We start from the raw sequence: 57,671 nt of genomic DNA, 5'->3' as shown, positions 1-57,671 counted from the left end.
GTAAACTGCTTTGCCTGATAATACCTCATGAACCTCTTCAAATCAGGGTCTTCAAGTCTGTAAGGGCTGGTTAAGTACGAATAGAATAGTTTGACAGATTTTGCTTTTGCTTTCCGTAACCCCATGACACATTTTCCCAGCATGTATGGGAGTGAATATCCAAGTTCCCTCATTGCATATCCATAATCTGCCTTATACTGCTTAGTCGGTCTAAGCGTGGTCATCACAACGTCGTGAAGACATTTAACTTCAAGCCCCAGGCTTTGAGCCTTAAGCAACGGATAAGTTTCGTAAGTGTAGTTCAATGGGAATTTTTTGATGTATTTGTTCCAAAACCATGTTTTATATTTTCGTCCAGTAGCGCGAGGGTGATTTTCTCGGCTGTACTCACCCTCAATGCGGCCAGAGGCGATTACAAGGTGTGGAGTTTTTTCCATGCGTGTTGTCAAGTCTTCGATATAGTTCTCTGGGAGGATCGTGTCAGGGTTATGCTGCATCATGTAGTCACATGATGGTGGAGGCGGAAAAGCGTGGTTCATGACTTCTGCCATTTTGTAGGCGAGTTCAGGCGTTGTAACGTAGTTCCTGTGTTGCTTAGTTAGCGTAATCACATCAACTCCGAACCGCTCACATATCTTTTGAGTGTTGTCTGTTGATGCGTCGTTAATGACTAGTATTTTTTGTGGGCGCAACGTTTGGTTTAAGAGGTTGGCTAGGCATTTTGGCAGATTTTCTTCCTCGTTTCTGGCAGGCATGAAAACGTAAACTTTTGCCATTTTCTTAGCAATCACCGGACAGGTTAACTAGCTGAAAAGTGTGATAAAAACATTTTAAAGTCTGCTGCGTTGTTTTTTCTCAAATAAACGAATCAAGATAAGCCTCTATCCGGTTCCATGTTTGTTGAATTGGTTCGTTCGTGTTGACTGTTGGATAGTTTAGCATCACCGCTATTTTTTTGAATTCCTTTCTTTCAAGTTCATACTGCTCAATCGTGTATCGTGGGTGCTTCTCTCTTTTCTCCACTCTCTCGAAAGCGACTTCTGCAGGCAAGTCGAAAACCATGCCGATTTGTGGCCTTATCAAAGTGGAAAGCCTAAAAAGAAAACGCGTGTTGTATCCAAGAGCTTTATGTTTAACGCAGTTGTCCCAGATAAAACGGTCGCAAACCACGCATTCCCGCTCGGCGATGCGCGGAAGCACTCTAAGGATGTAAAATATGACGTTGTCAACAAGAGCCACGTAAGGTCTAATGAGCGAAAACTTGCTAGTCTTGGCTATAGGGACCCTGTTTCCTGCTGCTCGACTTGGTTTTCCTCCACTTTTTTTCAAGCCTGAAAGCTTGCCTAGAAAGAGGTATCTGTGAAACGGTAGTATTTCGCATGTTATTCCTTTGCCTTTTAACCAAGAAGAAATGTTGCGGGCGTGCGTTGACTTTCCAGTGGCATCGATACCAGTCAGCACAATAACCCCTTTATGCTTGTACAGCCTCCTCATAGCCTCGTCATTTGCAAAAACACCAAGTAGAACGAACAGAAACCCAAGCACTGCAGAAAGAGGCGAGAAAAAACCTATCAACGCAGCTCCAATCGACGCAAACAAAACTCTTAGGACATTTGGCAGTTCATTGAGGTACGAAATTCCTTTTCTAACTGATAGAATTGTAACCACTAAGCCGAAGACTATCGGCGGAACCAGTATTATCAAAGCCTTAGATACTGGGAAAAGCATTTCCAAGACTATGAGCGACACAGATAACAGTATCACTATGGCTTTCATTTTCAAACCAGAATGCCTCCGCGGACCAATGTGTTATAGCTCTGCCGCTTTGAAGAAAAACAGCTTCTAATGCTTAGCGACGTGTATAGGTTCTTCATCTATTGCATAGCACCTATCTAACAAGCGAGTTTACTTTGATTCTACTTCTTTTTTCCGTTTTTCGTTTGATTCCAGAATAGCCTTAACAAAAGGGGACGGATACAACTCTTTCAGCAACTCGGCGTTTGGAATAACACAGTGTCCTGTTATAACTCCAGGATAGAACACCGGCCGCAGATGCCTTCCTCCAGAATCTCTCTCGTTTGTTCTGAAAAACTCGATTACCTCTTCCTCTTTGAGATGGAATTTTTCGCAGATTCTGTGGATTTCTTGAAACCATGTAATCATGAGTCCGTAGTAGGTGGTGTTGAGGACTTTCATGAATTCTGTTTCCAACGGGGAACTGCATACGTGTGTTTTGAAGCCTAACGATTGGTAATATTTTTCTGCTATCTTCCCAAATTCCGGTTTTGCGGGTCCAATAAACTTCGTGTAGGTGAAGTATGCCCATTTGAACCCGTCGGATTTTCTTCCCCTCACAGGGCTGTGACAAACTGGATTTTGCGTTTTTTCGTAGATTTTACTTGTTGTGAAGGGGAGAACTGTGCTTTCTATAATGGTCAGTTTAGGATTGAACTTGTTCACATAATTGGCCGTAGTCTCCACAAAATCTACACTATAGGGGAAGCAAATGTGCATCACGTCAACGGGGGCATGAACCTCTTTAGGCTCAATGTCTAGCCCTTCTGCACTATAAATTCCCTTAACAATTTCCAGAAGAGGCGCACCTATCTCTCCCAGCCCGATAACTAGAACTTTTTCAACTCTCATACGCCTTTTAACTCCATGAATACTTTATTGTAAGATGTGGACGTTCCACTCTATTTAGCTCTTATGGATTGCAGAATTTGATAGAAATGCCGCTTTTAAAAACTCAAACTTTGTTTCGACATCTTTTCAGCAATGTCAGAGCTTCTCTCTAATGGTTTTTTCAACATAGTCGACTGGATTTTCAAGCTGTTCTAGACGTTCTTTAACGTCCCATTTTCGACTTACATATTTCTTCGCTAGTTTTAGAGCTTCACTCGGCTCCACCGTGAATAATGGGAATCCCCCCTTGAAAATATAATCATTGACGTAAGACGCTCCAAAAGTGCGAATCACTATGCTCAGAGTCCCCTGCAACGCGGCTTCCCTAGAAATAGTTCCCCCAACACTCACTACCAGATCTGCGGTAGCTGAAAGACTGACAGAATCAACAAATTTTTGCGGAACAATCAACCCGCGTCTGGAGCTTCTGCTATATCGTGGAATAAACATCACATTTCCAAGGGAGACAAGTTTCTGTGCTATCTGTTCCGTGGCGTCGTGTTTTCCTTTGGCGTAAGATGCCATGGTTTCCATTTGTCTAACAACGATTAGGGGCTTTTCGTACTCGTCGGGTCTAGCCTTGTAGCCCTTCACCCAAGCCACCTCGTCCACTCCGTCAAACTGGACGATTCTCTTAACTCCAAAGCTCTCATATTCCCGTGGAGGGATTGCCTTGGAAGCGATTAAGACATTGACTAGTGGCAGTGCAAGTTTGTTTGCCGCAATGGCATGGGGGGCATCAGCCGTTGATATTGTAGGTACGCCCAATCCGAAAGCAACTCGACACAAGTCGATAGACCCGTGAGAGACAGCATAATCTGGTGGTTCGTTCTCGAACATTTCACAAAAAGCGAGTTGACGCTTCAAGCTTTCTTTCAGTCTCGACTGAGGTGAAGAGGGGGAATACTTGCCCACAACTTTGAACTTTTCGCCAAGCAGTTTGGATAATGCAAGTGTATCGGGGTGTTTTCTGGTGGTGAGTATGACTTCGTGTCCTGAAGCTTTGAGCCGTTGGGCTATGGCAACTCCATATCTTACGTGTTTTCCAGTACACGCATCATACCAGACTTTCAAGCCATCACCCTTAAGAATTTGCAACCGACTTGTTTAGCTGAGTCTTCATCGCTGTCTCTATCTCCGACCACGAGCACGCTGTGGGGCTTCAAGCCTATTTCGTCTATGGCTTTTCTTAATTGTCTTACTCTATCTATCTCATCTTCCCTAGTGACTATGACATTAAAAGATAGGTGAAAGTGGTCAAGAATCTTTCTGACAACAGTCTTACCTTGCATGGTAACTAACGCCACGGGCTTATTGCATTGTTTTTTGTATATTTTCATTCCTTCCTCGTTGGCGCTCATGTTCGGTAACGCTTTCAATTCAGCACATTCCCAAAGTTTATAAACTTTCTCCCGTGACTTACCATCTAACTTCTTAACAGTTTTAGTTAACGGTTTAACTCTCGAAATCCTTAGCGCTCTCTTTATCTCTTCATACAATGGCTCATAATCTATAGGAAGCTTAACCAATGTTTCTTCCAAATCAAAAATTACGCCATAAATCATTTGTACATTGCCCCAACCACTTTTCCTGCCTTTACAAGTCTTGCTGGCGCATCGATGTGTCTGACCCAGTAGAGTTCTTGTGGCAGAATGTTATGTTTGGGAACATTGGGCATGTGTTCTCGGTAGGCTAGTTTAACGTAGAGGTAGGGGAAGTTGGCGTGATAATTCTTTAGCATTTTCTTGCTCGCATAGGAGAAAAAAAATGAAGTAGTGAACATTCGTCCAGCGTTGATTTCCGTTGCACACGGAATTCCCTTATCATTTTCCTTCAAGTCTACACAGGCAATACCATTGAAGTTCGGGTCGATTGCTAGCACAGCTTCGGTGGCGATTTCGTTGACCTCGTCATCGTGGATTGTTCGTTGAACAGAAGGTGTTCCAGTGATTCCTGAAGGGGCGAGATGAGGATAAATGTATTGAACTCGTTCTCTAGCCATGGAAGTGACGAGTCTGCTATCTTTCCATAGGCTGTGAAACGCAACGTTTCTTCCTTGCAAATGCTCTTGGGCTATGAATTCCCATCCTTTGTTACGGGATTTCCAGTAGCTGATCCACGACAACGCCGTTTCTAGACTGCTCGCAGGAGTGCTTCCTTTTCCTCCCGCACCTCGTTTGGCTCTTATCCAAAGGGGCGCCCCAAGCTCTTCAAAAGCCTTTTCAACGTCGCCTTCGTTCCTTAACTCAACGGTTTTTGCTACAGGAATGCCTTTTCCTTTCCACTTTTCAGCCGACTCAAGTTTGTCTTGGCAAATGCGCACTGTGCCTTTTGAAGGGAGGAAGGTGTTTGCGTTAAGCTTTTCTCTGGTCTCTGAAATCGTTTTCACTTCAACGTCTGGTTGTGGATGGACAAAATCAATTTTTTCTTTTTCAATGATTTCGTTTATCTTGTCGATGTAATCAGAAGCTGTTGCCTTCGGGACAACGCTTACTTTATCAGTAACGGCTAGATTAGCGTAGTACTGGTTCGCTTCGGCGCCCACCAAGAACATCTTCTCAGGCGCAATTCTCAACGACTGCGTGAAGTTTACTCCAGCTGGGCCGCCGGCGCCTGTTATCAAGATTCTTTTTACCATATGAACCACACAAAAACCGCTATGAAAGTAGAGAGTGCCACGAGCAACGAAACGGCTAACACTAGTTTTCGCTCGGATAAAGGTCTATAGTGAGCGATTAACGTTAGTAAGCTGCGCTTGCTATCTGAACGTAGCTTGCTTCCTTCTAGAATGAGGTGGGCAGTTTTGCCGAAGAGGAAAACGTTTAGCAGTATTAGGAAGGAGTTGAAGATGAAGGGCAGAATTGAAATTAGCAATGTCTGTTCGTTGTTGACAATAATGGCGTATGAGGCGACCGTGATGCCAATGGCGAAGGAACCTGTATTACCCACAAAAATTTTACCAAAAAAATTGAAAACAGCCAAAACAAGATAGACGGCTAGTGGAACAAAAAGCAAAACGCTTCGATTAGATGTAAGCATTAGACCAATCAAAACAATAGAAGGGCAGATTGTTTCCAATCCATTTAGTCCGCCAAGCTGATTTATAGCGTTGGTGGCAACGGTTACGATTAACGGAATTACTGCAAAGTAGAATAGTGTTTCTCCTAAGGGAAAACCGTTGAAATGAAACTGACTGAAATCAACTTTACCAAAAATGTAAGTTGCCATTATAGGATTTCCTTCTCGTAGCACAACAAGTGGCAAAGACGCAAATACCGGAAGGAATGCTTTGTATCGCCATCTCAAATCCATCCAGTCGTCAAGGAGCCCCATAAATCCGCCGAACAAAATACAGCCAGCCAAGGGTAAAGCTGCTGTAAAGTCAAAGTAGTAGAGCAGAAAAAGGTATACTGCGCTAACTATGACATAGATTACGCCGAGTCCGTTGTGAATTAAAGGCTTATTTGGCTTATGTTGATCGATAGCTTTGGGAAACAAGTTCTTCTCCTTCAAGCGGTGGGGTAGTTAATTTCATAAAGACAAACTAACGCGTGAAGATAGATCGTTTGGTCTTCATACGTTCCAAGGGATGCTACGGGGTTTCCAGGTGAGAAGTAGGCGACTTTAAAGTATTTTAGCTGAGGCAATTCTACAGAAGAGACTATGTGATGTTTTCCAGCTTGCATCAACTTGTAAACGGTTGTGTTCTTTCCTTGGGCATTCCACACCCACTGATTTTCCGTGATATACCCAAACGTATTATTCTGCCCTTGGTCTCCCCACTCATGGTAAAATCCAGATGCTACAGTTTGGTTGGCGATTCTAGCCATCCATCTCCATTTTCCTTCGTCTCCGTAGCCTTGGTCGCCGCCTAAGCTGTTGAATGTTGTGAAGACAAGGATATGTGTCGGGGGGCCATCTGGACCGTTGAACTGTTCTTTCAGGATTTTTATGGCTTGAGTTTCGTTAGACATGAATACTTCACCTATTAATCCTATGTGTGTAGAATTGAAAGTGGCGTTGTCTGCAAGAGAAGTTCGATTTCCCTTCACCGAAATCCAATACCCATAGTCCCACCAACTGCAAATAATTGCTTTTTCTGGAAGGTTAAATTGCATCCAACTGAGCATCTTAGTCCACTCTTCTATTGGTTCTCCCGGCTTTATTGGAACGCTTGCAGCAAGTATTGTAGATGGCGAGTATGCATGACTATACACACTTACTTCTCCTCCACGCATAGGAAAGGCATAGGTCACAGTTAAAAGTAAGAACATAAGGATGAGAACTGATCCGCTGAATTCTTTTCCAACACGTCCAGTAATGTATCTCTTTCCTGACGGTAGTTTTGGCGTCCTTTTCATTATGGCCATGAAGGGTCTCAACAAGTTTACTATTCCAATTGCCATTAAGATGGTGAATGCAGGTGCTAGCAATATGGTTAATCGGACCATGGAAGAAGCAAAGTACAATGTTGTTATACCAAAAATTATGATGAAAAGGTTCCGATTTGTAAGGTCTCTTATTGCAAAAAATAAGCCTAATGCGAAAAATAGGACACCTATACCGTAGTCATAGTATATGGAGCCCCAAGCGGTGAGTCTGTGCTCTTGAACCGACTGGTATATTTCTGATGCTTCCCTCTGCAGCGGGTCAACCACGCGAATAAATTTTCCCGCAATCGAACCCATATATCCAAAATACGATAGAGCTAGGAATCCCCCTATTAATGTTGCAAAGAAAATCACTGTTAAGATGATTTTTCTTTTTTGGGTTCTTGTGGCGCTTAGTATTTCATTGAGGCATAGCAAACCGAAGACACCTAGCACCGGCAGGACTGCCATTGTCGTAAGGTATGTAGTGGAGTTTTTGGGGATGTTGATGGCTAGGAACAAACCGAGACCGAATGTTAGGCTGTATGAAATAAGTAGCCGGCGTGAGTAACGTTTGATTAAAATTAAGACAAAAACGAAGAGAGTTGCCATCGCGATTGGGTAAAGTGCCGCTCCCCATGAGGCGGTTATGTAGCCGAGCGTCAAACCAGCGGTGACCGCGTAGATTATGGAGTGTTTTCGGGAGCGTTCCTTGTCTAAGGCTCTGAGAAACAAGAAGGTAAAGAGGAGGATAGCCCCTATCCCAACTGTTTCATCATCGAAGAAGCCTGCGGCGGTTCTTGTGATGTGGGACGCATTTAATGCGAGGAAGAAGGCAGAGAGAAGGCCTACAGTTTTGCCTCCGATATCGTTTCCCAAGAAATAGGCCATCAAACACGCCAACGCTCCGAAAATTGCTGGGAATATTATGCAAAAATGATAGAGTGATATAGGCACGCCTAAGATGGAGAGTATGTTGTATAAGGTTGCGGCGGTTAGGGGAAGGCCTGGGAAAGCTGCGCGTCCTATTGATACTTCAAGAGGATACCATCGGTTAGATTCTCGTGTTGTCCACGTCAACCAGTCGAAGTATCCGTCTTTTACTATTTTTTCTGTAAATTGATATTGAAAGTATGGGTCGAATTCTGAGAGCTCGAGTCCCCAGCGGATAGGGAACAGTCTTATGGAGAAGGCGATAAAGAAAATAAGCGTTAATGCTGAAATTGTAAGTAGTGTAGAGCGAGAAACAGGGATTCTTAAGTTTGATAGACCATGCAGGGCATCCACAATTTTTTGCCGTGTTATTAAGCTTCTAAGGTCCAATGGCAACGTCTCCCTTTTGCTCAAACAAGTTGATAGAACTCTTTTATTTCCCTTGCGGTTTTCGGAAATAATTTAGCATCATTGTTTTCTCGCGTAACCGTATTGATTGGTGTCATAGAATGGTGGTTTGACAATTTCAGCTTTTCTTTGTTTATTTCTAATCTTTACGTCAACTTTTTCTCCTTCAATTGCATGCTCTGTTTGAACGTAGACCATAGCAATGCCGTATTTTAGTAGTGGCGAGAAGGTTCCGCTTGTTACGTAGCCTATTTTCTTTCCATCTTTGAAGACTTCATGTTTGGAGCGTAGAATTCCTGCTTCAAGCATTTTTAGACCGATGCGCTTTTTCTTTATTCCTTCAGCTTTTTGCTTGAGCAATGCTTCTTTGCCTACGAAATTTTCTTTCTTCAGCTTCACCACGAAACTTATTCTTGCCTCTAGGGGTGTGGTGTTTTCGTCTATGTCGTTGCCATAGAGGCACAAGCCCGCTTCTAGCCTCAAAGTGTCTCTAGCGCCCAAGCCGCAGGGCTCGATATTGAATTCTTTCCCTGCTTCAAGAACGGCGTTCCATGCTTTAACTGCTTTTTCCGGGTTTGAAACAGGGGTGTCCCAGATGAATACTTCGAATCCGTCTTCGCCTGTGTAGCCTGTTCTTGACATGAAAGTCTCAAGACCTGAAAGTTTTGTCCATCCGCATTTGAATCGTTTAATTTCGTCCAAGTCTCCTGTGGAGATTTTCTGCAGTGTTTCTTGGGCTTTTGGTCCTTGAACTGCGAACATGGCTATGTTGTCTGACACATCTTCTATTTTCACGTTGAACTGGTTTGCTTGTTTTGTTAGCCATTGGTAGTTTTTGTCCCTGTTGGCGGCGTTATATACCATAAAGAACTTGTCTTTTGCTTGTCGTGAGATGACAAAGTCGTCTTTTATTCCGCCTTTTTCATTGCACATGGTTGAGTAGTGGGCACTTAACGGTTCTAGCTTGGATACATTATTTGTTGTTACGTAGTTGAGGAATTCTTCCGTGTCTTTTCCAGTTATTATTACCCTTCCCATGTGAGTTACGTCAAAAATGCCGACGCTGTTTCTTACAGCTAGATGTTCTGGAATTATGCCTTTGTACCAGACTGGCATTTCAAATTCTGTAAAGGAGATTATTTTGCCGTTTCGGGCGTGAAAATTGTAGAGGTGAGTCTTTTTTCCTTGCTTGCTCAAGTGATGACACCTTTCAATTTCCTATTTTGCTGGTTTAACTTCAACATCTATGGGTATGAAAGACAGTTTCCTGTCGCATTTTGGGCATTTTCCGTTGTATTTGTGTATAATTTCGTCCGGTGGTTTCAATTCTGGGCCTTCATATAAAGTATAACCGCATTTTTGACAAAAAACTTTTTGAGGCATAAATATTATCCCTTGTGTTGGTCCAGAATGAACAGATGGGGCAAACTATTTATGTCTTCTCATAAGCCTTAATGAGATTTAGGAGTGTGTGCGCCTCTTCTAAGCTCTCCTAGGTTTTATTTATTTCCAAACAGGTAGCTAATAAGCTCCGGATATGACTAGAAGGATTGGGCCTTTTCCTTTTTTATCGAAAGTTAAATCTTTCATAGCTACTAATCTGTTAGTATTTAATAACACATGCATGTGGATGAACATGATTAAAGGGGAAAGCTTTCGTCTAACAATTGGCTTGATACTAGCTGCATTTGTAGTATTTGCGCCTTTGTTCTGCGAGGAAAGTATTGCTGAAAAGCTAGACTTGCCGATCCATATACATTTGACTTGGCAATACAACAACATGTCTAGCACGATAACCGTAACTTGGCAAACTAGAGATTCAGACTCGGGGAACACAGTCGCTTATGACAACGTTTCGCGGAATAGTGCCCCTTCACTTTACCGATATTCGGTTATAGGAACAAATCACACATATCCCGGGGCTTCAGGCGGCATACATGACGTGGAACTGTCAGGTTTGAAACCGAATTCAACATATTATTTCGTTTGCGGAGGAGAAAAAGGGGGATACAGCGATGAACGAAGTTTCCGAACAGCGCCAATCCACTCTTCCCACCTAAGGTTTGTAGTCGGTGGGGATTCCAGAACCAACTGGTCACAACGTGACAACATATCTAGGGGTATGAGCAAGTTTAATCCAAGTTTTGTGCTATTTAGCGGAGACCTCGTGACTTCTGGCTACAACCAAACCATGTGGGACAGTTTTTTCGAAGGTTTACATTCATATTGGATTGGAAGCAACAGTTTGACTATACCCATCATACCATGTCTCGGAAATCACGAACAGAACGCCACCAATTATTATGAACAGTTTGCTCTGCCTGGTAACGAGCAGTGGTACTCACTCAATTGGGGAAAATATGTGCATATAACCGTCCTAAACAGTGAGGCTGACCCATCAAGTGCACAACTTGACTGGTTAGAAAATGACCTAGCATCTCATGGAAACTATGCTTGGAAGTTTGTCCTATTTCATCAACCACCGTTCTCTTCTGGCAAGCACGATTCCTGGACTGAAGGTCAAGAATACTGGTGTCCTCTATTCGACAAATATCATGTTGATATTGTTTTTGCAGGGCATGACCATAATTACGAACGTTCAAAGCCAATTAACTATACAGCATCCAAAACTTCCCCACAAGACACTTACTCTAAAGGAACAATGTACATAATTTCCGGCGGCTGGGGAGCACCTTTATACTCTAACGGATCAAATTGGTGGACCGATTACTCTTCAAGTATACATCACTTCGTATTAGTAGATATTTTCACTAACGGAACGCTTAACCTCTATGCTAAAGATGTTTCTGGGTCAACATTCGATGAGGTTATTCAAAAAGTACCCGTTATACCAGAGTTTCCATGGAACAACATCCTGCCAATTTTAGTCGTGGCAACACTACTAGCAATAGTTCGGAAAAAACTGAGTTCTTTTTATAGAGGCCAAACATATTCGAAATATAATTAGCATTTCGTAATTATTTTTGTTGCAATAACCGTTTGGCTTTTTGTTATCTTTTGGCGAAAGAGTAAAGTAAATGAAAAGGGTGAAATTTGCAAGTCTTGAGGGCGCCTTTATGGGAAAGTATACTTTGATCGTCGCTGAAAAACCGACTGCTGCTGAACGTATTGCCAAAGCTCTGGACAAGAAGAGCAAGCCGAAGGTGCATAAAGAAAAAGGCGTTCCGTATTTCGTTGCTGAGAGAGATAAGACGATTGTTGTTGTTTCAGCCCTTGGGCATCTTTACACCGTTGCCAAAGGAAAAGGCGGAAGATCTCACTATCCGATTTTCAAGTTTGAATGGGCTCCTCGATACTTGGTTGAGAAAGGCGCTCAACGAACCAAGGTGTGGATTGAAACCATTTCCAATCTGGCTTTGAATGCCGACGTGTTTATAGATGCTTGCGACTATGACATCGAAGGCAGCCTCATCGGCTACAGCATCCTCAACTATGCTTGTGGCAAGGCAGATGTTGCTAAACGAATGAAATATTCCACGCTGACAAAAACCGAGCTAGAACAAGCCTACAACCATCCTTTGCCAGCACTTGATTTCAGTCTCATAGAAGCCGGGAAAGCTAGGCACGAAGTAGACTGGCTTTATGGCATAAACCTTTCAAGAGCACTGACTTCAGCGTTTAAACGAGCAAGCGGCAGATACGCAACTCTAAGCACAGGCAGAGTGCAAGGTCCAGCTTTGCGGTTTTTAGTCTTAAGAGAGGATTCCATCGCCTGCTTTGTTCCCACACCCTATTGGATCGTCAAAGCCCAAGTTGAAGTGCAAGGTAAGCTTTACGAAGCAGGATACGAAAAGAAAACGATAGAGAACAAAGCAGAAGCAGATGAAATAGTTGGAGCTTGCAAGGGAAGGACAGGTGAAATAGCGAGAATTGAAGAAAAAACATTTAGACAAAACCCTCCAGTTCCCTTTGACTTAGGCACACTGCAAAACGAAGCCTATCGCCTCTTCGGCTACAATCCGAGACGAACAACCAACCTAGCTGAACGCCTTTACCTAGGCGCGTTAATTTCCTATCCAAGAACAAGCAGCCAAAAACTACCACCTACAATCAACTACAAATCCATTCTTACTGGGTTGCACAGAAAATCAACTTATAGTAAACTAGCTTCAGAACTACTTAGACTTGAAAGACTGAGGCCTAAAGAAGGCAAAAAAGAAGACTCTGCACACCCAGCCGTCTACCCAACGGGCAATCTGCCAGAACGCAGACTAGCTGTTTCTGAACGGAAACTTTGGGACTTGATTGTGAGACGCTTTATGGCGGTGTTCGGCGAACCTGCTACAAAACAAAGCGTGAAGGTTGAGATTGACTTGAATGACTACCGCTTTTTCTTGTCTGGCCGCAAAGTTCTCAAGGAAGGATGGATACGCTTCTACAAGCCATACGTTCGCTTTGATGAAGTCTTACTTCCAGATGTTGAAGAAGACGAAAAGGTCAAAGTAAAAAATGTAATTTGTGAAGACAAATTCACTAAGCCGCCGCCCCGCTATAACCCCAACAGTCTTCTCAAAAAGATGGAAACAGAGGGAATTGGCACCAAAGCCACAAGAGCAGACATAATTCAAACACTTTACAATAGAAAATATATTACACAAGAAAGCATCAGAGTAACAGAACTAGGCAAAGGTGTCACAGAAACCCTCCAAAAACACGCTCCCACAATAGTTTCAGTCAAGCTAACACGAGAACTTGAAGAAAAAATGCAACGCATCCAAGACAATGAAGAAAAACGAGAAAACGTCCTTGCAGAAGCTATTAATCGTTTGAAACTAGTGTTGGAAGAACTTGAAAGCCGAGAGGAGACGATAGGTCAAGTTCTAAGTGAAGCTGTTAGACAGTCAAAGCCGCAAGAGCGTATAGTTGGCGACTGCCCAACGTGTGAAACGGGCAAACTCGTAATCCTCCGCTCCCGTAAAACTGGCAAACGTTTCGTCGGATGCACCAACTACTTCAAAGGCAGCTGCAAAACCTCTTCTCCCCTCCCTCAACGTGGCACAGTGAAACCAACGGGAAGAACTTGTAGCGTCTGTGATTGGCCAACGGTTATAGTCTTTATGAGAGGACGAAGGTCTTGGAGATTGTGCCTAAATCCTGTTTGTCCCAGAAAAGAAGAGAGGAAGAAACGTGTTGAAATGCAAAATTTGCGGCAAAGAAGCCGTTAATAAGGACCATTGCGCTCTCCACGACAAGGCACATCAAAACTTGATGGAGCAATTTGAAACTTGGATAAAAGCGTTAGACATTTCGTGGAAAGATTATCTGAACGAGATTGTTAAGAATCCTTTTACAGGGACGAAAGCCAAAGAGGTTGCAGAAACTTTGCTCTCAAAAGAACAATAAAACTTTGCAGCCCAATAGCTACTTTTCTAGTTTCCGAACAGCTTCTTTCCCGCCAATGTAGACAATGCTTGCTATGTCCACGAATAATCCGGTTTCAACTATTCCTGGGATAACCTTTAGCTTTCGATTTAGCTCTTTTGGGCTGTCAATTGGTCCGAAGTGCACGTCAAGGATGAAGTTTCCGTTATCCGTGACTACAGGGCCAAGTTTCTTTTCTGCCTCACGTAATATGGGCTTGCTACCCAACATGTGTAATTTTGCTGTTACGGTGGACAAGGCGAAGGGTAAAACTTCAACTGGAACGGGTTGATTAACGCCTAACTTCTTTGTCAACTTTGTCTCATCTACTATGATAACGTTCATTTTTGACGCAGACGCCACTATTTTTTCTCGAGTTAGCGCCCCACCCATGCCTTTTATCATGTTAAGCTCTTCGTCCACTTGGTCTGCACCATCTATTGCTACGTCGAGTTGGGGATGTTCGTTCAGTGTTGTTATGGGGATGCTATGTTGCACAGCCAGTAGGAAAGCTTGATAAGATGTTGGAACGCCGTAAATCCGCAATTTCTTCTGACGTATTCTCTTGCCAAGCTCTTGAAAAGCGTAAGCAACTGTTGTCCCGCTTCCTAAGCCTACAATAAAACCCTCCTTAACGTGTTCAACTGCATTTACAGCCGCCATCTTTTTGGCGTTGTCCCGCCAATCCAAGCCTAAGTCTCGACCTCCATCTGCTCAAGCCTGTCTAAAACCTTTTCCACCTCTGCCCGAATTTTCTCTATTCTTTCTTCCGCAACTGTTTTGCGGGATTTCCGAAGCTTTCGTGAGGTTTTCTTTTTCGCCTTTCTTGCAAGCGCATTTTCAAGTGGTTCTGCTTCGATTTGTGGTATTGGGGTGGGAACGATTGTTTCCTCTGTTCCAAGTCCAACTTGTGAACGTAAAGTTTCAATTTTAGTGTTTAATTCGTCGAATCGTTCATCAAATAGCTTGATTAAATCTTCCTGCATTGCTTCCAATTCGTGAAGTGCCACAATTGACTCGTTCTCTGCTATGGCTTCTTTAACTGTCATCATTCTCGACTTGTATCTTTTAGCCAATTGTTCACGTTCTTCTTCAGTTATCTTTCCTTCTGCGTGGGCTTCGTAGAGGCGACGTATGGCATCGCTTAGAATTTCTCTTTCTAAACTAATGGTTCTCAGCTCATCCCTTGCCCCTTTTGCGTTATCCAAAGAGATACTTCGTTGGGCTCTGTAGCGCCAACTTTCCGTGGCTTCTAGCTTTGGAGAAGGCTGCAAATTTTCTTCCTCTTTCTTTTTTCTAAACCTTGTAACGTAGAGGACGATGAAGACTGCGATAGGTGTTGCGGTTAAAGGTATTATGTATAGTAATAGCTCTTCAAAGCCCAATACAGTCCCCTCATCAAGTTGCTGTCACCTCATATATAGAGCTTATTCTTTCAAAAAACTTGTCTAATTTAATGTATAAAAACCTATAGCTTTTTAATCAAAGCAGTGAAAAACTCATCGAGCACCCTCATTTTACCGTTGTAAAAAAGGCTAAATGCTGCAAGTTTCTAACAGTAAATTATGACAATAACAGGGTTGCATCTTCTTCAAACCTACAAATGCAACTTCGAATGCGACCATTGTTTCGTTTACAGCCGCCCCGACGCAGAAGGCGTAATGAAAATATCAGACATACGCCAAATTCTCAATGAAGCAAAACGTGTTGGACATATTAAGTGGATATACTTTGAGGGTGGTGAACCCTTCCTCTACTATCAAACCATGCTTTGGGGCCTGCGCGCAGCTAAAGACTTCGGTTTTAAAAGGGGAATAGTTACGAACGCTTACTGGGCCACATCTGTCGAAGATGCGAAAGAATGGCTTACCCCAATTTCTCAGATTGGCATTTCTGACTTGTCTATAAGTGATGACGCTTACCATTATGGCGAGACTGAGGAGAACCTTACCAAATACGCTTACGAAGCAGCAGAAGACCTTGGCTTACCTGTTAGCAAGATTACTATCGAAGACCCAAAAAAATACATGAAGGAAATTAAGTGGAAGGGCAAGCCCGTTGTCGAAGGTAGAGTTTTGTTTAAAGGTCGCGCGGTGGAAAAACTCGTTGAAGTACTGCCTACCAAGCCTTGGACCGAATTTGACAAATGCTTAGACGAAGACTTTTCTAACCAAAGCCGAGTCCACATCGACCCTTTTAGCTATGTTCACATCTGTCAAGGCATTACGATAGGAAATATGAAGCAAACTCCGCTGTCGGAATTATTCGCCAATTTTAATCCAGAGAAACATCCGATATGTGCGCCAATTCTAAAAGGAGGACCAGCTGAACTTGTTAGAGAATACGGTATTGAACACGAAGAAGGCTACATTGACGAATGCCACTTATGCTATTCCACTCGTTTGAGGCTAAGAAACAGATTTCCTAACATTTTAGCTCCAGATCAAATCTATGGACTCTGAAAAGAACACATCATCCTTCCTCTATCTGCCCTCTGTTTCTCGAGTGTCATCCATTATTCTAAATCCAATGTGTCCGTTTGATCCTTTTTCAACTTGTGCAGACAAATTTCACAAAAACCTTCCACCTGTAATGCGGGAACTCGTAACAGCTTGGAATACATGAGATCAATCGGCTTCACATGATGACGCAAACCTCTGTTGTGGCCTAACCCATGCGCCACCACTTTGCTTGAAAATTCATCTTTCACTTGGAAAAAAGAGACGACCCCAACTTTTTCAGCCACGTAATCGTGAACCAGATATAGTGCTTTCTTGAAATGTTTTCCATCAAAAAAATAGTACATGGCTACTATAGGGTCCGGTGTTATTCCTAACAAGAGGCTCATCAACTTATCAGAGTTTTTTATCCCCTCAATTCTCTCAACCAATTTTTCAAAAAGAAAGGCGCCAAAAGATTCGCCGCTTGTTGCTATCTGAAAATCATACTCCAAACAAAGTCCTCCAAGATATCTAACATCGTCCCATGTTTCCAACGGGAAATAGGTCCTCGCATCCTCGACAATCTTGACTATGTCTCCTTTGTTTTCAGGCTCTCCGTTAATCGTTAGAACGTTTATGGAACGCATAATTAATACTCACGAACAGAGAAATATAGAGATAATTGCGGGTCTGTACATATTTCAGAAACAGAAGCCTCGGGCGGGATTTGAACCCGCGACCACCGCCTTACCAAGGCGATGCCCTACCGGGCTAGGCCACCGAGGCACAGTTGGCTGCTGCGAAATGCTTTCACATTCCGACATATTTATTGGTTTTGAGAGAATGAAGCATAATCCTCAAACATAACAACAGCTATGCAGTTATACTTTAGTGGCGAATCGCTGAGAAATACAATGAAATCGCTTTGGTTGTTAGGTATTGAAGTTTCACATCAAACAGTTTACAACTGGATTAGGAAGTATGACACCTTAATGCAGAAATACATAGACGAATTAACTTCTCAAGTTTCTGAAACTTAGAGAGCAGATGAAATTTATGCGCGCGCGGAAAAATGAAACTGCTTTAAGCTTAACAACAGACATGCGCAGAATTCCCTACCCTACCACCTTCAAGTTTGCCTTATCATACATTCCCTTCAACATCTTAATTCCATGCGGAGTATAATCTTTCGCCAGAACTTTTTTGGAGCACGGTCTTGAAAGATGTCAATGTATCTATCTGGAACAAATGCCTTACATATTTCTTGGGAAAAGAAATCTTACATGTCTTTAGGCTTCACCACTATACCAGAGTTCCATGGGACAGACTTCAACTATGACGCTTTTAGCCTCTTTCAACTTCACGTTAAGATCTTTTAATTCTCTTCTTGCTGCTCTGCGAGAAAAAGAGCAAACAACACTATAACACAGCGAGATTAATGAAAACACGATGCTGACAATGAGTCCAAGGCCAAACCACGTAAAGCTTATGAAAATTCCTCCTTCAGGATTCCAAAACACATATTCGGGTTTCATCCCAGTAACAGGGCCTACTGAATAAACCACTGTAGCAGCTGAAACGAAATCGGCAATCGCAAATCCTATCCATAGCGAGAAAATGGCGACTACTATCACGTAGCGTTTCTCTTTATGTGCCAAGTCTATCTGGGACAAATCCAACAATTTCATAGTTTCATGCAATCTATCAACTGCTTCACGGCAATTCCGACTGACAGTAATCTTCCCTTCCGACAATCAGACACCTGCTTGAGATTTTTGGTTAGAAATCGAATCTTATGACTAGGGAGTTTTTATGATTTGCGGTAGAAACAGGATTCTCGAGGAAATATCTGACGGTTGTAGGCTTTATCTAAACGTACATGAATGTCATTGTATGAAACAAGACACAATTGTCAGGCATATTGGTGAATTAGGCATTCTCAACATTTTCCCAAACTTGATAGAGAATAGCTGGGCTTATCATCGTCTCGTAGTATTTAGACACGAAGACCTAGAGGAACTCTTGCGACGCCTTGAGAATTGGGGATGGGTTTACAAGATTTTGCGCAAAGTCCCCTTCGACGGGTTTATTGCGAGTTCTTTGACGCTTTCAGCTGACGCCCTATTTTCTGACTTGACTAAGAAACAGATAGAAGCAATGCTAACTGCGCATCGACATGGCTACTACAACTTGCCAAGGAACGCTGATGTTCAAACGATAGCTGCTAAAGAAAAAGTGCCACGCACGACGTTTCAAGAACACCTTAAAAAGGCTGAAAACAAAGTGGTGGGAGCTCTAGTTCCATATATTCAACTATTTAACCACGTGTCGCCAAAGAAAAGAAAAAGCCTCAAGGTAAAGTAAATAGCTAGGCACCCTTTTTTTAATAAAAGAGCTTGGTATGGCCTTAACCACACAACTCAAAGATCTTTTCGAGTCCTTTAATGCGCGTGCGACAGTCAAGAAAATTACTTTTCAAGATGTTTTTAAAGATTTCGAAAACAGATGTTTACGCTTATATACGGTTTCAATCTTTTGGATGAGTGTTCAAGCGGGGGTCTCCAAGCCTGGTCAAAGGAGCAAGGCTTAGGACCTTGTCGCGTAGGCGTTCGTGGGTTCAAATCCCACCCCCCGCACTTTTGATTGAAAGTGGTTACGCAACATTTTTCTTTGCGTTTCTATTTTTTAGCTTGAGGTTGTTAGTGTGAAAGTTCTTGCTATTCAGTCGAGTCCTAACTTAAATGGGTTGACGTCAAGTCTCGCCCAATCCGTTCTCAAGGGCGTAAGAGATGAGGGTGGAGAGACCGAACTTATTCACCTAAATAAGCTGAACCTTAAGCCGTGCATTGCCTGTGACAATGGATGGGGAAAGTGCGGGGATGAAGGGGGCTGTATTCTTGAAGATGACTTCCAGAATTTGACGGATAAGATAGGCAAATGTGATGCATTAGTTTTTGCTACTCCTGTGTACTGGCATGATTTAAGCGAGTTTGCTAAGATCTTTCTGGATCGTCTTCGTAGATGTGAGACTAGTGTAGGCTTTAAGACTTTTACTGGTAAGAAAGTGATTGGGATAGCTTCGGCTGGTGGAAGTGGTCGAGGTGCAGTTCGCGCTCTTTATAATCTTGAAGATTATCTTAGGAGGCTTGGGTTCGATATCTTCGATTTGGTTCCGGTAACTCGGTTCTCAAAGGATCATAAGTTTGAGATGTTGGAAAAGGCAGGTAGACGGCTGATTAGGGGATAGTAGAGAACCTAAGAGTTTAATGAAACCTAGAGGAAAACTATGAAAAAGAGGGGGTTTACGTGAGATATCTCCACTCTATGTGGGTTTAATTCCCATCCTCCGCTTCCACGCATACATCCACATAATTTTTCCCTACGCGCACATGGAAGTATGAGTAGTCTCAACGTTTCTCTTTGCGCTTTTTCCTTTTCTCTTTTCTTTCTTTCTTAGTCACTGGCTTTTTCTTAGAGCTTTTCCCCATACCCAATCAATTCACATCATATTGAGGTTATGGCAGAGCAGCATTAAACTTACGGTCAATACGCACGTTTTTCCATAGAAAAATGTGGGTTTGCAGGTGATGTCTCCACTGAGGAGAGGGTTCAAATCCCGCCCCAGACTTTTAACTTCATTTGCGCTTTTAGAAAATTTTGAGGTCATTCATATCGCGCACGCGCGAAAGTTGTTCTAAACTTGGAAAAGAAGACTAGCGAGTTCAGCATGCAACGCAAAAAGTGTGACGGAAACATAGGTAAAAGTAGAAGGAAGATTACCTTCGCCCTAACACCATCCCAGCAGGGTCAATTTCCGTTCTTAGTATTTCCAATTCTTTCTCAGTCGGCGGCTTTGTTACAGTCACATTGTCAGACACGATTAGTTTAAACTCTGTACTAGCCTTAACTTGGTCAGCTGTCACTCCAGGATGTACCGAAAGCAGAGTCATTCGCTTTGTTTTCTCATCAAATCCCATGATCCCCAGCTGAGTAATCACACGATACGGACCTGTATCGGCTGGAAGTCCAGCCTTCTCCCTAGCGCCAACGCCGCTTAAATATCCAGGGGTGGTTAGAAAGTCTACTTTCTCCACAAATTTTCGTTTGTTTTGTTGCATGAGGATGATTGTTCGCCAACAAAGAGAACCTGCATCATTTGCACCGCCACTTCCAGGCAACCGTACTTTCGGTTTTTCATGTGAGCCTATTACGGTGGTGTTAATGTTTCCGTACATGTCTATTTGAGCAGCTCCTAGAAAACTGTAGTCTACGTAGCCCAACTGGGCGGTAGACATTACGTAATCCATGCTGCTGGCCATGAGCGCCCTATAAAACGTACGTGAATCCCCTACGGATATAGGAAGCATCGGTATTTGCGGTCCCATTCCTCCAGCCTCAAAAACTATGAGCAGATTAGGCGCATGGGTTTTCTGAGCCAAAGCAGCAGCTATAATTGGAAGTCCTGTTCCAACAAGGATTGATTTTTTATCATCAAGGATTTTGGAAGCTGCACAAGCCATAAGCTCGATAGTTGAATACTCAACCTTCATTTCCATAATGTTTCAGCCTTCCTTCCAAGGTGCTTTCACAGGCACTTTAAGTTGCTCAACTTGTCTAAGATACCTAAGCTTTTGGTCTCCACCAATCAAATGTAGATACTCCTCGAAGGATTCAACTCCGTATACGTATTTTTCGAAATACTGTTTTACTCCCTCATCTGTTTTTGAAAGCTTAAGCCACTCCGCCATGTGCTCCTCATCCGAGTAGTAAAGGTATGGCATGTTGCCGGGATGAGATCCATAAGGCACCTCGACAACAGCGTCAACCAAATAGAAAGGAATCACTGTTTTCCAAGGTTCTTTTCTGATTTTCTCTTCATCTATGACTTCTTCAGTTGTTATGATTAGCCTACGTGCGGCTCTGGCAAGCTCAAAATCCTCGACAACTATGCCATCAATTTGAGAGTTTCCATACTTATCGCATCGATGTACATGTACAAAGACTACATCTGGATAGCATGCTGGGAGAAAGCATATAGGTTTTCCACTGAATGGGTCTTTCATAATCTTCGCAGAACTGTGTCTAAAGGTGTCGGTGCCCAGCATCACGCGTGTTGGAATAGATGGAAGACCCATAGCTGCCGCTTTGAAGCGCCACTGGAAGCCGGCGTTTGAAATTTCAGCTACAACTTTTACCCTTCCGTTCTCAACTGCTCTTCTAGATGCTGGCGACAAGCCTCGAAGCTCGTGTCCGAAGCAGTAGGCTACCTCCGCCTTGCTTACGCAACCTGATGCCACGAGTGTGTCAAAGTCGTGAACGCCAGTCTTCCCAGCCATTACAAGATTACGTTTCCTTTGCCTTATAATTTCATAGATAGCGGCCATAGAAACTCTAATGTGACCAAATCCACCCATAGCTATGTAATCTCCATTATGCAAAAACTTAGCAATCGCCTCTTTCAAATTCGTCTGCTTGTCTTCAAGGCTTCTGGACTTGTTTTCTAAGACCCATCTTCGATGCTCATCTGGGTCGCGCCACGCCAATAATTCTCCTTTTCCTTCGTCAAGAATACCAAATCTTTCTTCATCCTCGATTATGTTGCTCAGAGATTAAATAAAGTCGTATTTGATGTTTTCTTAAACAAGATGTGTGCCAGTCTAGAAGAGGTTTGAGCTCTCGTAAGTATATTTTAAGCAGGTTTTTGCCAACAAACCTGTGTGTGGATCTCGCCTCTACACTAATCACTATGTGTTTTGGGGAAAGTAAGAAAAGCAACAACACCCAATTGTATCTTGAAGAAGCATGACACGACGTGGACGACCGCGAAAATATAGGTGGTTTGCCTTCAAAGATTTAGAAAACAAATTTTCACCTGAAACTCAATACTTGAAGTGGGCTAGCGCAAATAACACTGCTCTCCAAACTATCGCCGCAACTGGCTGTCCAAACTGCCATAGCGAAAATTTTGAGCTTCGCCACGACAAGAAATACAAGATTATCCGTTTCCACTGCATTGAATGCCGCCACGAAACCTCTTATAGAATCAAGACGCCAAAACCTGGCAGCTTCGAAACTGTTCCCGTCTTTGAGGGCGGTGTTCAAATTGGCGAAAAGATTGTGGATTTTTATCATCCAGCAACAAGACGGCAGAGAAGTGACGCTCTCGTGTTAAGGTTTTCTCGCGGCGTTGAAAGTGGCAGAATCAGTTTGGGCGGCGAATGGTACGTCGATGGAGTAGTTGGGGGTGTATATGACCAAAAACGATATTATGCTAACTTTGGAGAGGTGATGTTGGTGTGTAGTTGGAACAGGATGCAGGCGGAACATAAAAAACGCTTGCGTGAGCTTGAAGGAGAAAGCATCGTCTGATTTTCTGTAATATTATTGAGGAGAGCATATTTTTTGCAGCTATAATTATAGTCATGTTTCTATTTAATGCAACCAGAGTTTTTCAAAGCATCTAAAACTAAAAACGTTTCAGTCTCTTGTTCTTTTCTACCCCAACTTCCATCTTTATTCTGTCTCCTAACAACTAAAGGAAACGCCTTTTCAAACTGTTTCTTTGCTAAAGCATGGTGCGCTCTGGATAAAGCATGAAACGTGTGGTAGAAAGGAAAACCTTTCCACGCTCCTCTCTTGGTCTGTCGCTTCGCCAAATATTTCACTCCACTCTCAACCTTGTTGGATTCTTTGCTCAACGGATGTTCAATTAATATGCGTAACACGTTGATTGTGCACCATGAACCACACCAGTCTGGCCTCCAAAACTTAAGATAAGATTTTACAGTTGTTTGAACTTTCCTGTTGTTATCAAAACCGAAAATATGGAACAAATGAACTGCATAGGTTGTTTGGTAAAAAACTGTGCAGCCTGGGCCAAACTCTCCATAAGATGTCGAACGCATCACGCTCGCGTCTTTTCTGTTGTTTGAGAGAAAAAAACCTGGATAGCCTCTATACTGGTGTCTCTGAATTGACAGAAGCCACTCTAGCCCCTTCCTAACGCTTTTATCTTTTGCATCGTAGCCTAGGAGAGCAAGCTTCCAAAGACTGTTAGCAGTGGTGACAAATAGCTGGGTCCAGCTTCCATCTGTTGACTGACTGGCAACCGTTTTCTTATACAAGTTTTTCTTCAAGTCTACGTCAGCTTTAGTTTCTTTTTTGAATGTGTCTCTTCTAAGGTAAACGCCGATTGGTGATTCTAGATGTGCAACATAATTAAGCGGGTTGACTTTCAACTCGTTTAATACGTTTTCCATGAAAGATCACATTTTGAAAATAGCTTCGACTTTATTATAATGTTTTCTAGATTCGAAAGTGGCAATAGCTGTTCTATTGTTATCTAGTGAATGGCTTAAAATAAAAAGAAAGAAAAATTGGGGAAATGGTGTGCTATTTTTCTTTCGCCATAGCTAGGACGGCTTTAACTGCGATTATGACAGCGGCTGGAGCTGCGAACGCTGCGATATAGCTGGTGATTGCTGCGGCGATATAATAGACCACTTGTAGTGCCTCAATTTTTAGCAGTGGATCCCAGACTCCTCCAGCACCAGCGACCATCAGAGCAATTGTTGCTATAAGGAACGGAGTGACCTCTTTAGTGGTAATGCTTGTGAGTCCGATAATGATTCCTAGGATTAACATGATTAGAATGACATAGCCATTGGTGTTTTCAACATCAGGGTCGCTAAAGCCCCCTGTTTCATGTGCAGCAAAGGCCATGTAGCCGATTGCTAGTCCCGCTACGATTGCTATGACAAGGAAGATGATGTACGCCCATTTTGCTATCTCTTCCATTTCCATTTTAAACCCACAAAAGTCTAGTTATCATTACTAACACATTATAAATCTTACGCATGAAATTAATATGTACAACCGCGTTTTTGGGGTTTTTCGGCGAAAAAACTTCATTGCGCCGTTTTTCCAACTTTTGTCTTGAAGAGACATGGCGCTAATTAGCAAATATAACGTTAAATCCGCCAAGAGATGCCAACGGACAACGTAGTAAAGCTTTTTTCTAAAGCTTATCAAGATAGTTTGAGAAGAAAGCGATGACGAAAGTTAACGAGAAAGTCAAAGAAATTGCCCAGGACATAAAAAGAATGAAAATACGTGGCGCAGGGAAAATCGCTAGATCTGCTGCTGAAGCGCTTCTTATAACTGCTCAGCAGTCGAAGGCTAGGAAATCTTCAACTTTGGTTAAGGAGCTTGAGACCTCAGCGAAGCTTCTTCTAAGCACTCGGCCGACAGCCGTGTCATTGCCAAACAGCATACGCTACATAATGTTTAGAGTTAGAGAAGCTCAAAAAAGAAACGTGAAATTGGAAGACTTGCGATCTCTTGTTGTTAAAACTGCGACAGAATTTATTCAAAACTCTGAAAATGCCGTAAAACATATTGGTGAAATTGGTGCTAGGCGAATAGAAGATGGCGATTTTATCATGACCCATTGCAATAGCGCTGCAGTCACAGCTGTGCTTAAAACGGCTTTTAATCAGGGTAAGCGCTTCAAAGTGTTTGTATGTGAAACGAGACCGCGCTTTCAGGGCAGAATAACCGCTAAGGCATTAAGCAATGTTGGAATACCTACTTCATTAATTGTTGATGGAGCTACCCGCTTTTTTATGGCAAAGATGGATAAGGCGATTGTTGGAGCCGACGCCGTAGCTGCTAATGGCGCTGTTGTAAATAAAATAGGAACTTCGATGGTGGCTTTGGCTGCACACGAGTCAAGAGTTCTATTCTTCGTAGCTGCAGAAACCTACAAGTTCAGCCCAGAGACCATGTTAGGGCAGCTTGTGAAAATAGAAGAACGTGGTTCTTCAGAAATCCTATCGGAAAAAGCACTAAAGAGAATACCGAATGTCACGGTGCGGAATCCTTCATTTGACATAACTCCTCCAGAGTACATAGACCTTATAGTTACAGAAAGGGGAATTATACCGCCTCAAGCAGCCATCATGATAATACAAGATGAGTTTGGCTCCATAACGGCAGAAGAATTGATGGAGTATCAAATATACCACTTGGCGGACGAAGACGAACCTTAACTAATCTGTGTAAAAACACTTAAGAAACATACGCGAAGTTATTGTTGAATGGGGTGTTTGGAGAGGAATATGAATGGCAGGAATAGTTCTTGTCAGAGACGTTATGTCAAAAGACGTAAAAGTAATTAGACCTGACACACTTGTCAAAGAAGTCGTTGCTACGATGAACAAGTTCGACATAGGCTCTATTGTAGTGGTGCAGAGTAACCGCCCGGTAGGCATTATAACTGAACGTGACATTCTTCGAAGAATAGTGGAGCCGTGTTTAGCGCCAGAAGCTTTGCGTGCGAGAGAAGTTATGACAAGCCCTGTGATAACCATTCGCGATACTGCCAGCGTCGATGAAGGGGCGAAGATTATGGCGAGGAAAAGAATTAAGAGGCTTCTTGTTATGAACAACGACAAACTTGTTGGAATACTCACATTCACCGACATAGTAACGCAGGTTCCTAACATGCTGAGAATACTGGAGGAACTTGTAAGACCCCAACACCGTTCATACTAGCCGCACTAACCGTTTCCCTTTCTTTAGAGTTTTTATATGTGAGATGGCAGTCTTTCTAAAGAAACAGAGTATAGGAGAACATCTGGCTTTGGACAAAGACAAAATGATTGAAATGTACCGAAAAATGTTGGAAATCAGGCTTTTTGAAGAAAAAGTCTTCGAGTTGTACGGTCAGAACCTTGTACCTGGCACTATCCACCTGTATGCAGGAGAGGAGGCAGTAGCCGTAGGCGTATGTGCAAACCTGCGAAAAAATGATTACATCGTAAGCACCCACCGAGGACACGGACATTGCATAGCGAAAGGCGCAAGATTAGACAAGACGATGGCTGAAATTTTAGGCAAGAAAACAGGATATTGCAAGGGGAAAGGTGGTTCTATGCACATAGCAGACTTCAGTGTAGGCATGTTAGGCGCAACTGCAGTGGTAGGCGGAGGAATCCCAATCGCCACAGGCGCAGGGCTTTCCATAAAGCTAAGAGGCACAGACCAAGTAACAGCTTGTTTCTTCGGCGATGGGGCTTCAAACCAGGGAACATTTCACGAAGGTGTCAACTTGGCAGCGGTTTGGAAGCTTCCAGTTCTATTCGTATGCGAAAACAACCTCTATGCCATGGGAACCCGTCAAACTCAGGTCATGCTCATAAAAGACATCGCGAAAAGAGCTGCTGCATATGGGATTCCCGGAGTCTCGGTAGATGGAAACGACGTATTAGCTGTTTACGAAGCAGCACAAGAGGCAGTCAAACGAGCAAGAAGCGGCGATGGCCCCACGCTGATAGAATGCAAAACATACAGACACAAGGGGCATTCCCGCTTTGACCCAGCAACCTACAGACCAAAAGAGGAAGTTGAAGAGTGGCTTGGGAAAGACCCAGTTCGTAGACTTGAGAAGCGGCTTCTGGAAAACGGAGAAATCTCAGATACAGAGGCAATGCAGATAGAAAAGGAAGTGTCTGATGCTGTGGAGGCCGCCGTCGAGTTTGCCATGGATAGCTCCTATCCCACTCCTGAGAGGCTCTGGAAGATGTTTATGCGCAGGGAGGGTGAGAAGATGCGAGAAATAACTTTTAGAGATGCGCTTCGCGAGGCACTGTTGGAAGAGATGCGACGAGACAAAAACGTGTTTCTCTTGGGTGAAGATATAGGGCGCTACTGGGAGGGCGCTTTCAAGGTGACTAAAGGGTTGGCTAAAGAGTTCGGTGACGAACGTGTCAGAGATACTCCAATCAGTGAATCTGCCATCGTAGGGGCTGCAGTTGGTGCTGCAATAACTGGCATGCGGCCTGTTGCAGAAATTATGTTCGGCGACTTAACAACTCTTGCCATGGATCAGATAGCTAACCAAGCAGCCAAAATTCGCTACATGTTTGGTGGACAAGCAAAAGTGCCTCTAGTCGTCAGAACTCCTTTCGGTGGAGGCGTTAACATTGCAGCCCACCATTCTCAAAGTCTTGAGGCGTGGTTTATGCATGTACCTGGACTATTTGTTGCAGTTCCTTCAACGCCTTATGATGCGAAAGGACTGTTGAAAGCAGCAATAAGAAGCGACAATCCCGTAGTGTTTTGCGAGCATAAGCTTCTCTATCCAATTGAAGGCTTGATACCCGAAGAAGACTACACGATTCCGTTCCGTGCTGCTGACGTCAAAAAGGAAGGTAAAGACGTAACAATAGTTGCCACTATGTTCATGGTTCACAAAGCCTTGGAGGCGGCGAAAACACTTGAAAAAGATGGCCTAAGTGTTGAAGTCGTTGACCCGCGGACGCTTGTTCCCCTAGACAAAGAAGCCATAATCAACTCGGTGAAGAAAACAGGACGCTTAGTCATCGTAAGCGAAGACTGCAAAACAGCCGGAGTGACTGCGGAAATTGCCGCTGTGGTTGCTGAGGAAGCCATAGACTATCTTGACGCTCCGATAAAACGAGTTGCTGAACCAGACACTCCGATTCCCTTCAGTCCACCGCTAGAAAAATATGTTATACCTGACGAAAGACGCATAATAGAAGCGGTGAAAGAAATCGTTTAGAAGGAGTGAACTATTTTGGTCACAAAAATCCTCATGCCCCGACTCAGCCTAACAATGAAAACTGGTAGCGTAATCCAATGGTTTAAGAAAGAAGGCGAAACAGTTGAAAAAGGCGAACCCGTTGTAGAAGTGCTTTCCGAAAAAGTCACATACGACGTTGAGGCATCTACGGCAGGGGTTCTTCGAAAAATCTTAGCTGAGGAGGGTGTGGACATGCCTGTGGGCGCCACACTTGCTTTGATAGCTGCACCCGACGAGGAGTTGCCCGAAGTTGAAGTTGCAATTGCAGCTGAGGCTCCTCCTACTAAACTTGTCGAAAAGGCTGCGGTAAGGAAAGAAACAGAGACAACTGTAGTCAGAGAACGTGTTTTGGCTTCACCCGCAGCAAAAAGACTGGCGAAAGAACGCAACATCGATTTGACGCAAGTACAAGGCACTGGTCCTGAAGGAAGAATTGCAGAAGAAGATGTCAAACGTTTCATAGAAGAAAAAACCGAGCTGACACCACGGGTAAGAGAGGTAATTCCTTTAACGGGTATTAGGAGAACAACTGCAGAACGTGTTGCTTCCAGTTTTCAGACAGCACCCCACAGCTTCATCATAATGGATGTTGACATGACGGAAGCCGTAAAACTGCAAGAAAAAACCCAGTCTTCCTACACAGCAATATTGGTCTATGCGGTGGCGAAGGCTTTGCGTGAGCATCCAACGGTAAACTCCACGTTAATAGATGGGAAAATCCAAGTTTATGAAGACATTAACATAGGCGTAGCTGTTTCCACCGACAAGGGTCTTGTTGTTCCTATTATAGGTAATGCAGATAAAAAACAGCTTGCAAAAACATCTTCAGAATTAGAGGAATTAGCTGAGAAAGCACGACGGGGTAAGCTGTCAAAGGAACAATTAACTGGTGGAACTTTTACGGTGACAAACCTTGGAATGTATGGTGTGAAAACGTTCTTGCCAATAATCAATCCTCCTGAGGCCGCCATACTTGCAGCGGGATGTACGGTGGAGAAACCAGTTGCCGCAGGTAAAGAAATTGTAGTCAAGCCTGTGATGACGCTTACGCTTGCGTATGACCACAGAATAATAGACGGCGCACCCGCATCCATATTCTTGAGAAAAATAAAAGAAATAATTGAAGCGAGAATTACAACTGAATAAGACACATCCAAAAACGAGATTGGTTATTCCATTTTCTGTGTTTATGTTCACGTAGCAGCCTATCTCTTGGAAAAATCTTAAGTGCGTCACAGTCTTTCTCAAATCCCAGTGATCATCTATGAAGGCCGTCGTGTACTACAGCCTCGACAACATGCTAATCGAAGACATGCCTATACCCAAAATTGGTGCGCAAGAAATCTTAGTGGAGATGAAGGCTTGTGGGGTATGCGGCTCCGATCTAATGGAGTGGTACTTAAAAACGCGTGTACCTCTAGTGCTTGGACATGAACCATCGGGCGTAGTTGCTAAAGTTGGCAGCAAAGTAGAGGGCTTTGAGGTGGGTGACAGAGTTTTCGCCCACCATCATATTGCCTGTTTAACCTGCCACTACTGCCGACGCGGAGCCTACACCTTGTGCGAACAGTTCACAAAAACTCATCTGGAACCAGGTGGCTTCGCGGAGTACTTTAAAGTTCCAGCGCCAAACCTTCGAACCGACACCTTAAAAATTCCCCATGAACTTTCCTTCGAAGAAGCAGCCCTCGTAGAACCAGTTGGATGTTGCATTCGAGCCTTAAACAAATGTAATATCCAAGCATCAGACTCGGCTGTAGTTGTTGGCGCTGGGCCCTCAGGGATTATTCACACGATGCTCTTACGAATTTTGGGTGCAAGCCAAGTTATAGTTACTGATTTTATTGATTATAGGCTGAAAGCAGCTAAACGTTTAGGTGCAGATTTGACGGTTAACCCGGAGACAGAAAGCCTTATTGATGTGGTTAAGAAAGCAACTGACGGACGGGGCGCAGACGTTGTTATTGTCACTGCACCCAACGTTAATGCTTATCTTGCTGGAATGGAACTTTGTTCCAAAGGTGGAACTTTATGTGTTTTTGCACCTACTCAATCAGAAGATTTTATGCGACTAAGCCCGAATAAACTGTTCTTCTCTGAAATCAAACTAATACCCTCTTATTCAACATCGCACATAGAAACTAGAACTGCTCTCAAGCTCATTCAGACAAAAAGAATTGATGCAAAAACCCTGATAACGCATAGGTTTCCGTTAAGTAGAACCGTGGAGGCGTTCCAAACAGCGGCGAGAAGCAAGGAATGTATAAAAGTGGTGGTGTTGAATGAGCGGTGAAAAAATGAGAGCCGCAATGCTTTACGGGGTAAAGGACCTTCGAGTAGGATATGTCGAAAAGCCGCAGATAGGCTCTGGAGAGGTCTTAGTCAAGATTAAAGCCGCAACAACCTGCGGTACAGATTTGAAGATTTTTCAGAGAGGATACGTAGAGAAAATAATCAAGTTGCCAACAATTTTTGGGCATGAGTGGGCAGGCGATGTTGTTGAGATTGGTGAAGGCGTAACGTGGCCTAAGAAAGGCATGCGGATTCGAGCGGGAAATAGTGCTCCCTGTCTGCGGTGTAAGATGTGTCAAAAAGGAAAATACAACTTGTGTGAGGACATGCTTTGGCTGTGGGGCGCCTACGCCGAGTACATTCGCGTTCCAGCCCGCACAGTTCGGGTCAACACGCAAGAAATTCCATCTCACGTTACTTATGAAGAAGCCGCGATAACTGAACCTCTCGCTTGTGTTCTCCATGGAGCTGAGGAAGCAGGCATAAAACTTGGTGACACTGTAGCAATAATTGGTGCGGGGCCCGTCGGTCTTCTCCATTTACTTGTTGCCAAGAAACTTGGTGCAGGAAGAATAATTATAATTGATTTAGTTGATGAAAGACTTGAGTTTGCTCGAAAACTTGGGGCAGACGAAACAATAAACGCTCGAATGGAAAATGCTGTGGAGCAAGTCAAGAAACTAACAAGCGGTTATGGGGCGGATGTAGTAATTGAAGCCATAGGCTTGCTAGCTACTTGGGAACAAGCGTTGAAAATGGTGTATAAAGGTGGCACAGTGCTTGAATTTGGTGGTTGTCCGCTTGGAACCAAAATCGAGGTGGGTACTGAGCTGTTGCATTATGGTGAAGTTAGGGTGATGGGGGCTTTTCATGCGACTCCTACGCATTTTAGGAAGGCGTTGAATCTTATTGCGTCTGGGGTGTTAAATGTGAAGCCTTTTGTTACTGGGCGAATGCCGTTGAGAAAAATTCGAGAGGCATTTAAACTTCTGGGTTGTTCCAAGACTGAGATAAAATTGGCCATACAACCGTAGAACTTCAAAGAAAAGGGAAAGTAGGCTTTTTATTATATGTTCCAGATAGGCGTCTGATAGATGCAAGGTATAATTGGCGTTTAGTGGAGGAGGGAAAGTTAGAAATCTTTCTTGTTGATCATTAGTGGGGTGTTATGAGAGAGTTTATTTTGTATTCTCGCCGGGGCAGAACCGATGGCAAATTCGGGAGTTTGAGGGCGGGGGGTAGGTTGGATGTTGTTTATCAGTGTTTGTTGTTTGGTTTGTTTGTTTCTGGTGCGTTGAGGCGTGATGTTGTTTTTCATGTGGTTTTGGGTGGGCCGCCTAGGCCTCCGTTGTGTTTGACTGTGGATGGGAGGGGTCTGTGGGATGTAAGGACGGATGAGCGGACGTGGGAGGAGATTTTTAGGAAGGTTTTGTCTGATGGTTCGCATCCCGGGATTAGTGTTGAGAAGGAGAGTTTGCAGGAGCTTGTGAAGAAGCGTGTTGACAGGAATGTGTTTGTTCTTGAGGAGAAGGGTGAAGACGTTTGGAAGATGAAGTTTGGAGAGGATCCAGTGTTTGTTTTGGGTGATCAGGTGGGGTTGCCGAAGAAAGATGAAAGATACGTTTTGCGTTTTAGTAGAAAAATTTCTTTGGGTAAGCGACCGTATCTTTCAGCAACCTGTGTTGACGTTATTAACTATCTAGCTGATTTACAAAACATTCTCTAGCTATCAAACACTTCATCAACATGATAACAAGCACCAATTTCGATGAATATTCTCGCTAAAACTTATTTCTACGATATAGCTGAGTATTGTAAGGAAAGGAATTGTCTAAAAGAATAGTTTCTAGAATAATATTGGCACTGTTGCTAATCTCCGTTTTAACGTTGAAGTTCAATACACAATCAACTAAATTTAGACCTATGAATTGGGCTGATGATGCTGTCCTACACATTATTGACAAAAATAATCAGGATAACTATCCTACTTCTTTGCCTCCAATAGATTGGGTTCACTACCACAACTATACGGAGATAGTTACAATATTACTAGCGTTGAACGAAACTTATCCAAATATTGTTGATGTTTTTTCTATTGGCAAAAGTTGGTGGAACCGTGACATCTATTGTGTGCGGCTGACAAACGAAACAGACCAAAAGTCAAAATCGGAAGTTCTTTTCGTAGGTTACCATCATGCTCGTGAGCTTATAAGTGCCGAGCTTCTCTTATATTTTGTTGTTCATGCCGCCACGAATTATGGTTCGAACACTACCATAACGGAACTAATCAACACATGTGAAATCTACGTAGTTGTGGCACTCAATGTTGATGGCTTCGACCTATTCGAAGCCAATGATTGGCAAAGGAAAAATGCTAGACCTACAGATGAAGATAATGATGGCTTATTTGATGAGGATCCACCTGACGATGAAGACGGGGACGGTTACATAGAGGAGTTCTGGCAACATTTTCCAACTGGATATGAAGGCGTAGATGATGATGGCGATGGCTTTTTAAACGAAGACTTTGTAGGAGGCGTTGACCTAAACAGAAACTATGGCTATCAATGGAACGCAACCGTTCAAAGCGGTAGCACCGACCCATCTGCAGAAGACTACCGTGGACTAGCACCATTCTCAGAACCAGAAACACAAGCCATAAGGGACTTCACCCTGCAACACAATTTCAGATACGCTGTAAGTTTCCATTCTGGTGCCGAATGCATTATTTATCCATGGAGCTATTCAACAGTTTTTCCGCCAGACCATGAAACGTTCAATGAAACTGCAAGTCAAATTTCGAGTCTTGTGGGATGTTGGTATGGGCAGTCAGGAGCATGGTATACGACTTCTGGTGTTTGGGATGACTGGATGTACGGCAACAGAAGCATAATGGCTTTCACGTGTGAAATCTATACAAACGACAGTGCATGGCAATACGAACCTGGACCATACCCAAACTCGTGGTGGGTAAAAGGTGTCTCCGAATTCTTCAACCCTGACCCTGATAACATCGAAGCCATAATCCAACGTTGGCTACCAGTCTTCACTTATATTACAGACAAAGCAATAAACGCAACCTACGACATAGCTATAACTAGCATAAAACCCGTAAGAACCATAATTGGACAAGGATTCTCCACAAGCATAAACGTATCAGTCGAAAATCAAGGCAATTTTGCAGAAACTTTCAACGTAACACTCTACGCCAACACAACACTCATCGACACGCTTACAAATATCACCTTAACAAGCGGAAACTCCACAACTATTACCTTAACGTGGGATACAACAGGTTGGGCTAAGGGCAACTACAACGTAAGCGCGTATGCCACTCCAGTGTCAAACGAAGCAGAAACTTCGGATAGCTTGCTCGTATACGGCTGGGTTTTTGTGAGTATTTCTGGCGATGTTGATGGCGACCGAGACGTGGACATATATGACGTGGTAAAAATCACTGGTATCTATCGGTCTCAAGCAGGAGATCCGAACTACAAGCCAAACTCCGACATTGACGGCGATGGTATAATCGATATATACGACGTGGTAAGATGCACATCACATTATGGACAAAGCTGGCAACCATGACTTCTCCTTCTCCTTTCTATTATTCTCTAAAAGTTGAAGCCTCGGGCGGGCTTTGATCCCGCGACCGACGGTTTACGAAACCGTTGCTCTACCAGGCTGAGCCACCGAGGCGCACTGCTAAATGACTGAGCAAAACAGCATTTTAAACATTCGCAAACTCAGCAAGAAAAAAGGAGATTGCGGGATCATTCAAGGTTTCTTTCGTAGGTAAAGTCCTTCTTAACCACTTTGAAGCCAACCTTCTCATACAATTTCATTGCCTTCGTCACATTCCAATCATCCACACCCAACATCGCCGTAGTCATACCTTTAGCTTTCAACGTTTCCATGCCTTGCAACATCAACCTCGTACCAATCCCCCTTATTCTATTAGGCTTCAACACACCGATATCCATAATCCAACCGCTCTTCACATTCTTCTCCACATTATACTTCTCATCAATCCCCACACCAATATAACCCACATGTTCCTCGTCAAAAATGGTAAAAAACCATACTTGCTCCTTAAACCACGGATCCTTCCGCAACCAATAAACCATCTCCTCAAAAGTGCCAGGTCTAAAGTTAAAATGCTCCTTGAAACATTCGTTGCTAAGCCAAGTAAGCACCTTCAAATCCTCATCTAAATCCTTTCGAAGCGGCTTCAACACCACTTCCTTGTTCTCCCCAATATCTGAAGGGATCTTGTCCAAGTCCCTTTTCATCAAACTAAACTTCCGAACCAACTTAAAACCCAAGTTTTCCCAAAGGCGGATCCTATCTTCCCTAGTATCAACAGCCCAACCTTGAACAATTTCCATCCCGCGACTCTTCAACTCCTTCAGAGCAATATTCACAAGCTTTTCCTCTACTCCCTTACCTCGAAACTCGGGAATAATCCCAAAAGACCTTATGAAACCTTTCCTTTCTTCTCTTTTTTTGTCAACATGAGCATGAATAATTCCAACAGGCTTTCCATCTAGTTCTGCAATGAATCTTCCTTTAGAATCAAAATCAGGCGCTTTTTCAAAAATCCTAAACTCATCCACTGCAATCTGCCTGTCATCCTCATATTCTTTGAACGCAGCATTCCGTACCCTAACCCAGTCTTCTTCATCTCTTCCCTGAACAAACTGGCGAATTTTCAGCAAATTATTTTCCTCCAAATTTCCTACAGCAAAACATCATCCACAAATTTAACCATTTCCCCTTCCCGTAAACGTGGCTGATATTTGCTAATATTTAAGCCAAACCACAACAATTCTTTACCAAGAGAAGGTGTTACTGACTTGGGCACAGCAGAGAAGCTTGGCGAACGCAAAATAATTGAAACCATCTGTAAACACCTGAACAAAGCCCCCAACATGCCGGTGTCTTTCGGCGACGACGTTTCAACCATCAGATACAACGACAACAACCTCGCAGTTCTAAAAACAGACATGCTTGTAGGCAAAACAGATGTCCCACCCCAAATGACCTATTGGCAGGCTGCTCGCAAAGCAGTCGTCATGAACATCAGCGACTTCGCTGCAAAAGGTGTAAAACCCTTAGGGCTCCTTGTTTCATTAGGCATCCCGCGAAACTTAACAAAGAAAGATATAACGCAGATTGGAAAAGGCTTGAATGCGGGCGCAAGAGAATACGACACCTACGTCTTGGGAGGAGACACAAGCGAAACACAAGACCTCATAATTAGCATTGCAGCTTTCGGATTAACAAAAAAAGAAAACCTCATCTTACGCAACGGCGCACACCCAGGAGACATTGTAGCCACAACAGGCTTATTCGGCTTAACATCGTTGGGCCTTAAAATATTAACAGCGAAACTCACTGCACCACCGAAAATTAGAAAGAAGCTTGTGGACGCTGTTCTGATGCCCCATGCAAGGCTCAAAGAAGGCCTAGCTTTAGCAAAAACAGGCGCAACTACAGCGTCTATAGATTCCAGCGACGGATTGGCGTGGAGTCTTTATGAAATCAGCCGCGCCAGCAACATAGGCTTCGTAATTGACACTCCGCCAATCGCTCAAGAAACCTGCGAGTTCGCAAAAATACACAATCTTAACCCTTTGGAGATAAGCCTTTACGGCGGTGAAGAATATGAGTTAGTTGTCACCATTAAGCCAAGACATTGGAGAAGAGTTAGAGAAGCGGTTGTGCAAGAAGGAGGCAACCTTGTGAAAATCGGCAAGACCACATCAAAGAAAGCTCTACTTCTCAAGCAAAAGGGTAAGATGGTCAAAATAGAAGCGCGAGGATATGAGCATTTCAAGCATGAAGGGAAGCGACTAGGCTGATTCAATCCTGTGACGTTGGAAGTCTCCCCTACGTAGGTGAACCTGACAAGTTGTTAAAGGGGGCTGAAAATTTTGCGGCTAGTATTAGCGACGCCTCTGCCAAGCTTTTTGAGCAGACGGTTGTTGACGCTTTTTTAGACAAGCTGAAGGCAGGCATTGCAGTTCCAGCTTTTCCGCAATTTAGAGACATGAATAAGATGTTTCTTTCAACTTTCGAAGGCTTAGAAAAGATAAAGGGCGGCTACATCGAGACAGGGCGGCTAACCTTGAAGTCTGGGTATGGCAGACTACCTGAAGTGGCAGCTATAGAGCGAAACGCTGAAAAAATTCACGCGCAGACAGGCGACCCTTTTCAGTTCAGGGTCTGCATTACTGGACCATATACATTGGCCTTATTTTTCCCCTATAAGAACAGTCAAACCTACGGACAACTTGGTCGAGTGCTTTCAGAAATCATAGAGAAGAACGTTTTTGCCACTAAGCAAGGAAAAGTTGCCCTAATTTCTATAGACGAGCCGCTTTTTGGCATGGTTGACGACCCTTTAATAGACAGAGGCACTGAGGGAAGGGAGGAGCTTCTTGCGGCGTGGGAATCCATGATGAGCGATGCTAGAAACAGGAACGTAGAAACTTGTATCCATCTCCACTGCACCTCTGACGACTTGTTCTGGGCGGTCAAGTCGCTTAGGGTCGTAGAGTCACATGTAGATGACCCTCTTTACGAGATGAAAACAACTAAACAGCGTTTGGAAAGGGAAGATAAACTGTTAAAAGCTAGCATAGCCATCACAGACTTTGATCGATTAGTCAGGGAGAAGTTGGGTTCAAATGCGTCTGACGATTCTGTCGCAGAGGCTTGGAAAAACATTTCAAATGGGACGTTGAATCCAGAAGCGTTTCTGGAAGATGTTGGTGTCATGAAGAAGCGGCTTGTGAGAATTGTTGGACGGTTTGGTGTGGAAAGAGTGGTGCTGGCTGGTGCAGAATGCGGGTTACGAGGATTCCCAACCTATGCCTCTGCAATACATTGCTTAAAGCGTGTCTCGAAGGCTGTAGAATCAATCGCAAAATAGTTGATTTAGTGTATTGCCAAGGCACTATATCAGAAAACTCGGCGCGTAGTTTGTTGTCTAGAATTTGTCTGTTAAACAATGCTTTTTAAGATATTATGGTGTCCGTCTGCTTTTCATCAACGTTTTTTCAATGTTTTCCAACCGCTTCTCAATAGCATCCAGTCGGTTCAGAATTTGCTTTAATATGCGCCCTGAATTTTCTGTTGGAAAACTAGGCAGAGGAGTTGGTGGAGGCCATCGCCAATCTTCTTTTTTCTTAGGTCTTTTTGGCAATGTTGGGGGATAAACTGCCGCTTCTTTCTTTTTAGCCATGAATCTCACATCAAATAATTAGTGAGACGAGTTTATTAAAAATGTCGCAGCAAATGTGAATCATATATTCCTTGGCTTTTAACCTGTTAAGCGGTTCGATACGCTATTTTACGTTTGTAAAAGTGAAAGCTATAAAAAGGAGTGAAGCATTAAATTTTAATCTCGTGTCGGAACCGCAAATTTCGGGTGAGAACGGTTTCTAGATGCGTTGTCTTTTTTTGCGGCGTTTGACGCAGGACTTTCTAGGTTTTTTCTTCTGATTATTTTCTATTTCAATCAGTTGTAGTTTTTCCAACCCTTGAATAGCAGCGCCGGGATAATTTCGTTCAATCTCTCTTCTCAATCCTTTCGTGTCAACGTCACCATATTTTTTGACGTATATCACTGGTCTACCGTTTTTGTCGTATTTGACGGATATGGAGTAGCCTGAAGCGATTTCTATAGGTTCAGGTTCTGTTAATATGAATTGTTCAGGTTCGTCCAAATCTAAAAATTCTGGAGAATTTTTTCTTTGTTTTCTTTCTGCCATGTTTTTAGCATCCTTATTATGAAAGGGGATGCCCAAATTAAAGTCTTGTTTCTCCATAATCAAGATTTCTTCTTCAGCAGCAAATTCTTTTATGTGTCATTAGTTTCTTTTCGTACTGTTTCAAACAATCTGCTGCTTCTCCGATGTCCATGAATAGCTTGTCGACCCTTTCCACATCTTCCACAGTCACCTTATCTCGACCTGCAGTTTTGGCGCTTTGAGCTGCTAAACTTAGAAGCCCAACGGCGTACCGAGGGGAACTCTTTGCACCAACCTCTGTAAGTTTTCTAATAGCGCCTTTTTCCATCTTTATCTTCTCTTCTTCACAACTTATTCGAAGAATTTCTCGGATACTTTGTGAGTCATACACTTGAGTTAGCGGTGTTGTTTTTAGGGAAATTTTGGTTTCAATGCTTTTGTCTTACACGCATCTACGCATTCAAGACAGTATATGCATTCGGGATGGGTGAACTTTTCCCAAGACAAATCAAGAATTGGAACTTTCATTGGGCATGCTTCTACGCAACTGCGGCAGCTTTCCTTTGTGCAGTGTACTACGTTTCTTTTCAGCCCTAGAAAACTAAAATGATTAAGCAGAGCCATTATCGCTCCTACAGGACAGAAGTATTTACACCAGCTTCTGGGAGTATAGACTGCAAACACTAAAACAAGCCCCAAAATAAACAGGCGAGTCCAAAACAACGGTGAAAGAGTAAGTATCCCTCCTAAAATGTCTTGGAAAAGTGCTCCTGCAGAAAATGCGTTGTATGCCATGGTGGGCAGTACTGCAAACAGCATGTCGTGAGGACTCAACGCGTTAAAAGGTGCCTGGGCGAAAACTCCCAAAGCATCTCGATAACTGTAACCCATTCTCATTATTATTGTGGCAGATATTGTTATGCTTATGAGTAAAACTGCTCCAAGGATTCCATATTTTATATAAACCATATCTTTATGAGTTCTCGGCGAAATTTCCATGTGTTTTCTTTTCATGTAGCCGAGTATGTCTTGGATGAAGCCAAATGGGCAAGCCCACCCGCACAATGTTCTGCCCAAAAGCACCGCAACTATGAGAAAAGATGCAAGGGGAAGCCATGGAAAAGTGGCTTCGTAAAGCATATACTGCATTGCTGCAAAAGCGTCTCCTACAGTTTTTGCGGGATTTCCTAGGCTTTGTAGAACTGGTAGTGATAGAGATAAGGGTTCGAAGCCGAATACTACAGCGTTGAAGAGTAAGAAGAAGACAAATTGGCTGATTATTCTCAAGGTTCTTATGCGAAAAACTGCGTGTTCTATGTTAACCAAGTCTTCGAGGTGCTCCCTTCTTTGTTTTATGTTTTTAGAACGTGAGTTTAAGTGGCATAAAAAGGTTTCATTGCTATCTTGCTATTGCTCCGCCGACTAGTCCTCCAATGGCGGCTACTATTGCTCCAAAGGCGCTCACTATAATTGCTGCTAATCCTATAACTGCACCTGCTAGTCCTCCTAAAACTCCGCCAATCGGTCCTCCTAAAATTGCGCCTATTGTCCCCCCAACTATCACTGCAAGTACACCAAGCACTATCGCACCGAATATTCCGGCAAGAAAACCAGCTAGTGCTCCTCTGCCCATTCCACCCTTAGCTATTAATCCCGCAACTAATCCGCCGATTAAATGGCCAATTATCGGGATCACCCACCCAAGAACAATAATGATGAGAAAACCTATGAAAGCTCCAAGCCATAAACTGCCCGAGCTACCCAAATTAACACCTCAACTTTCTACATTGCTTGTTAATATAAAAGACTTGTCTAGACTGAGAAGTTTACCCAGAGTGGAGAAAAGAAATGCTCTTAAGAAAAACGACCTAGTCGGAGTGCATAATAGTAAGTGTTAGGTTTGACTGCACCATTCCGTAAGACTTCGCTGTGGAACTCTGCTAACTTTCGCCTCCACTTTCTCTTCTTCAAAGAGATTAAGCTGGCCATAGACTCCATCATAGCCAGGGATGACTTTGGCCATTCCTTCTCTAACCCTCACAACGGCTTCAGCGATTTTCGGGTCAACAACTTTACACAGTTCTTCTCTAGAAGCGTCAATCAGCACCATATATTCGTTGCCAAACATGGCTATTAGGCTGTTGTAGACGCTCCAGACGCTTTGCACGCTGGGAGATGACGAGTCTAAAACCGTTGCGATGATTTCTGAGAGTGGCAGCAAGTGTATGTAGCCGATACCGTTTTGCGGCTTAAAACCTGCTGGTCTGTCGGCTAACTCTTCAACTCTTTGTTCCACGCCCTTCGTTAACCTTCTGCGACACACTGGACAAAGATTGCCAAACTTTATTGCTTCCTGTGGCGGCATGGAAACATTGCAGCTTCTATGCCCAGTCCAATGGTATTTGCCGTAGGCAGGATTTGTTTCTATAGTAAACTTGAACCGTCTAGGGTCTTTCTTGCGAAGTGTGTCCACGACTTCTTTGTACGTGAGCTGTTCAAGGTCAAAAACGTTAGCTTCTCGTCCAATTCTCCAGGGCCAGCAGCTGTGGCTGTCGCTGTTTGACACTAGAGTGAATTTGTCTAAGGCGCTTAGTCGCCAATTCATAGGTGGATCGGAAGACAAGCCTGTTTCTAGGGTGTGAATGTGTTTTGTCATGTCTTGATAGCAGTCTTCTATTTTGTCGAAGCCGCTGAAGGCGCCGAAGAGGCTGAACCATGGTGTCCAAGCGTGAGCTGGAATAACTTCGTTGTCTGCTGAAACAGCCATGACTTCTTCCACCAAATGCGGCGCAGTCATTTCAAGAGTCGGTCTTCCGTCAAGGCTTAAGTCACCAAACCGTGCCAGTCGGTCGTTGATTTGCGTTGCTGTCTCAAAGTTAGGCGTCAAAATTACGTGATGAATTTTCTTTGTCTTGCCTCTGAAAATAAAGATCGTGCTTACTTCGCTGGTTATCATGAAATAAGTTGAGTTAGCGGTTTTAGTAGACTTGAAAAGCCCTGTGTTTGGAACTTCAACCAAGTCTTCTTGCAGCTCTTTCCACCATTGTGGATGCGTGAAATCTCCCGTGCTTACTAGATTCAACCCTTTTATTTTTGCAAATCGCGAAATCTCTTGGATATTTATCCTCTTGCTAGTGGCTCGACTGAAGCGGCTGTGAATATGCAAATCAGCGATAACTCTCAAGTTTTCCACCTGACTGTCAAGTTTTTGGGGCTGTCACGATTTTTTTCGCTTCCTGAAAAGCAGCAAACCGTCTTTTTTCAATGATGGCTACGTATTGTGCGTCTTCAGAATCTATGAATTGCTTTACCTTCCACCCAGTTTCTTTAAGTATTTCTCTCATCTCCTCTTTGGAAACCATCAGATAGTCAAACCATCGGCCAACATATTCTCGGAATCTTGATCTAATTCTCACTTGTCCACCCATTCTACCTTTCTTCTTGTTTAAATCGTGGTATTCCAAATGTGCGGGATTGTCCGTCTTGTAAGGATCGCGAGTTGAAGCTATGATTAAAGCGCTTTCAGAAGTCATCTTATGGAACCTCTTAAGGAGTCTTCTTGCCTTCTTGAAGCTGCCGAATAAACCAAAATTGTTTCCCATCATGATAATCGTGTCAAACGAATTAGGCTGGAAATTCCCGTCCTCAATTGACATGACTTTGGCTTTTTTCAACCCTTTTAGCTTACAGATCTTTATAGCAAGAGGGGAAATATCAATTCCAAGCACATCAAAACCCTTTTTCTGTAAATACAATGAATGTCTACCCGCTCCGCAACCTATGTCTAGAATTCTTCCTTGAACAAACTCCATTGCCTTCTGTTCAATTGGATGCCAGTCTCCATAATCGGAAAAATAGCCTTTCAAGCTCATAGCATCTATATATCCATTATTTCTCTCCACTATTTCGAAAACTTGGTTTCCTTTGTAGGCAACCCACAGTTTTTGACCAAACGCGTCTTCTTCAGGTTTCAGTGATTTGACTTCACTCATGAACAATAGTATGATGCCTTGACTATTTTAAACCTAAAGAAAGCACGAGCACACGCACTTCCCCAAGAGGAAAAAACAGAATTTTGCGGAAGTGTTTCCATGCTTATAGTCAGCGATTATCCTCAACTTTTCCTCTGTTTGTAACATACTTGTCAAAGACTTTTTCCCAGTCAACTCGATATAAGGCATAAATAACTAAGATCAGAAACACAGCAGTTATAGCAATACCTATCCAGCTTCCCGTGTCTCCGAAAAGAAGGGTGAGCAAGTCTCCGTAAATTTTGCCGAAGGTCGCTAGGATGTAGCACATGAGGGTCTTTCCTAATATGGCTGGAATGAACGCCTTGAATAGGCTGTATTGCAGAATGCCTAGTGGAATGAATAGCAAGTCGTCTGGAAGGGGGGTTAACGCAAAGATGAAGATGGCGGCGGGAGTGTATTTGCCGAAAAGCTTAAGGAAATAGTCCATTTTTCTCTGTCTTTCTTCGCTGATTATTCTTCGCCCGTAGTATCCAAGGAAATAGCCTGCAAGTTCTCCGATAGCTGAGCCGGAGCCTCCGGCAATTGTCAACAGCAAGGGGTTCCATCCCTCAATGCCTAGAAATAAAATAACTACTGTGTAGGGTATGGGGATGATAATTGCCATGGTGCCAATTAGGCTGATTAAAAACACGCCGAAATATCCAAACTGTAATGCCACGCCATGCATCCAATCTATGAAAGACACGTTGACACTCCATCTTTATGTTGCATTGATTTAGGTTGGACGGATTTAACTCTAACTATCCGGGTTGCTTCTTTTGAGTTTACAATGGATGTTTCTTTGATGCTTGTTGTAGAAAAATTGGGTGATGTTTGCCCTTTGTTTCATGTTGCTTAGATTAGCCCTAGCTTCTTTCCTCCTTCCTCAAACGCTTGAATAGCCTTGTCTAAATGTTCTCTGGTGTGTTTGGTGCACAGTTGAACTCGAATTCTCGCCTTGTCACGTACAACCATTGGATAGACAATTGGCAATGCAAATATGCCTTTTTTCCAGATGAAGTTTGCAAGCTCCTTTGCCGTTTTACTTTCTCCACACATCACAGGCACTATCGGGGTTTCGCTGTTTCCTGTTTCGAAGCCCAGGTCTTGCATTGCTTTGAGGAAGTAGTTGCGGTTTTCCCACACCTTCCTTACGTGTTCAGGCTCGGTTTCAAGGACATCAATTGCTGCGGTGCATGCGCCGGCCACGCCTGGGGGGACTCCTCCGCTGAGAAGCCAGCTTCTCGATTTGTTGTAGGCAAAGTTTCTCAAGTCTTCACAGCCAGTTATGTGTCCTCCTATGACGCCGAAGGCTTTGGAAAACGTTCCCATTTCAACGTGCACTTGGTTTCGATTTAAGTGGAAGTGGCTGACGATTCCGCGTCCGCCTTCGCCTAGCACGCCTTCGCCGTGGGCGTCGTCTACATAAACGCCTGCGCCGTATTCTTCGGCAATTTTTGCAATTTCTGATAGTGGGGCGAGGTCGCCATCCATGCTGAAGACGCCGTCAGTGAGAATCCATATGTGCCTATATGGTGGCTGGTGTTTTTCTGTTTCGTCCATGACGCGGGCTAAGTCTTCAATGTCTTTGTGTTTGAAGATTGCTCGGTCTGCGTGGGTTAGGCGTACGCCGTCTATTATGGAGCCGTGGTTGAGTTCGTCGGAGACGAAGAGGTCGCCTCTGCCGCACAGTTGTGGTATTAGTCCTTCGTTTGCCATGAAGCCTGTTTGATATGTTAAGGAGGCGGGGGCGTTTTTGAATTTGGCTAGGCGGCGGTCTAGCTCTTCATGTAATGTCATGTTGCCTGCGATGGAGCGGTCGCTGCCGGCGCCTGCTCCGTATTTTTTTGTTGCTTCTAGCATGGCGTTTACGACTTTGGGGTGTGTGGCTAGGTTGAGGTAGTTGTTGGCGCAGAGCATGATGACTTGTTTGCCATCTATGGTGCATGCGGGTTCGCTGGCTGTTTGGAGTTCTTTGAGTTCCCAGTTTAGGCTTTCGTTTACGAGTCGACGGTATTCTTCACCCATGTATTTTGTTGGGTGACGTTTTGTTTGCACACGTTTCACCTCAATAAACTATCTTTTCTGCTTTCCATATTCGATTAGCATTCTCTTAACTTTTACCGCTCTACCATTTGGGCTCCAAAACAACCTTCGCAGCCTTTTTCGAATTAATCAACTCAACACCCTCCTCCACATCCTCCATAGAAAGCTTATGCGTAATAATAGAAGCAATCTTACTCCGAAACACCGAATCCGAAAGCAACCCCTTAACCTGATACCAAGTCTGAAACATCCGCCTCCCAGAAATACCATAAACCGTCGCTGCCTTGAAAATCATAGTATTATTAAAATCAAACATAACGGAAGAATCAAAAAGCCCCAATAAAGAAACTCTCCCACCAGGCGTCAAAATCTCAAAAGCCTGCCGCAAAGCACTCGGAGCACCCGACATTTCTAAAACAACATCAACGCCCTTTCCATCGGTTTCGTCAAGTATTATCTGAGAAATATTCTCCCCCTCCTCCCTTGCACTAAGAACCAAGTCTGCACCCATCTTTGTCGCCAAATCCATACGCACCCTGTTCAAACCGCCTGCAGTAGCAAAGATCTTCGCCGCACCCAACGCCTTCAACACAGCAACAGCCATCAACCCAATAGGACCACAACCCAAAACAGCCACGTTCTTTCCCACAATATCTTCAACATTATCCTTCGGCAAAGCCGTTTGAACAGCATTCCCCAATGGCTCTTGGACGGACGCAACTCCAGAGTCAAGCTTCGGGTCGTTCTTCCACGCATTCCTCTCGGGTAAAGCAACGTACTCCGCAAAAACGCCATCCCTGTCAACGCCCAATATTTGCACATGTCGACAAACGTGCATACGATCAGTTCGACACTGATAACAAGTGCCATCCACTATATGCGTCTCAGCAGAAACAAAATCTCCGCTCTTTACGCTAGATACATCTACCCCCACTTCCACTACCTCACCACAAAGCTCATGTCCAAAAATAAATGGAACTTTCTTTATCCGTTCCTGCGCCCACTTGTTCCAGTTCCAAATATGCACGTCAGTACCACATATCGAAGCTGTCTTAACCTTTACAAGAACCTCGTTCCTTTCAATTTTCGGAATACTAACAGTGGTGGTTTCTGCACCCGGCGCCCGTTTCGTCTTAACAACTGCATACATATTCTCAAACTCTCCACTTTTGAAGCATAATTTGAGAGAAATAATCCATTTAGTTCTTAAGCTAAAAAACTTATCTAAACGAACTTGTTCAACCTTATACACAAGACAAAAACTGGAGAAAAACAAAGCCTGTGCTGAGTATGAATTGTTTTCGCGCGTGCAATCACCATGAAATAAAATAACCTAAATATTCTTCTAAAATGATAATATCTTAAAGAAAAGAGGAAATTATATGACCTCTAACGGATTGAAAATAATCGACTTCCATGCTCATTTTCCGACTACAAAATGGGTGAATTGGGTTGCCTCATGGAGAAAAAAGTTAGCTGAGAGATATGGAATGGAGAAGGCTCAGTTACTTGTAGAGCAGTCAATGCAAGATAAGGAAAAAATGAGGAAACTTTGGGGCTTTGCGCCTCCTGAATCTGGGACACTTTCAGATGAGGAGCAAGCAGCTAGGTGGGCTACGGATTTGGCTAGCAAAGGTGTGGAAAGGGTAAATTTTGTGACAGGTGGGGGAAACGATAATTTATCTAAAATCGTGAGGTTATACCCCGACAAATTTTCAGGGTTTGCCCACCATAGTATATTCTCGGAGGATTCGTATTCAGAGCTTGAGAGGGCAATTAAAAAGCTTGGATTAAAGGGATACAAAATGATAGCATCCTCGCAGATGAAATCTATAGATGATAAGTCAGTTTACCCCGTTTGGGAAACTGTGGAGAAACTTGAAGTTCCTGTGATAATTCATTTCGGTGTCCTTGGTGGAGGTGGAGGGCCATCCCTTGATTTAAGGAATATGAACCCGCTTACACTATGGGAGGTTGCAAAGATGTTTCCGAGAATTCCGTTCGTCATTCCCCATTTTGGCGCGGGGTACCTCAGAGAGCTTCTTCTACTTTGTTGGTCATGTCCCAATGTATACATAGATACTTCGGGGTCAAACCGTTGGATGCATTGGATGCCATTCGAAATGGACTTAAAAGGGCTTTTTAGGAAGGCTATCGAGACTGTTGGTCCAGATCGTTTGATCTTTGGAAGCGACTCAAGCTATTTTCCAAGAGGTTTCAGTACCCCATATCTTATGGAGCAGCTAAAAGCTTGCCGAACAATAGGGCTCGATAAGGAAAGCATTGAGAAGATTTTTTATAAAAACGCTGCGACATTATTGAAACTAGAAAAATAAAGAGAGTATGATGATACAGCTTAGGTTAGGAAGTGGTCATCTGTCTGCTTTCGCCGTTTGATGGCACCTCTGATATAAGCAATTTGCCCAACATGGTGGAAAATCTCAGAGACATAAGCCAAGAGACCATATTGTCGTTTCCTTTTTCCTCCCCAGAGGGGTATTTCGACTTCGAGTTCTGCCAGAGTCAGCTCTTCGAGACTATTTATCAAATTTTTTCTTCCCTTTTCTATGTCACTCATTATTTTGCTTAAAGAATATGATCTGTTGTCAATGTAGTCTTCAGACCAGTCTTTTGGCTTATACTCTGGGTCACCCTTTAGGATTTTGTGTATTCCTACATTCCATTGTTGGGAGAGATGGGTAAGTATCCACCTTATGGAGTTAGTCTCTTTTAGAGGTCGCCAATCAATCTCCTTTTCAGAGAGGTCCTTCATCGCCGAGTCAAATCTCTCGAAGGCTATTTCTACGAACCTTTTTATTAATGCAACTTTCTCAGACATTGAAACCAGCTCATACGTAACTGGTATGAGTTGTGTCTTACGAATATAAATGCTTGTTGAAGGAGTAGTACCCCATTAGAATTGGTGCCAACAAAAATGTTTTCTATTAACGCACACACATTAACAGAAAACACAGCAGCAAGGAAACACAATGGACAAATACGCAATTGGGTATAGGTTAAAATAACTTTGGTGACAAATCTCAAAAGCAAAAGGGGATCTAAAGTGAAATCTAGTGTCTTGCCTTATGAATTCGTAACTTCAGAGAGGATAACCATCGACTACATCAATTATGCAAATAATCTAAAGCACGTGTTCCCAAAACATTTCAGAGAGCCAACCGTTCGAAAATGCAACGTAGACCGTCAGAGACTTGTAGACAAGTTGCTGGATTACAACAAGAAAATAAACGCGCCCAACCGAGTGACTCAAAATATAGAATCTCTTTCACAAGCAGAGACTTATGCTGTGATAACAGGTCAACAGCCCGGCTTGTTCTCAGGTCCATTGTACACAGTATACAAAGCAATTTCTACCATTGTCATTTGTGAAAGATTGTCTACCAAGAAATATTCGCTCGTTCCCATTTTCTGGAATGCATCTGAGGATCATGACTTTTCTGAGGTTAATCACATTAACATGTTCATGGAAAATGAGCCATACAAAATTCATTATGACTGTGCAGCAAAGGACGTAGCTCTTTCACATATGAGTCTTGACAAATTCGAATTGAATAAGATGTTAACTGTCATAGAGGATGTATCTCCAGACTCCGAGTTTAAAGCGCCTTTACTGAGAAAGAGCAAAGAAATCATAGAAAATTCATCCACTATAGGAGATTTCTTCTCCAGGTTTATGATTTGGCTTTTTGGAGAATTAGGACTTGTCATGATGGAGCCGCAACACTTTAGAGATTTGATGATTCCTGTTTTTAACAGGTTAATTAGAAGCCCAACTGAATGCACTCAGATCTTGAACAGAGCAGGTTTAGAGCTTGAGAAGCTTGGTTATTCTCCTAGAATCCACAAGAAATCCAACATATGCAATTTCTTTCTCTTGAACGAAGATGGAAAGCGACTGCGAGTCACATACAATGGCAAATTCCAGGCTGCCAATGAAACTTTTTCACAGAAAGAACTACTTGATCTATTAGATGGCAATCCCTCCAGATTTAGTGCGAATGCTTTCACAAGACCTATAACTCAGGATTTCCTCTTTCCCACGTTCGCATATGTGGCTGGACCAAACGAGATAGCTTATCAAGCCCAATTGAAAGGACTATACAACTTTTTCTCCCTAGAGGCACCGGTTATATTTCCGAGATTTGGGGCTACAATAGTCGAGAAAAAGGTTTCCAAAGTTCTTGAAAAATATAATGTAGAAATTTATGAACTTTGGAACCCGGCGAAACTATTGAAAGAATTAGCTAGGAAGAAGATGGGGGATGTCTTTGATTCCTTTAAGAGCGAAGTTTCGAGGAACATGTCTGAAGTGATTCGACAAGCTGAGTCTATTGACAAGGCTCTCATTGAACCTTGCGCACTCACAAAAGGTAAAATACTTAAGACAATAGAAGTCTTGGAAGACAAGATCGCTTCGAAGCGTAAGAGCATAATCTGGTTGTCAGACGACAGATTACAAAAGCATATAACAATCTCTTTCCTAATAGCCACCTCCAAGAAAGGCAGATAAATGTCTTGGAGTACATCATAAAATTCGGAAAAAAATTTTTGACAGATGTTTACGAAAACTTTATTGAAGCCGATTATGGTGAACATAGGGTGATTAAATGTTAGACATCCTTGCCATTAGCCCTCATCCTGATGATGTAGAGCTTTGTTGTGGCGGTCTCATCGCAAAGATGGGTAGCAAGGGATATCGCATTGGTATAGTGGACCTTACTAAGGGAGAGTTGGGAACTGAAGGAACAGCCGACATCAGGATGCAAGAGGCAACTAAAGCAGCTGATTTACTTGGTGTACAGATTCGTGAAAACATGGATTTCGGAGATTGTAGAGTAAGCTCTGGTTTTGATGAGGCTAAAAAATTAGCAGGTGTGATTAGGCAATATATCCCCTCACTTCTGATAGCACCATATGGGGATGATCATCATCCAGACCACGCAGCGAGCAGGAAGCTTGTTGATAAAGCAGTCTTCTTTGCCAAACTATCAAGAGTGCGAACAGATAACGAAGTGCACCAAGTTAAAATGGTTACTTATTACATGTTACATAAATCGTTTGTTCCATCGTTTATCGTCGATGTTACGCAGAGTCATGGAAAGAAATTAGAGGCCATTAAAGCCTACAAATCTCAGATAGGATTAATGTTAGGAATGGAAGGCTTGCTTAAATCAACAGAATTAAGAGACCAAATCTATGGTTCAAGAGTAGGTGTCAAATATGGCGAACCATTCTTCTGCAATACTCCTTTAATGATCGATGATCCGGTGGTCTTCTCGAAATGAGAATAGGCATTGCATGTTTTCCAACATATGGCGGAAGCGGAATCATTGCTACCGAACTGGCGCACCTGCTGGCAGAGAAGCATGAGTTACATTTGGTCAGCTATGACAAGCCTGTTCGATTGGAGGAGAAGACAGATTTCTCCTTTCATAAGGTGGAGCTTCTCTCATACCCACTTTTCGAGCGTGTTCCATGTTGTTATTCTCTGGCATTAATCTCAAAACTCTCAGAGGTCATAAAATCCTGCAGTCTAGATATAGTTCATGCTCATTATGCCGTTCCAAATGCCACATCTGCTTATTTAGCTAAAAAAATTTGTAATGACTCTGTGAAGGTGGTAACTACACTTCACGGTACCGACTCTTACTTGGTTGGAAGTCATCCCTCTTACAAAGAGGTAACACAGTTTAGTATGCAAAATAGCGATGCATTGACCGCAGTTTCTGAATACTTGAAAGAACGCACAGTGGCTGAATTTGATATCACAAGGGAAATTAAAATGATACCAAATTTTGTCGATCCTCAAAAGTTCAAGAGATTGAAGACAGATCGAAAAGAAAAGATTGTATGTCATTCATCAAACTTCAGACCAATAAAACGAATACCTGATATTATTAAGGCCTTTAAAGAAATCTTGCAAGAAGTCGAATGCAAGTTGTTCCTCATTGGAGATGGGCCTGAACGGCCTAAGGCCCAAGAAATGGTGAGAAACCTTGGGATATCAGAGAACATAAAATTCTTTGGAAACGTGAAGAACGTCCAGGAGATCATTGGCAAATGTGATTTATTCCTCTTACCATCAGAGGATGAAAGTTTCGGACTTGCTGCATTGGAAGCTATGAGTTGTGAAGTTCCTGTAATTGCCACCAATGTTGGAGGATTAAAAGAGTTGATCTCTCATGGTGTCGATGGTTATCTGACTGAAGTGGGAGATGTAGAAATGCTTGCTCAATACTCTCTAAAGATTTTAACAGACTCAGACTTGCAGAAGAAATTAGGAAATAACGCTATGCGAAAGGTTCTTGAGAAGTATACACCTGACAAAATTGTGCCCAAATATGAAGACCTTTATAAGGAAACCTTAAAGGAGAAATTAGCGACAGCAGCGTAATGCGCGCGCTTTGCAGATAATTTCTCTGTTCTCTACAGTCTTGATGAACCTATATCGCTTGTCTCTTGCCTCTATGTCATTACAGCCTCTCTATAACTGATCTCAGTAGCTTGTCCCTATACAAATCGTGAGCTAGGCTTCCACTTTTCCATTTATGTCCGATATAGTAACGTGATGCTTTAACTTGAATTCTGGCATGTTCTTTTCCTTTAAAAACAAGCAAGTCGACGCCTACGTCATGCAAAGGGAAATACACGTCAAAACCCTCACTTGACAGTTCTTCAGCTACAATGCATTTGCAGGTTGCAGAGACCACAAATTGCGAACTGGCAAGATTTTTCCCAAAATGACACTTTGCTCTTATCGTATATAAAATACGACATGAAAGCGCGCGCATCGGATTTAAAGTTAGCTTGCTGAGTGTAGATTAGTGGGTTTTTTGTCTTGTAAACTGTCAAGAAGAGTTTTAACTATCTTCAGAAAAGGTATTAACCCATGAAATATTCGACGACAATTCTAGTCAACTTAGCAACAATCATTTTTGCACTGGTAGTTGTTTGGGTATATGCAAGAGAAATGTTTGAATGGGTTGCTCTCTTGCTGGCACTCTATTTTCTATGGGTGGTAGTAAAATTTATTCTACAAAAAAGAAGGAAAAATTGACCTTCTAGGAAACTTAGGCTTTGAGATTGCAAAAAGAATTGACAACAAGAAAGGGAGAATTGCCAAACTCAAAGGTAACAGGATAATTCTGCAGCTTGATGCCATAGCCCTACCAGAGAATATACTCAGGTACATGGTGGCTCATGAAGTAGCACACATAGAAAACAAAAGGCATACCACAAAATTATCCAGACTGTCACAGTTGCCTGCCACCAGACTGAAACCCAGAATCTCAAAGTCACAACACGACACTCATTATTTCCACTATAGAGTCTCTCATAGGGGAAAAAAAGCCAATCTGAAAAATAGAAAGCGCAAGAAAAAGGGACGAAAGGAAGGTGCACCCAACATCTACTTTGCCGTCGAAGATCTTGACGCAGAATACAAAAGACTGAGTGACAGAAGTGTGAAATTCATCGAGCCACCTAAGAAGCAATACTGGGGTGGGTATGCTGCCTTATTTGCTGATCCTGACGAAAACCTATTCTATTTAGTGGAAGTCAAAAACGAAGCTTAACGAGAATGCTCATACAGTTTGTGCTAAAACAGTGAAGCTGCAAGAGGAGACATTGAACTCCCTTCCGTACCTTCCTATAATCTCTTCTGCCTGAGGATCCTTCTTTACTGCGTCAAGAAAATCCTCAAAGGCTTTCAGATCGTCGAAGATCAACTGTTCTATGTATCTATTTCTCTTATGGATAGTCTGATATGGGAAATACTTCTTCTGCACTTCCATGGGCATGAATAACTCAACCCGTTTGCAGCCATGGGATTCATGAAAAGGTTTTAGCTTCTCTTTAGCAAATTTCACGAAGTCCTCCAGCTTTTCAGGAGGAATCTCACATGACCACTGAACCATAATCAAACCTTTCACCTCGCGTGCAAGTTTGTGATTATTCAATCGGTCGCCTTATATCTTCTCCAATACTGTATAGGAAGATGCGCGCAGCCAAACAAAAAACTGAAGTTTCAACCATTGAATTCAGCAGACTTTTGCTTCACACCATGAAGCGCCAGATTTTATGGGGTCCCTAGAAGAACAAGCTCGAACCACAGACCACGTGATGTGTATGATTATATTAGGGTGTTGATAAATGGTTGTATTATGAGAATAGGTTTTCTCGTTAACCCAATTGCGGGCATGGGAGGAAAAGTCGGACTAAAAGGAACAGATAGTGTCTTCAAAAAAGCCGTTAACATGGGAGCAAAACCAGTTGCCCCTGAAAGAGGAACAGAATTTCTAAAAAAACTAAAAGAGCTAGGACTAAACCAAAGAATCCAACTAATAACATGCCCAGCCACAATGGGCGAAGAAGAAACCTGCTTGGCAAATTTAGACGCCGACATTTTATCAATGGAAATAACAACAAAAACAACCGCAGAAGACACAAAAAAAGCAGTAAAACTAATGACAAAACGCAAAATCGACCTTATTCTATTCGTAGGTGGCGACGGCACAGCAAGGGACATTCTAGACACACTGCAAAGTTCAAACTCCACACCAGTTCTAGGCGTTCCATCCGGCGTAAAAATGTACAGCGGAATATTCGCCATCAACCCAATAGACGCAGCCTACATCGTTGAAGCCTTCATCAAACAAGAAACTCAACTAGACGACTTCGAAATAATAGACGCAGACGAAACCGCCATCCGAAACGACCAATTCAACATACGACTCTATGGCTTTTTAAAAGGTCCTTTCCTGCCAATGCGCATTCAAGGAAGTAAACAAGTGTCTCCAGAGACCTTAGATGAACATGAAAACCAGGTGGCTGTTGCCCGCTTTATAATAGAAGAGATGAACCACAACGCTGCCTACATCCTCGGCCCCGGTACCACCGTAAAATGCGTAGCGGACTTGTTAGGTGTGGAAAAAACTCTCCTAGGAGTTGACATATACCGCAAAGACGGAATGACAAAAGACGTTAACGAAGAGAAGTTGTTGAAAGAAATAGACGATTGGCAGAACACGTGGATTATTGTTTCTCCAATTGGACGACAAGGAATCTTGTTCGGGCGAGGCAATCTGCAAATCAGCCAGAAAATCATCAGACTTGTTGGGAAAGACAAAATTCTCGTGTTGGCAACTAGAAGCAAGATTAGAAGCATTGAAGAAGGCGTTTTGAGAGTTGACACGGGCGATGCAGAAGTAGACAGGATGCTCAGGGGATACATAAGAGTAGCCACAGACTACCGCGAATGGAGACTATTACAGATCAGATGAAAATCAGGCGCCCGCCTTCTCAGCCTTCCCCAGCAAGTTCATAAGTATAAACATCAAGTCTCTCCCCCTAATTCGACCAAGCCCCCCTTTTGCACATGTTCTTTCTCCGAACTCTTTAACATCATCCGTACGGACACTTGGCCCCATAATCGCAACAGGCACTGGCTCACCGCTGTGCTCCTTCTTTATCGACGAAGTCGTGTGATCTGCAGTCACGGCGATAAACGACTCATCCAGATCCACATGACTTATGAAGTGGGCAACTAAGGCGTCTACCTTTTCAATCATCTCTATTTTCTTCTGAGGCTTTCCATCGTGGCTTGCCAGATCAGTAGCCTTTACGTGAACAAGCACAAAATCGTAGGATTGTAAAGCTTGCACTGCAGCTTTTGCCTTTGCAATGACATCTGTTTCGTACGTTCCCATAGCGCCTGGAACCGAAATTAAACGCATTCCAGCAGTTTTGCAAACACCTCTTACAAGAGGCACAGCCGCGATTGCTGCTGGACGAATTCCGTAGAGAAGAGGAATGGGGTCAATTTCGGGTAATTGTCCAACGCCTCTGCAAAGAATAAAGTTAGCAGGCAGCAAACCTTTCTTATCTCTTTCCTCGTTTACTGGGTGATTTTTCAACACTTCGTGGAATTGTTGTGTGAGCTTATTCAGAACATCGGCAGTGTTTTTTGCTTCTCTGCTTCCATCAAGTGGGCGAGCATTTAAAACCTTGGCTCCTGTTTCATGCGGATCTGTATCAGAAACCATGGTGGACAGGTTTGGTCCGCTTAGGCGAAGTATCGCTCGATGTTGAACGGTGCTTTTGAACAGTGCGCCTCCTACTTCGGGTGGGTCAGCTTGAAGCGACTCCTCAACAGCAACTGCCAACTTAGCTGCATCCTCGTTCCCTATTCTCCCTGCCCTTCTGTCCAGCACTTTGAAATCTTTGTCAATAGTGGCGAAGTTGCATCGAAACGCCAAGTCGTTGGGGAGAATGTCTATTCCTGAACCGATTGCTTCAAGTGCTCCTCTTCCAGTGTATACTTCCATTATGTCGTAGCCCAGCAACGCAAGATGGGCTGTGTCGCTTCCTGGCGGAATGCCTGGCGCTATTACGTCTATCATGCCGCATATGCCTGATTTTGCTATGCGGTTGAGGTGTGGTTTTTTGGCTGCTTCCAGCGGGGTCTTGGCGTTTAATTCTTTGAGGGGGACGTCTGCCATTCCATCTGCGATGACGAGAACTGCCTTCACGAATAGGTCACCTTACTCTTTATTCTTTGATCGTTGTAATTATAATTGCTGTTTTCTTTTTTTTACAAAATGTGTGTCTGTAAAGAAAAAGGTGGACTGTGCTTCTAGGCTGGTTTTGTGTGTTTATTCTCCGCAGCAGTCTTTATACTTCTTTCCGCTTCCGCAATCACATGGATCGTCAGGTTTGGGTTTTGCTTTCTTGGATCCACAACAAGACATTTCTTTTTCACCTTACTGTCCAGTTATTTTCTAAACTATTTTAACTTATCGTTTTTATATACGCATGATGTGTGAGACGCATGTTGTGTAGTTTTCGCGGTATTTTTCATAGCGAATTAGCCAACTCTACAACTTTATCTTTTATCTGCATGAATATCTTCTCAGCGTATCCGTGGGGCAAGAAGTATGGATCGTCGATGTTCCACACAACAATTTTGCCTGCACATTGTGGGCATTTTCTTAAGATGGCTTCGTTGTGTTTAGGTTTCATAGCCACTATAAGGTCATAGCTGCCAAGTTCTTTCTCATTTAAACCCTCTGGAGCATGCTTTAGATATTTTTGAGCGTTTTCTCTTGCCAAGTATTTTTTCGCGGCTTCAGATATTGGGATTGCCGGATCTATCCCTGCAGAGTCCACGTCTACCTCTGGTTTAAGCTTCTTCAACAGTGCCTCTGCTACAGGGCTTCGATAAGCATTTCCCGAACATACAAACAAAACTTTCATACAAGCCACGTGAGCATCTAAGTTTCTGAGATTATAGATTAGGTTAAGATCTTATAAACTTCTAAATTCTTACCTGCTTAGAGAGTTATAAACTTCTCCTATGTGATTGCTAGTTATCCTTTTGAGAAGGGTGCGCAAATTCTTTATGTTATTGGTTAGTATTCTGCATTCGGCGAAATTATATGTTTGATAATGTTGTAGAAGAGATCCCTGACTACAAAGCCTTTTACACGATAGATGAATTGAACGCAAGCTCTGAAAAACTAGCTCAAAAACATCCGTCAAAAGTAAAGATTTTCGAGATTGGCAAGTCACGAAAGGGAGAGATGATAAAGGCATTAAGAATCGGCAAAGGAAAAAAGACAGCGTTGCTATTCGGTTTTCCTCACCCAAATGAGCCTATTGGAAGCGTGGCGCTTGAATATCTTTCGTGGAGACTAGTTGAAGATCGCGCCTTGGACAAACTTGACTTTACATGGTATATAGTTAAATGTATAGATCCAGATGGAGCAAGGCTGAATGAGGGATGGTTCAAAGGCCCCTTCACTCCGTTTAATTATGCTTTGAATTACTATCGCCCTCCAGGGTATCAGCAAATTGAGTGGACCTTCCCGATCAAGTACAAAACCCTTCTATGGGACACGCCGATTCCAGAAACAAGAGCCTTGATGAGGGTTATGGAAGATGTGAAGCCCCAGTTTATGTATAGCCTTCACAACTCTGGCTTCGGCGGAGTCTACTTCTATGTTTCATCACGCTGTAAGCCACTCTATCCAAAGTTCCAGAATCTGGCTAAGAAAGAAAAGCTGCCCTTACATCTAGGCGAACCAGAAACACCCTACGTGAAGAAACTCGCAGAAGCAATATTCAGAATGCCAACATCAGTCGAAACATACGAGTTCTTGAAGAAACACACAAAAAAAGATCCGGCAGAGATCATTAACTATGGTACAAGTAGCGACGATTATGCTCGAAGAGTCGCTGGAAGCTTTACCTTAGTGTGTGAAATGCCATATTATTACGATTCGAGAATTGAGGATACTTCTGAATCAGACGTGATAAGAAAAGAGGCAGTTCTACATAGCATAAAGCTTGCAGAGGAACGCTACAATTTCATCAAGAAAAAGTATTCAGAAGTGAAAGCAAGTCTTAGTAGCCATGAGGATAAGAAACCATTTATAGATGCGATTGAAGATTCTCTGAAACGTTTTCCAGATACCATAGCAGCTTGGAAACATTGGGCTAAGACCGATCCAAAACTAAAACGGAAAGCAACCGTTGCCGAAAAGTTTGATTCATATGTGATTAGCCGCTTTTACGATCTTTTGTCTTTAGGGATGCTCTATCGCTGCGTGAAAAGCACGAATAACAAGAAAATTGAAAAAGCAGTTTTGCAGCGTGTCGTAAAATGGAATAAAGAGCTTGAGAAGCAACTTTCCTACGAGGTCGTACCCATAAGGAGTTTGGTTAGAGTACAGCTTGGAAGCGCTCTTCTAACTGCTGAATACATTGGCAAAAAACGCTGATATGCGCAGTTACAGACATGTTGCAACTATGTCATTGACTTCGGTGCACACATATTGCGATACTGCATGCGCCATTAATTCAAATCTCTATCGGAGAGACAAGGGAAAAGAAAGGCTAAGGAGACGACTGTTCCCAAGCAAAAAATGATGTTTTATGTGACAGGATGGCGCGGGGTGCGGGATTTGAACCCGCGCGGCCCGATGGACCACAGGCTTAGCAGGCCTGCCCCCTACCAGGCTAGGGCAACCCCGCATCGTTTTTTCCTGACCCCGTAGCTTTTCAATTGTTGAGACGCGTTATTTTCTTTTTCGGAAGAACAATAGTCCTTCCTTTTCGCATGCGCGCATAGCCAATGGGTGTAGCAACATGGCAGGATGCTGTATTGGTAGTTTAACCTTGAATCCATTGCGTTGTCAGTGTTTTTTTTGGTTGGTCGGGTTGGAATTGAACCCCGAACCCACACTTAGCCAGTCAAACCCGATTTAACCTAACCAACTATAACCATGCGCGCGCGAGGGTTTTATAGCTAGCTAGCGCATTCATTTCACGAATATGTTCGGGTTAGTAACTAGCTAGTGAGTTTTCATGAACAGCTCCATCGGGAATGGCTGGCCGTGCCCGGGGTACACTGAGTTGATTTGTAAACGTTTCAGTTTTTCGACACTGGCGTGCGCTGCAACTGGGTCATCGATAATGGACCAGATCTCTGGTTTGCCCACATTGGCCAGCAGATCCCCGCAAAACAGGTCGCCGCTGCCTGTCAGGATGCCTATTGAACCCTTTGAGTGCCCTGGAATATCAAGAACTTTAGCGTCGAATCCATATCCAGAGAAATCGTATCCCTTGTCGATATATAAATCGGGTTTAAACCTGTCCGATTTTCTTAACCTGAAGAACAACTTAAAAATTATTCTGATGAGAATATTCTGTTTGTTTCG

Annotated in this window: 61 protein-coding genes, 4 tRNA genes and 1 pseudogene (1 of these 66 running past the window's edge); 27 read left to right on the top strand and 39 right to left on the bottom strand. The window is 43.2% G+C overall.

Going from position 1 to position 57,671, the window contains the following annotated elements; all coding sequences use genetic code 11:
* The 10 genes from OEX01_00330 to OEX01_00285 all read right to left on the bottom strand — a co-directional run.
* Positions 1 to 755, bottom strand: partial view of a glycosyltransferase family 2 protein gene (locus OEX01_00330; GenBank protein MDH5447440.1) — the 5' portion only. 34 nt of this gene lie to the left of the window's left edge; only the first 755 of its 789 coding nucleotides appear in the window; its start codon is at positions 753 to 755; its stop codon lies off the left edge, out of view.
* A gap of 100 nt (positions 756 to 855) precedes the next feature.
* The gene (locus OEX01_00325) at positions 856 to 1,776 is read right to left on the bottom strand and encodes a hypothetical protein (protein ID MDH5447439.1); all 921 of its coding nucleotides are present in this window, start codon (positions 1,774 to 1,776) and stop codon (positions 856 to 858) included.
* A 129-nt stretch (positions 1,777 to 1,905) separates the two neighbouring features.
* Positions 1,906 to 2,646: a hypothetical protein gene (locus tag OEX01_00320; protein MDH5447438.1), complete on the bottom strand. Its 741-nt coding sequence runs from the start codon at positions 2,644 to 2,646 to the stop codon at positions 1,906 to 1,908.
* A 135-nt stretch (positions 2,647 to 2,781) separates the two neighbouring features.
* Positions 2,782 to 3,759, bottom strand: coding sequence for a DUF354 domain-containing protein (locus OEX01_00315; GenBank protein ID MDH5447437.1), 978 nt, complete (start codon positions 3,757 to 3,759; stop codon positions 2,782 to 2,784).
* On the bottom strand, positions 3,756 to 4,250 hold the full coding sequence (locus OEX01_00310) for an HAD hydrolase-like protein (GenBank protein MDH5447436.1): 495 nt from the start codon (positions 4,248 to 4,250) through the stop codon (positions 3,756 to 3,758). Before OEX01_00310 ends, OEX01_00315 begins: the two co-directional genes overlap by 4 nt.
* A complete protein-coding gene (locus OEX01_00305) occupies positions 4,247 to 5,323 on the bottom strand; it encodes an ATP-grasp domain-containing protein (protein ID MDH5447435.1) in 1,077 nt (358 codons plus the stop codon). Before OEX01_00305 ends, OEX01_00310 begins: the two co-directional genes overlap by 4 nt.
* Positions 5,317 to 6,183: a hypothetical protein gene (locus OEX01_00300; protein MDH5447434.1), complete on the bottom strand. Its 867-nt coding sequence runs from the start codon at positions 6,181 to 6,183 to the stop codon at positions 5,317 to 5,319. The genes OEX01_00305 and OEX01_00300 overlap by 7 nt, the downstream gene beginning before the upstream one ends.
* Positions 6,184 to 6,194: 11 nt before the next feature.
* Positions 6,195 to 8,402 (bottom strand): hypothetical protein, encoded by a 2,208-nt coding sequence (locus OEX01_00295; GenBank protein ID MDH5447433.1) that lies wholly within the window; start codon positions 8,400 to 8,402, stop codon positions 6,195 to 6,197.
* A gap of 54 nt (positions 8,403 to 8,456) precedes the next feature.
* A complete protein-coding gene (gene gcvT, locus OEX01_00290) occupies positions 8,457 to 9,593 on the bottom strand; it encodes a glycine cleavage system aminomethyltransferase GcvT (GenBank protein MDH5447432.1) in 1,137 nt (378 codons plus the stop codon).
* A gap of 21 nt (positions 9,594 to 9,614) precedes the next feature.
* A complete protein-coding gene (locus tag OEX01_00285) occupies positions 9,615 to 9,779 on the bottom strand; it encodes a hypothetical protein (GenBank protein ID MDH5447431.1) in 165 nt (54 codons plus the stop codon).
* 247 nt (positions 9,780 to 10,026) lie between these two features.
* Between OEX01_00285 and OEX01_00280 the strand changes: the two genes are divergently transcribed.
* From OEX01_00280 to OEX01_00270, 3 genes are all read left to right on the top strand, one after another.
* On the top strand, positions 10,027 to 11,364 hold the full coding sequence (locus OEX01_00280; protein ID MDH5447430.1) for a metallophosphoesterase family protein: 1,338 nt from the start codon (positions 10,027 to 10,029) through the stop codon (positions 11,362 to 11,364).
* A gap of 70 nt (positions 11,365 to 11,434) precedes the next feature.
* Positions 11,435 to 13,582, top strand: coding sequence for a DNA topoisomerase I (gene topA, locus OEX01_00275; GenBank protein MDH5447429.1), 2,148 nt, complete (start codon positions 11,435 to 11,437; stop codon positions 13,580 to 13,582).
* Positions 13,548 to 13,760 (top strand): hypothetical protein, encoded by a 213-nt coding sequence (locus OEX01_00270; protein MDH5447428.1) that lies wholly within the window; start codon positions 13,548 to 13,550, stop codon positions 13,758 to 13,760. The genes topA and OEX01_00270 overlap by 35 nt, the downstream gene beginning before the upstream one ends.
* Positions 13,761 to 13,778: 18 nt before the next feature.
* Here OEX01_00270 and rpiA read toward each other — a convergent pair whose 3' ends face one another.
* Together rpiA and OEX01_00260 are read right to left on the bottom strand one after the other, a co-directional pair.
* Entirely contained in the window at positions 13,779 to 14,468 is a 690-nt protein-coding gene (rpiA, locus tag OEX01_00265) for a ribose 5-phosphate isomerase A (GenBank protein MDH5447427.1), read from the bottom strand.
* 2 nt (positions 14,469 to 14,470) lie between these two features.
* Positions 14,471 to 15,163 carry a hypothetical protein gene (locus tag OEX01_00260; GenBank protein ID MDH5447426.1) on the bottom strand — a complete coding sequence of 231 codons (693 nt, stop codon included), beginning with the start codon at positions 15,161 to 15,163 and terminating at the stop codon, positions 14,471 to 14,473.
* 180 nt (positions 15,164 to 15,343) lie between these two features.
* Between OEX01_00260 and OEX01_00255 the strand changes: the two genes are divergently transcribed.
* On the top strand, positions 15,344 to 16,240 hold the full coding sequence (locus tag OEX01_00255; GenBank protein ID MDH5447425.1) for a radical SAM protein: 897 nt from the start codon (positions 15,344 to 15,346) through the stop codon (positions 16,238 to 16,240).
* Between the two features lie 53 nt (positions 16,241 to 16,293).
* Here the strand turns inward: OEX01_00255 and OEX01_00250 are convergent, their stop codons facing one another.
* The gene (locus tag OEX01_00250; protein ID MDH5447424.1) at positions 16,294 to 16,866 is read right to left on the bottom strand and encodes a hypothetical protein; all 573 of its coding nucleotides are present in this window, start codon (positions 16,864 to 16,866) and stop codon (positions 16,294 to 16,296) included.
* Between the two features lie 65 nt (positions 16,867 to 16,931).
* Positions 16,932 to 17,005, bottom strand: a tRNA-Thr gene (locus OEX01_00245).
* Positions 17,006 to 17,266: 261 nt separating this feature from the next.
* Between OEX01_00245 and OEX01_00240 the strand changes: the two genes are divergently transcribed.
* Complete coding sequence (locus OEX01_00240) at positions 17,267 to 17,404, top strand: hypothetical protein (GenBank protein ID MDH5447423.1); 138 nt, start codon at positions 17,267 to 17,269, stop codon at positions 17,402 to 17,404.
* A gap of 104 nt (positions 17,405 to 17,508) precedes the next feature.
* On the opposite strand, the gene OEX01_00235 is transcribed toward OEX01_00240, so the two are convergent.
* The gene (locus tag OEX01_00235; protein ID MDH5447422.1) at positions 17,509 to 17,973 is read right to left on the bottom strand and encodes a hypothetical protein; all 465 of its coding nucleotides are present in this window, start codon (positions 17,971 to 17,973) and stop codon (positions 17,509 to 17,511) included.
* Between the two features lie 58 nt (positions 17,974 to 18,031).
* On the opposite strand from OEX01_00235, the gene OEX01_00230 reads away from it, so the two are divergent.
* The 3 genes from OEX01_00230 to OEX01_00220 all read left to right on the top strand — a co-directional run bounded on the left by OEX01_00230 (position 18,032) and on the right by OEX01_00220 (position 19,466).
* Positions 18,032 to 18,583 (top strand): helix-turn-helix domain-containing protein, encoded by a 552-nt coding sequence (locus OEX01_00230; protein ID MDH5447421.1) that lies wholly within the window; start codon positions 18,032 to 18,034, stop codon positions 18,581 to 18,583.
* Positions 18,584 to 18,770: 187 nt separating this feature from the next.
* Positions 18,771 to 18,855: transfer RNA gene (locus OEX01_00225), tRNA-Leu, on the top strand.
* Positions 18,856 to 18,923: 68 nt separating this feature from the next.
* Positions 18,924 to 19,466, top strand: coding sequence for a flavodoxin family protein (locus OEX01_00220; GenBank protein MDH5447420.1), 543 nt, complete (start codon positions 18,924 to 18,926; stop codon positions 19,464 to 19,466).
* A 529-nt stretch (positions 19,467 to 19,995) separates the two neighbouring features.
* Here OEX01_00220 and OEX01_00215 read toward each other — a convergent pair.
* Positions 19,996 to 20,775, bottom strand: coding sequence for a 3-oxoacid CoA-transferase (locus OEX01_00215; protein ID MDH5447419.1), 780 nt, complete (start codon positions 20,773 to 20,775; stop codon positions 19,996 to 19,998).
* A gap of 6 nt (positions 20,776 to 20,781) precedes the next feature.
* On the bottom strand, positions 20,782 to 21,762 hold the full coding sequence (locus OEX01_00210) for a CoA transferase subunit A (protein MDH5447418.1): 981 nt from the start codon (positions 21,760 to 21,762) through the stop codon (positions 20,782 to 20,784).
* 343 nt (positions 21,763 to 22,105) lie between these two features.
* On the opposite strand from OEX01_00210, the gene OEX01_00205 reads away from it, so the two are divergent.
* Positions 22,106 to 22,588: a hypothetical protein gene (locus tag OEX01_00205; protein ID MDH5447417.1), complete on the top strand. Its 483-nt coding sequence runs from the start codon at positions 22,106 to 22,108 to the stop codon at positions 22,586 to 22,588.
* A gap of 59 nt (positions 22,589 to 22,647) precedes the next feature.
* Here OEX01_00205 and OEX01_00200 read toward each other — a convergent pair whose 3' ends face one another.
* Positions 22,648 to 23,478: a hypothetical protein gene (locus OEX01_00200; GenBank protein MDH5447416.1), complete on the bottom strand. Its 831-nt coding sequence runs from the start codon at positions 23,476 to 23,478 to the stop codon at positions 22,648 to 22,650.
* A gap of 133 nt (positions 23,479 to 23,611) precedes the next feature.
* The gene (locus tag OEX01_00195; GenBank protein ID MDH5447415.1) at positions 23,612 to 24,022 is read right to left on the bottom strand and encodes a hypothetical protein; all 411 of its coding nucleotides are present in this window, start codon (positions 24,020 to 24,022) and stop codon (positions 23,612 to 23,614) included.
* 248 nt (positions 24,023 to 24,270) lie between these two features.
* Here OEX01_00195 and OEX01_00190 point away from each other — a divergent pair, with 248 nt between their 5' ends.
* The 9 genes and pseudogenes from OEX01_00190 (at position 24,271) to OEX01_00150 (ending at position 33,704) form a co-directional block, all read left to right on the top strand.
* On the top strand, positions 24,271 to 25,269 hold the full coding sequence (locus OEX01_00190) for a ribose 1,5-bisphosphate isomerase (protein ID MDH5447414.1): 999 nt from the start codon (positions 24,271 to 24,273) through the stop codon (positions 25,267 to 25,269).
* A gap of 73 nt (positions 25,270 to 25,342) precedes the next feature.
* A complete protein-coding gene (locus tag OEX01_00185; GenBank protein ID MDH5447413.1) occupies positions 25,343 to 25,774 on the top strand; it encodes a CBS domain-containing protein in 432 nt (143 codons plus the stop codon).
* 43 nt (positions 25,775 to 25,817) lie between these two features.
* Positions 25,818 to 26,819: pseudogene (gene pdhA, locus OEX01_00180) on the top strand (pyruvate dehydrogenase (acetyl-transferring) E1 component subunit alpha).
* Between the two features lie 9 nt (positions 26,820 to 26,828).
* Positions 26,829 to 27,803, top strand: a complete 975-nt coding sequence (locus OEX01_00175; protein ID MDH5447412.1) for an alpha-ketoacid dehydrogenase subunit beta — start codon at positions 26,829 to 26,831, stop codon at positions 27,801 to 27,803.
* A gap of 15 nt (positions 27,804 to 27,818) precedes the next feature.
* On the top strand, positions 27,819 to 28,970 hold the full coding sequence (locus OEX01_00170; protein MDH5447411.1) for a 2-oxo acid dehydrogenase subunit E2: 1,152 nt from the start codon (positions 27,819 to 27,821) through the stop codon (positions 28,968 to 28,970).
* 118 nt (positions 28,971 to 29,088) lie between these two features.
* Positions 29,089 to 30,117 carry a zinc-dependent dehydrogenase gene (locus tag OEX01_00165; protein ID MDH5447410.1) on the top strand — a complete coding sequence of 343 codons (1,029 nt, stop codon included), beginning with the start codon at positions 29,089 to 29,091 and terminating at the stop codon, positions 30,115 to 30,117.
* Positions 30,107 to 31,150: a zinc-binding dehydrogenase gene (locus tag OEX01_00160; GenBank protein ID MDH5447409.1), complete on the top strand. Its 1,044-nt coding sequence runs from the start codon at positions 30,107 to 30,109 to the stop codon at positions 31,148 to 31,150. The genes OEX01_00165 and OEX01_00160 overlap by 11 nt, the downstream gene beginning before the upstream one ends.
* A 134-nt stretch (positions 31,151 to 31,284) precedes the next feature.
* Positions 31,285 to 31,842, top strand: coding sequence for a tRNA (pseudouridine(54)-N(1))-methyltransferase TrmY (locus OEX01_00155; protein ID MDH5447408.1), 558 nt, complete (start codon positions 31,285 to 31,287; stop codon positions 31,840 to 31,842).
* Positions 31,843 to 31,943: 101 nt separating this feature from the next.
* A complete protein-coding gene (locus OEX01_00150; protein MDH5447407.1) occupies positions 31,944 to 33,704 on the top strand; it encodes a M14 family metallopeptidase in 1,761 nt (586 codons plus the stop codon).
* A gap of 37 nt (positions 33,705 to 33,741) precedes the next feature.
* Here OEX01_00150 and OEX01_00145 read toward each other — a convergent pair.
* Positions 33,742 to 33,815 (bottom strand) — tRNA-Thr (locus OEX01_00145).
* A 74-nt stretch (positions 33,816 to 33,889) separates the two neighbouring features.
* Positions 33,890 to 34,834 carry a GNAT family N-acetyltransferase gene (locus OEX01_00140; protein ID MDH5447406.1) on the bottom strand — a complete coding sequence of 315 codons (945 nt, stop codon included), beginning with the start codon at positions 34,832 to 34,834 and terminating at the stop codon, positions 33,890 to 33,892.
* Between the two features lie 138 nt (positions 34,835 to 34,972).
* Here OEX01_00140 and thiL point away from each other — a divergent pair, with 138 nt between their 5' ends.
* Together thiL and OEX01_00130 are read left to right on the top strand one after the other, a co-directional pair.
* Complete coding sequence (gene thiL / locus OEX01_00135; GenBank protein MDH5447405.1) at positions 34,973 to 35,980, top strand: thiamine-phosphate kinase; 1,008 nt, start codon at positions 34,973 to 34,975, stop codon at positions 35,978 to 35,980.
* A 50-nt stretch (positions 35,981 to 36,030) separates the two neighbouring features.
* Positions 36,031 to 37,053 carry a hypothetical protein gene (locus tag OEX01_00130; protein ID MDH5447404.1) on the top strand — a complete coding sequence of 341 codons (1,023 nt, stop codon included), beginning with the start codon at positions 36,031 to 36,033 and terminating at the stop codon, positions 37,051 to 37,053.
* 93 nt (positions 37,054 to 37,146) lie between these two features.
* On the opposite strand, the gene OEX01_00125 is transcribed toward OEX01_00130, so the two are convergent.
* From OEX01_00125 to tdh, 10 genes are all read right to left on the bottom strand, one after another.
* Complete coding sequence (locus tag OEX01_00125) at positions 37,147 to 37,365, bottom strand: hypothetical protein (protein MDH5447403.1); 219 nt, start codon at positions 37,363 to 37,365, stop codon at positions 37,147 to 37,149.
* 199 nt (positions 37,366 to 37,564) lie between these two features.
* Positions 37,565 to 37,894: a hypothetical protein gene (locus tag OEX01_00120; GenBank protein ID MDH5447402.1), complete on the bottom strand. Its 330-nt coding sequence runs from the start codon at positions 37,892 to 37,894 to the stop codon at positions 37,565 to 37,567.
* 73 nt (positions 37,895 to 37,967) lie between these two features.
* Entirely contained in the window at positions 37,968 to 38,264 is a 297-nt protein-coding gene (locus OEX01_00115) for a hypothetical protein (protein ID MDH5447401.1), read from the bottom strand.
* A gap of 20 nt (positions 38,265 to 38,284) precedes the next feature.
* Positions 38,285 to 39,199, bottom strand: coding sequence for a 4Fe-4S binding protein (locus OEX01_00110; GenBank protein MDH5447400.1), 915 nt, complete (start codon positions 39,197 to 39,199; stop codon positions 38,285 to 38,287).
* Between the two features lie 73 nt (positions 39,200 to 39,272).
* The gene (locus tag OEX01_00105) at positions 39,273 to 39,638 is read right to left on the bottom strand and encodes a DUF5518 domain-containing protein (protein MDH5447399.1); all 366 of its coding nucleotides are present in this window, start codon (positions 39,636 to 39,638) and stop codon (positions 39,273 to 39,275) included.
* 129 nt (positions 39,639 to 39,767) lie between these two features.
* Positions 39,768 to 41,066, bottom strand: coding sequence for an endonuclease Q family protein (locus OEX01_00100; GenBank protein ID MDH5447398.1), 1,299 nt, complete (start codon positions 41,064 to 41,066; stop codon positions 39,768 to 39,770).
* A gap of 7 nt (positions 41,067 to 41,073) precedes the next feature.
* Positions 41,074 to 41,865 (bottom strand): class I SAM-dependent methyltransferase, encoded by a 792-nt coding sequence (locus OEX01_00095; GenBank protein ID MDH5447397.1) that lies wholly within the window; start codon positions 41,863 to 41,865, stop codon positions 41,074 to 41,076.
* Positions 41,866 to 41,974: 109 nt separating this feature from the next.
* Positions 41,975 to 42,592: a VTT domain-containing protein gene (locus OEX01_00090; protein MDH5447396.1), complete on the bottom strand. Its 618-nt coding sequence runs from the start codon at positions 42,590 to 42,592 to the stop codon at positions 41,975 to 41,977.
* Between the two features lie 149 nt (positions 42,593 to 42,741).
* On the bottom strand, positions 42,742 to 43,944 hold the full coding sequence (locus tag OEX01_00085) for an aminotransferase class I/II-fold pyridoxal phosphate-dependent enzyme (GenBank protein ID MDH5447395.1): 1,203 nt from the start codon (positions 43,942 to 43,944) through the stop codon (positions 42,742 to 42,744).
* Between the two features lie 70 nt (positions 43,945 to 44,014).
* Positions 44,015 to 45,082 (bottom strand): L-threonine 3-dehydrogenase, encoded by a 1,068-nt coding sequence (gene tdh, locus OEX01_00080; protein MDH5447394.1) that lies wholly within the window; start codon positions 45,080 to 45,082, stop codon positions 44,015 to 44,017.
* A gap of 232 nt (positions 45,083 to 45,314) precedes the next feature.
* On the opposite strand from tdh, the gene OEX01_00075 reads away from it, so the two are divergent.
* A complete protein-coding gene (locus OEX01_00075) occupies positions 45,315 to 46,268 on the top strand; it encodes an amidohydrolase family protein (GenBank protein ID MDH5447393.1) in 954 nt (317 codons plus the stop codon).
* Between the two features lie 20 nt (positions 46,269 to 46,288).
* Here the strand turns inward: OEX01_00075 and OEX01_00070 are convergent, their stop codons facing one another.
* Entirely contained in the window at positions 46,289 to 46,771 is a 483-nt protein-coding gene (locus OEX01_00070; protein ID MDH5447392.1) for a DinB family protein, read from the bottom strand.
* A gap of 225 nt (positions 46,772 to 46,996) precedes the next feature.
* Between OEX01_00070 and bshC the strand changes: the two genes are divergently transcribed.
* From bshC to bshA, 3 genes are all read left to right on the top strand, one after another.
* Entirely contained in the window at positions 46,997 to 48,463 is a 1,467-nt protein-coding gene (gene bshC / locus OEX01_00065; protein MDH5447391.1) for a bacillithiol biosynthesis cysteine-adding enzyme BshC, read from the top strand.
* A gap of 97 nt (positions 48,464 to 48,560) precedes the next feature.
* A complete protein-coding gene (gene bshB1 / locus OEX01_00060) occupies positions 48,561 to 49,238 on the top strand; it encodes a bacillithiol biosynthesis deacetylase BshB1 (protein ID MDH5447390.1) in 678 nt (225 codons plus the stop codon).
* A complete protein-coding gene (bshA, locus tag OEX01_00055) occupies positions 49,235 to 50,347 on the top strand; it encodes an N-acetyl-alpha-D-glucosaminyl L-malate synthase BshA (GenBank protein ID MDH5447389.1) in 1,113 nt (370 codons plus the stop codon). Before bshB1 ends, bshA begins: the two co-directional genes overlap by 4 nt.
* Positions 50,348 to 50,426: 79 nt before the next feature.
* On the opposite strand, the gene OEX01_00050 is transcribed toward bshA, so the two are convergent.
* Positions 50,427 to 50,663, bottom strand: coding sequence for a hypothetical protein (locus OEX01_00050; protein ID MDH5447388.1), 237 nt, complete (start codon positions 50,661 to 50,663; stop codon positions 50,427 to 50,429).
* Between the two features lie 372 nt (positions 50,664 to 51,035).
* On the opposite strand from OEX01_00050, the gene OEX01_00045 reads away from it, so the two are divergent.
* Positions 51,036 to 51,527 (top strand): VOC family protein, encoded by a 492-nt coding sequence (locus OEX01_00045; GenBank protein MDH5447387.1) that lies wholly within the window; start codon positions 51,036 to 51,038, stop codon positions 51,525 to 51,527.
* Positions 51,528 to 51,536: 9 nt separating this feature from the next.
* On the opposite strand, the gene OEX01_00040 is transcribed toward OEX01_00045, so the two are convergent.
* Positions 51,537 to 51,911, bottom strand: a complete 375-nt coding sequence (locus OEX01_00040; GenBank protein ID MDH5447386.1) for a hypothetical protein — start codon at positions 51,909 to 51,911, stop codon at positions 51,537 to 51,539.
* A 204-nt stretch (positions 51,912 to 52,115) separates the two neighbouring features.
* Here OEX01_00040 and OEX01_00035 point away from each other — a divergent pair, with 204 nt between their 5' ends.
* Positions 52,116 to 53,234: an ATP-NAD kinase family protein gene (locus OEX01_00035; GenBank protein MDH5447385.1), complete on the top strand. Its 1,119-nt coding sequence runs from the start codon at positions 52,116 to 52,118 to the stop codon at positions 53,232 to 53,234.
* A gap of 3 nt (positions 53,235 to 53,237) precedes the next feature.
* Here the strand turns inward: OEX01_00035 and OEX01_00030 are convergent, their stop codons facing one another.
* The 3 genes from OEX01_00030 to OEX01_00020 form a co-directional block, all read right to left on the bottom strand.
* Positions 53,238 to 54,482: a 2,3-bisphosphoglycerate-independent phosphoglycerate mutase gene (locus tag OEX01_00030; GenBank protein ID MDH5447384.1), complete on the bottom strand. Its 1,245-nt coding sequence runs from the start codon at positions 54,480 to 54,482 to the stop codon at positions 53,238 to 53,240.
* 123 nt (positions 54,483 to 54,605) lie between these two features.
* Positions 54,606 to 54,701, bottom strand: coding sequence for an SEC-C metal-binding domain-containing protein (locus OEX01_00025; GenBank protein MDH5447383.1), 96 nt, complete (start codon positions 54,699 to 54,701; stop codon positions 54,606 to 54,608).
* Positions 54,702 to 54,807: 106 nt separating this feature from the next.
* A complete protein-coding gene (locus OEX01_00020) occupies positions 54,808 to 55,206 on the bottom strand; it encodes a hypothetical protein (GenBank protein ID MDH5447382.1) in 399 nt (132 codons plus the stop codon).
* Positions 55,207 to 55,388: 182 nt separating this feature from the next.
* On the opposite strand from OEX01_00020, the gene OEX01_00015 reads away from it, so the two are divergent.
* A complete protein-coding gene (locus OEX01_00015; protein ID MDH5447381.1) occupies positions 55,389 to 56,732 on the top strand; it encodes a M14 family zinc carboxypeptidase in 1,344 nt (447 codons plus the stop codon).
* Between the two features lie 165 nt (positions 56,733 to 56,897).
* On the opposite strand, the gene OEX01_00010 is transcribed toward OEX01_00015, so the two are convergent.
* Positions 56,898 to 56,985, bottom strand: a tRNA-Ser gene (locus OEX01_00010).
* A gap of 320 nt (positions 56,986 to 57,305) precedes the next feature.
* Positions 57,306 to 57,671, bottom strand: a 366-nt coding sequence (locus tag OEX01_00005) for an MBL fold metallo-hydrolase (GenBank protein ID MDH5447380.1), incomplete at its 5' end; no start/stop codon positions are given.

Source organism: Candidatus Bathyarchaeota archaeon (assembly GCA_029882535.1).
In the GTDB taxonomy this organism is placed as follows: Archaea; Thermoproteota; Bathyarchaeia; order Bathyarchaeales; family SOJC01; genus JAOUKM01.
Note: the sequence above shows the minus strand (reverse complement) of the source record. Positions and strands in the feature narration are given on the sequence as shown.

Coding starts and splice junctions, on each gene's coding strand:
- OEX01_00325 (MDH5447439.1), bottom strand. CDS start 1,776: ATGAAAGCCATAGTGATACTGTTATCTGTGTCGCTCATAGTCTTGGAA.
- OEX01_00320 (MDH5447438.1), bottom strand. CDS start 2,646: ATGAGAGTTGAAAAAGTTCTAGTTATCGGGCTGGGAGAGATAGGTGCG.
- OEX01_00310 (MDH5447436.1), bottom strand. CDS start 4,250: ATGATTTATGGCGTAATTTTTGATTTGGAAGAAACATTGGTTAAGCTT.
- OEX01_00305 (MDH5447435.1), bottom strand. CDS start 5,323: ATGGTAAAAAGAATCTTGATAACAGGCGCCGGCGGCCCAGCTGGAGTA.
- OEX01_00285 (MDH5447431.1), bottom strand. CDS start 9,779: ATGCCTCAAAAAGTTTTTTGTCAAAAATGCGGTTATACTTTATATGAA.
- OEX01_00280 (MDH5447430.1), top strand. CDS start 10,027: ATGAACATGATTAAAGGGGAAAGCTTTCGTCTAACAATTGGCTTGATA.
- topA (MDH5447429.1), top strand. CDS start 11,435: ATGAAAAGGGTGAAATTTGCAAGTCTTGAGGGCGCCTTTATGGGAAAG.
- OEX01_00255 (MDH5447425.1), top strand. CDS start 15,344: ATGACAATAACAGGGTTGCATCTTCTTCAAACCTACAAATGCAACTTC.
- OEX01_00250 (MDH5447424.1), bottom strand. CDS start 16,866: ATGCGTTCCATAAACGTTCTAACGATTAACGGAGAGCCTGAAAACAAA.
- OEX01_00240 (MDH5447423.1), top strand. CDS start 17,267: ATGAAATTTATGCGCGCGCGGAAAAATGAAACTGCTTTAAGCTTAACA.
- OEX01_00230 (MDH5447421.1), top strand. CDS start 18,032: ATGATTTGCGGTAGAAACAGGATTCTCGAGGAAATATCTGACGGTTGT.
- OEX01_00215 (MDH5447419.1), bottom strand. CDS start 20,775: ATGGAAATGAAGGTTGAGTATTCAACTATCGAGCTTATGGCTTGTGCA.
- OEX01_00200 (MDH5447416.1), bottom strand. CDS start 23,478: ATGGAAAACGTATTAAACGAGTTGAAAGTCAACCCGCTTAATTATGTT.
- OEX01_00195 (MDH5447415.1), bottom strand. CDS start 24,022: ATGGAAATGGAAGAGATAGCAAAATGGGCGTACATCATCTTCCTTGTC.
- OEX01_00190 (MDH5447414.1), top strand. CDS start 24,271: ATGACGAAAGTTAACGAGAAAGTCAAAGAAATTGCCCAGGACATAAAA.
- OEX01_00185 (MDH5447413.1), top strand. CDS start 25,343: ATGGCAGGAATAGTTCTTGTCAGAGACGTTATGTCAAAAGACGTAAAA.
- OEX01_00175 (MDH5447412.1), top strand. CDS start 26,829: ATGCGAGAAATAACTTTTAGAGATGCGCTTCGCGAGGCACTGTTGGAA.
- OEX01_00165 (MDH5447410.1), top strand. CDS start 29,089: ATGAAGGCCGTCGTGTACTACAGCCTCGACAACATGCTAATCGAAGAC.
- OEX01_00160 (MDH5447409.1), top strand. CDS start 30,107: ATGAGCGGTGAAAAAATGAGAGCCGCAATGCTTTACGGGGTAAAGGAC.
- OEX01_00155 (MDH5447408.1), top strand. CDS start 31,285: ATGAGAGAGTTTATTTTGTATTCTCGCCGGGGCAGAACCGATGGCAAA.
- OEX01_00125 (MDH5447403.1), bottom strand. CDS start 37,365: ATGGCTAAAAAGAAAGAAGCGGCAGTTTATCCCCCAACATTGCCAAAA.
- OEX01_00120 (MDH5447402.1), bottom strand. CDS start 37,894: ATGGCAGAAAGAAAACAAAGAAAAAATTCTCCAGAATTTTTAGATTTG.
- OEX01_00095 (MDH5447397.1), bottom strand. CDS start 41,865: ATGAGTGAAGTCAAATCACTGAAACCTGAAGAAGACGCGTTTGGTCAA.
- tdh (MDH5447394.1), bottom strand. CDS start 45,082: ATGTATGCAGTTGTTAAGACGAAACGGGCGCCGGGTGCAGAAACCACC.
- OEX01_00075 (MDH5447393.1), top strand. CDS start 45,315: ATGACCTCTAACGGATTGAAAATAATCGACTTCCATGCTCATTTTCCG.
- OEX01_00070 (MDH5447392.1), bottom strand. CDS start 46,771: ATGTCTGAGAAAGTTGCATTAATAAAAAGGTTCGTAGAAATAGCCTTC.
- bshB1 (MDH5447390.1), top strand. CDS start 48,561: ATGTTAGACATCCTTGCCATTAGCCCTCATCCTGATGATGTAGAGCTT.
- bshA (MDH5447389.1), top strand. CDS start 49,235: ATGAGAATAGGCATTGCATGTTTTCCAACATATGGCGGAAGCGGAATC.
- OEX01_00035 (MDH5447385.1), top strand. CDS start 52,116: ATGAGAATAGGTTTTCTCGTTAACCCAATTGCGGGCATGGGAGGAAAA.
- OEX01_00025 (MDH5447383.1), bottom strand. CDS start 54,701: ATGTCTTGTTGTGGATCCAAGAAAGCAAAACCCAAACCTGACGATCCA.
- OEX01_00020 (MDH5447382.1), bottom strand. CDS start 55,206: ATGAAAGTTTTGTTTGTATGTTCGGGAAATGCTTATCGAAGCCCTGTA.
- OEX01_00015 (MDH5447381.1), top strand. CDS start 55,389: ATGTTTGATAATGTTGTAGAAGAGATCCCTGACTACAAAGCCTTTTAC.